This is a genomic window from Oleiphilus sp. HI0086, from assembly GCF_001635225.1.
The window spans coordinates 1-41,725 of sequence record NZ_LWFZ01001093.1 but is presented as its reverse complement, the minus strand read 5'-3'; the positions used below and the strand labels follow the sequence as shown (position 1 = coordinate 41,725).

The window sequence follows — 41,725 nt, the reverse complement described above, 5'->3', positions numbered from 1 at the left end:
TGTTCTAAACAAAAGTGATTTATCGGCGATTTCAACCGAGGTGAAGGAACGCTTGTCGCAACTTGCGGGTTTGATGAACTCACAAGATGCCAGCGGTGAATATTTATTTAGTGGCTTTCAGGGTGGTACGGAGCCCTTTCAGCAGAATGTTTCGGGTACTTACGTTTATCAAGGAGATGAGGGGAGACGTTTTGTTCAGGTCGAGCCAAATGTTACAATTGCTTCATCTGAAAATGGCAAACAAATATTTCAAGATATTGCTGTTGATAAAAATACCTTCTATACCGCTGCAAACCCTCATAACCAAGCTGTACCAGAAGCCAGAATCACGACGGGGCAAGTGATAGATCAAGAGCTTTATGACCAGTTTTATCCTGGTGATATGATAGTGACTTTCACCTCGCCTTCAGAGTTTAACGTGACTGACAAAGCGACGGGTAGATCTTATCTGGCCAATCAGGCTTATTCACAGAATGATCCGATTGTCGTCAATGGCGTTCAATTTGAGATAACCGGCACGCCTACTGCGGGTGATAGCTTCTTTATCGAATCAACTGAAAAGCAGGGCGTTCTGTCAACGATTGAGAAGTTTATCTATACCTTGGATAACTTTACTGCCACAGAAGAAGGTCGAGCGACTTTTGATGCGAACCTGGAAAGTGCCTTGATAAACCTGGATAGCGCTGAAACCTCTATTCTAGAAGCTCGAAGCCAGATTGGTGCACGTCTGAACACTGTTGAAACAACAGAGGAACAGCTTAAGGATGTGGAGCTTCTAACAGAGCAAACTCTGAGCGACCTAGAATCGGTTGACTATGCGGAAGCCGTCAGTTTGTTGTCCTTACAGCAGTTCACTTTGGAAGCTGCCTACTCCTCTTATTCTCAGGTGTCTTCACTTTCCTTATTTGATCGCTTATAAAGCGGTGGCTTTTAAGCTTTCTTCTTTGGCGCTCTGCTCCAGATGAGCGATGCAAGCCTGTAGGGTTCGGCTTACCTGAGTTTGGTCCCTAATCATGGCCAGTTTTGGCCAGGTGCAGCGTTCACCCATTTTCAAGATATAGTCTCTTTCTGAAGGGCTAGGGTTCTTCATGAACTTGGTATACCAGGAAGGCGGAAATTCAGGGTGGATATTGATGTCGCCCAAATAGTCCTGATCAAGCATCAAGGAAGCGTGATTTAGCCAAGAACTCCAAGCCTGAGAGTGAAACCGACGCTTCCCCAACTTAAGTAGAGCCTTTCCTTGAGAAAAGCTACTGCTGACCAATAGGTCGGCAAGGAAGGCTGCAAGACCATCATCCTGACGTTGAGAGACAAAAGGCACAATATGTGGGTTGGCCTGGCTGACTATAAAGTAGTTTGCATTGTGAAGCCGGCTCATTCTTTGCCTCGGAATATCGGTAGCAAAAGAGCCGTCATACCAGCGTTCACCTTTTAGATAGGCCTGCTTTTCCCCAAGGGCGTTCTTCTCATAGAGCTGGCAGGGAGGAAACAAACCAGGGACAGAGCATGATGCTTGTGCTGCGGATGCGACAAAAACACTTGGTGCAGTTTGGTAGTTCAGAATTCTTGGCTTTTGGCCTGTTCGGGCAGGTGAAATTGTAATGCTTACGTTTCGGCCGGTTTTTTTAAAGGCTTCTTCAAAAGTCATTAATCCGACGTTGTGTTCAACGCAGCTGCGCAGTTGCTCTGGGTCGAGTAATGATTGCTGTTGCCAAATACCTTTAAGCGGTAAACGCTTCAAAGGGCTGTAGTTACTTTCCTCGGGCTTACCTAGAAGAGTAAGTACTTCCTTATTTGTGTGAGTAGCCAGCATGCCCGCCGTGATTGCTCCCATACTGCTACCAGATATGATGGAGGGGAGGAGCTTGTGATTGATGAGTGTTGCGACCACGCCTATATGATAAATACCGAAGGTTCCACCGCCACTTAGCATTAAGGCAGGGCGACCAAAATTATGCTCGGCCTGTTTGAACTGGGCGAGCTTGTCTTTTGTCGAGATGCTATCGATCTCAGATTCGCAGAGTATCTTTAACGCTTTATCGATCAACTTTAAGTAATTGCTAACGAGGGTCTTGGTTCCTGTGTAGGCGGGTTGATAGAGCTTGGGTTTACTGAGTTCCGCGGTGGTTCGATACAGGCTTTCCTGAATATAGGGAATCAGCTTCAAATAATCTTTATTTTCTAGCAGTTCAGAAATTGTTTGATAATGTCCCTGCAGCACTTTGTATGGGTAGTGTTTAGACTCAGGTTTTTTTTGCCAGTCATAACTGCCGTTAAGCTTATCGGCTTTCGAGGCAGCGGTGAGCCATTGCTCATAAGTTTGTGCCTCGCTCATAGTTTGCTGCAATTTGCTTATATCTGACATTTTTGTGTTTACGCTTGTAAGCTAAAAAAATATATTTGCCTATCGCATAATCAATGTCAAACGCTTATTCCTGAGCATTGATGTAAATCAATAGGCTTTTAACGCTGATAATTTAGGGGTAGGATGCTTGTGAATAATTATCATTAATAGGGAGAGACTCGTGTCTGATATCTATCAGTTCAGTGCTAATAATATTAAAGGAGAGGAAGTTCCTCTTAAAGCGTATCAGGGGAAGTTGCTGATAATCGTCAATACGGCAAGTAAATGCGGATTTACGCCTCAGCTCAAGGGGCTTGAGGAGCTGTATTTGGAGTATAGCGAGAAAGGGCTAGAGATCTTAGGCTTTCCATGCAATCAGTTTCTAAAGCAAGACCCAGGAACAGATAGTGAGATTAGCGAGTTTTGTTCTTTGAACTATGGGGTTACGTTTCCAATGTTCTCCAAAATAGAAGTAAACGGCGATAATACTCATCCCTTGTATAAATACTTAAAATCAGAAGCGAAGGGCTTGATGGGCTCTGAAAAGATAAAATGGAATTTTACCAAGTTTTTGGTCGATCAACAGGGCAAGGTTGTTAAACGCTATGCGCCCAATACCGAGCCGAAAGACATGGTGAAAGATATCGATGCAGCGTTGGCGCCTTAGCCTAGTAGTTTCTTTATCGCAGGAAGCAGGCGGTCTTTGGTAATGGGTTTGATGATCCAGCCATTCGCGCCTGCTGCTCTGCCTGCAGCTTTTTTCTCTGCTTTATTCTCGGTGCTAACAATGAGTACAGGAACACCCTTGTAAGCGGGGAGTGCTCTAATAGCTGCAGTGAGTTGTATGCCATCGAGTTTTGGCATATATAAGTCGCTCAGTACCAGGTCAAATCGTTCTGCTTTGGCTGCATTTAATGCGGCTTCGCCATCGACCGCTAGCGTCAGTTCGTGTGGCTCGTCTTGAAGGATGACTTTAAACATGTTGCGCATTACTAATTGATCATCGGCGATCAGGATTTTGGCCATATGTTTCTTGTACCTATTCTTTAATGAATGAGAGTCTCTTACTTCACTTTAGTATAGCCAAATGTGCTGGAATATCTTGTCTCTTAGGTCTTACTCGTTAGATTTCTGATGCGTATCACTTAAGGGGCAATTTGTCGGGTGATGGTTTCTATATGTGCGAGCAAGGCGCTATAAAAATCTCGCTTAAAAACATCTAAAGGCGGAGACTCAATAACCTCGGCAATTGCACCGACAGGGTGAGTCATATGCCAAACGCCGATCAATGCTTGCTGAACTTGCATGAGTAGGGTGAGCGCTTGCGCTTGAGGCAAGTCTTGCTCTGCTTGTTGTGTTAGTAACTGGGAATACTGGTGCATTAAGTGGAGTAAGGTTTTTTTGAATTGTAATGCTTCTTCAACGGTAAGGTTCCGTTCTAAAATTGTGTGTAAAATTGCATTCAACTTACAATAGATAGGGTTAGCAATTAAGGTGTCAGCCATTAGCCTTGCTAGGGGGAGCTTGTTTGGCATTTTTTGGGCCGAGTGAATTAATTCTTCAAGGGTTTCTACAAACAACGCGAGGAACAAAGTCTCTTTATTTCTAAAGTAGCGATATAAAGCGGCCTTAGTAATACCTACATCTGCAGCAATCACATTCAGGTTAAGGTCTTCGTAGGCAAGATCAGAAAATCGTTTTCGTGTAGCATCGAGAATTTGCTGTTTTCTGAGAGCTTTTTGTTCCGGATTATTCGCGCGTTGTTTGATTAAACACATTTTAGGCTTGTAACCATCCTGCAAGTTTTCGTGTGACTGAACGTGGGGATAGTTTACCAGACCAAACACCAAAAATATTCTTCCAGCCAGTGATAACAATGGCGCGGTCTTTTTTCTTGAGCGATTTCCTGACAACAGCTTCTGCTGTCATGGCACCTGCTTTGAATAGTTTTGTGTTAGTCATATTAGCTTCTGATGCAAACTCAGATGCGGTTGCACCTGGGCAAAGTGTGCTGACGGCAATACCTTGGCCCTTAAGCTCTTCATATAGTGCTTCAGAGAAGGACAGCACAAAAGCCTTGGTCGCGTAGTATATAGCCATGTTAGGTCCCGCTTGAAAGGCAGCGGTTGAGGCAACGTTAATGATAAAGCTATTACTCTGTTGTGATAGCTTGGGGATGAGTCGGTGCGTTAGATCTACCAGGCTGGTGACGTTGAGCTGAATCATTTGTAACTGACGATCCAGTGACAGTTCAGTGAATGCACCGCGGTCTCCAAAGCCTGCATTGTTGATTAGGCCGTTTAGCGCCCAACCTTCGTTGATTATTTTGCTAGCTAGCGTTTCGGCACCGTTTGAGTCAGACAAATCAGCAGCGATGATTTGTGTCGAGATTTTATATTGGCTTTCCAGCTTACTGGCTAGCGCTTGAAGGCGCTCTTCTCTGCGGGCGGTCAGAATCAGGTTGTGACCTTGAGCGGCTAATTGTTCTGCGAATACTTCGCCAATTCCGGCGCTTGCACCGGTTATCAAGATGTAGTTCATTGTGTGTTCCTTTATTATTTGAAGTTAAGTTACTCTGGGTTACTTAATATAGAAGAATGAGTTCTTGATATAAATAACCTAGGGTAACTTAATTGGCATGCGAAATTAATAGGGCGCTAGGGCTTGTAAATCTAGGGGTAAAGTACTTCTACACCGTATTGAAGGACTGCTTGGGTATTAAGTGCTGAGTTACTTGTATTATGTTGATAAATGGTTCCACCAATATTTACGCTGTGAGAACTGGTGCTTAGCTGAAAGTTTTCAGTTTGATCATAACCATTATATAGCGTCGGTTCGAAGCTTAGAGAAGCCGCGCTTTCGCTATTTGTGACTGATTCACTTAGTTTTACCGAGATGGCTTGTGCGGCACGCCCGCTAATATCTAGCTGAGGTGTATCGACGGATGGCTCAAGGCAAGCGTTACCTTGTAGAGACCCGCTTTTAGGGTCGATGGTGCATTGGCTGTTATCGAGCTTTTTAACTGGCATCGACAAGGTTTGTTGAGTGCTGCCGATAGCGCTGACCGATGCTGGGTCGACTAGGGTCAACTTCACTTTTGCCTTAAAAGATTCAGCTTGTGCGCTTACTGAAAACGTAAAGCATGAAAGCAGTACTAATGCTAAGGGAGCTTTTCTCAAGCCGGTCTGCCTCCACTTTTTATCGCTGATTAAGTCCTGAATACCACTCAAGTATAGTAGCTAGTGCTAAGGCAGCAATGCTTAAAATGTGAAAAAGTGAAAAATATTTATTTCTTGCGCAAATGAAAAAGCTGGGCTATGTGATCGTGGCTTGTGTGGTTAACATGTTGAAAAGTAATAGTTTATTTTTTTTGTTTGAGATGTGTGGGAGGAAGGTAAATGATACCTTCATCGCCTGAAGCCTTGAGTTCTATAGTTGGTGTTACGCTGAGGTTTTTACTTTGAAGGTAGTCAGGATCTATTTTAAGTAAGTAGCTACCTGGTAGGACGTTTTCGAATATGTAAACACCATCGTACTCGGTTCGGGTTTGCTGTATCAGTGAGTCATCGAGTGTAAAAAGAGAGACAGGAATACCTGCTTTCGGTATAAGTTTACCATTGTTTTCAAGCAGCACTTCTCCTTCGAGTTCCATCGCAGTTTGGAAGCCGATACTGATCTCGTTGAGTTTTCCCGAGTGAGAGTAGAGTGAGAAGTGCTCTTTCTGTGGTTTCAGGAACGGGTCTTCAATTTTTCGGGAATTGATACTGATCGTTTGCATTTGAAGATCAGGAACCCCCCATAAAGAGACATAACCTTCTTCGTTTGTGGCGCTGTTTCTCCAGCTGTTCTTTCCTTTAAAATGTATATTTGGAAGAGAGCTGTCCTGTTCATCAAACCTACCGTTATTGTTGTGATCCAAATATGTGTGTGCGAGCACGCTGGCACTAGAGGCCACACTTTCAGAACTAAGGTAGAGGCTATTATGAGGTTTGTCGTAGGCAAGGGCAGAGCTAATGCTTAAGCCAATACTTTGATGGTCTTGTGTATCAAATCCGGCAGAAAGAGAAAACGAGTATTTGTCCAGACGCCAGCTGATCATATTGTCGAAGCTGTATGTGTCTTCTTCCGATAGAATGTAGCCTAACGAGGCTTGATAACTTACCCGTTTACTTGCTTGATAGTTGGCACTCGATTGGATGGAGTCCAGAACACCTTTCGGTAATATTTTATAGTTAGCTTCGGTCTTGAGTCTCCAGCTATGCCAGCGCCTGGTTGCGCTTAACGTGGTGATAAGAGAGTCTTCCACGTCATCTATATTATTGTGTGAGTAATTGATTAGATTGGCAATTTGGGTCTGACCAATGCGTGTGCTTAAGCGTTTAGAAAGTTGCCATTGTTCCTGTGCATTAGCATATTGAGCATGTTGAAGCTCCAGGTCGTAGGATATATCTTGTGACCAGATATCTGCCCAAAGACCATTGATTCGTAGTTTGCTATCCAGCTCCAGTTTCCCATCCGGGTTCTTATCACTAATGAAGTCTGTATATTTTTCTAAATCAAAGTTGATATTGGTATTAAGCAAGCGGGTCTTGTATGCAAGTGACCATGCGTGGCCGCTTTGCTGGTCAGAGACATATTTCAATTGTCCAAAACCTCCACCAAGCGAAGCGAAAAAGCCCAAGCTTGTATAGAGATGTTCTATCTCGTTGTCTATGGGGGTAAAGCGGCTGAGGGCACCTTGAATGGTGAGATAGTCGTTAAGCCCTGCGTTAAATTCAGACATAAAAAAAGATGAGGACTCGTCAAGCTCCTCTTCCTCAAGGCTAAGCAGGCGCTGGTTTCTATTTAGAGCATAGAGTTGAAAGTCCCACAAACCTTTGGCCAGCATTTGACCTCCGACCGTGATTTTTTTCTGTTCGCTTCGATATTGTCCCTGGGGCCCATAGATACGAATATCAAAGATGTTCTCTCCTAAATATGTAGAAATTTTGTCAAAGCGATATTGGCCATTGCTAGATGTGCTTGTGAAGTCAATTAAAGCGCCATTTCGATAAAGCTCAACTTCCCAGCCCGGCGGTGCATCGCCTTCTAGAAGTAGGTCACTGCTTTGTTCTTGGAGTGCATTGCTGCCGCGCTTTAAGTGGACACCGCTGCCACTAACGGAGCCGGAAAGCAAAGCACTGGAATGACTGTTTACGTCACCAAACTTATATTGATCGATACCCAGAAATAATCGTTGCTCTGGCCCGCTTGCCGCTTTGCTAAAGGTAAGTCTAAGGTCTTGAGCCCCATCTTGGTTAACATAACTGGTTTGTAGAGAGTGTTTCAGAATATCCATGACACCCTGAACAGTAGCCGAACTGTATTGGCTGATATCTGCCTCATACCTGCCCGTCAGATCGTTATATTTCTCAAAGCGCTCTGCACTGTGTGAAAACTCAATATCAAACGAAGGGGAACCAAGCCAGTCGTATTCATTGGGAAGGTAGTCGTGAGCCGTTTGAGCTTTAGCTTGTGGCTTTAGCTTGGCTCTTTTCTGGGCTCGCAGCTTTTGTGTCACGATTGGTAGTGGACTTGAGGACGATAGTTTAAGTTCAAGTTGCGAGACATCCAGCAGTAAGCTGAGGTCGAACCATCGCTCGATGCTTTTTAAATTAATATATAAATCAAAACCATCAAGTGCATACTGAAAATCTTTTGGCCAGGTTTGGCGTTCGCCTTTGAGAAAAACACTTTTCTGATTGATGTCGAGAGAAAAGTTTCGGTCTTCTGAAATAAACCAGCCATCAAGCGACAGCGAATCCAAATTTAGCGTTAGAGGAAAATCCAGAGAATCTATCAACCCTTGTACGGGAATAAATGTATTCTCGGGTGTTTGATAGACGAAAAGAGATTCTTCGAGTAATAGCTGATCGTAACTTAATTGAACGATCAGTATATTATCCTCTGCCAACTCAACAGGTTCTGGAGGGAGCTCTGCAAAAGCATGCTCCCATACAGCTAAGTAAACGAGAAAAATCGAGAGGCCGGCATAGCGTGGCATATTAGGTAAAATCCATCTTACGTTATAAGAGTCTGCCAGGTGTCTAGAATGTTATTGTTTGCTCGATGACATTGCTGCCACCAAACTTTTCGTCCTCAGTAAAGCGTAGAAGATATTCTTTTCCAGTTAATGATGCCGCTTGGCTCAAGCGGACTTTGACTAGTCGTTTTAAAGTTGGAGTATATAAAGCGATACCTCGAATAAAGCCTATGCGGGAGCCAAGTTGCTCACCGTTCTTCTCATATAGTTCCACGTTCCCATAGAGAGAAAAATTTCCTTGGCGATGTAGCGAGAAGTGGAGCTCTTCTACTTGCTCGTTTTGCACGATTGGCTGAATGTCAGAGATGCTTGCAGTGGTCGTAGAAGCGCCTTTTCTGACGATTACGGGGATTGCTAGTTTTAATACTGGCTGAACGGCAAGGTTTAGTTGGATATCTTCATCGTTCTTTGGGGTAGCCGGAGAGTTCGCGTCAGCTTTTTGCGGGATCTGTTTAAGAACCAGGTGAGATAGATATTCCCCTTCTGCCAAACCTTTAGGGCGTCGAGCAGCGATACGAATTGTTTGAGATCCACCGGCAGGAATATCAACTCGGCGAGGGGAGTAACGAATCATATCGCCTGCATAGGGCCCACCTTGTTCCGGGTTTTCTATGTCAACGATACTACCGTCTTCTTTCATATACTTATGCTCAAAGTATATTTGGTATCGTCCTGCTTTATCATCAGTGTTTAGCAAGTCCAGGCTTGCACTTCTTTCTCGGTCTTGTAACACGATGCGCTGAGGGTTCAGCACTAGCCCGGCAGAGACTTGAAATGAGATGAGTAAGGTGAATAGAGTTAATAAGGTGTTCTTGAAAAGCCAAAGGCTAGGTTTGTTTCTCTGTTTCATGTTGGTTCGTATAACGTTTTCGGTCAGTGTTTATTAGATGGTTTATTTTGCTGGCGCAATAATGAAGCAATCGGGCAAACAGTTAAATACCGAAAAGCAAAAAAGGCGCTAAATGCGCCTTTTTTAAACATATAACACTTAATTGTGCTTACTGGTAAGTAACTTCTACTTGATACTCTACAGAGTTAACACCGTTTGACAAAGCCAGAGCACCGTTAGCAACGGTTAGTGTTCCACCTAGAGATAATGCATGGTTAGTTTGTAGAGTTACGCCCGTAAGAGTTGTTGCACCTTCACCGTTATCGAGCATTGCTGGTGCAAAGGACAGTTCAGATGCGCCTGAAGTACCTGCAGTTAAAGCAATATCGACTTGTTGACCGTCGGTTCCAGCCACATTAATCGCGGCCAATGTACCGTTACCAGAGCCGAAGCATGCAGCGCCTGAACGTGCACCGCCTGTAGTGATAGTACAAGTATCTGAGTCGCTAGCTAGAACGTCACCTAGATCCATTTGAGTCGCTTCAGTTAATGAAATTGGCTGAACCAGGTTTAGTGAAGCGTTGAATGTATCTGCAGTAGCGGTACCTGCGATAAGACCAGAGATCATTGTTGCTGCAATTGCTGATTTTTTAAATAATGTTTTCATGGATAGTATTCCCAGTTTTAAAATTGATTCATTTATAAGGCTGCTTCGTTTCGTTGTCTGTTAGCATTGAACAAAGTCAGCATTTGGCGATATTCGCCGTTTGTTAAATATTAAAGTAGCTGGATTTGTGCTTTTGGCGCCAGCCTTACATCCCTTCTATAACGAGAGAGTTAACTCGCTATATGATGTACTGCGTTTTACATTGTTTTGCATTTCAAACGCTTATGATTTCACTGTAGCTAAGTTTTTTAGTTTGCCAGCTTGAATTTCAGCCCTTTTTGTATCGCTTTGTGACAATAGGTTTTGGGAATGTATCTATACGTCTCAATTGTTGTTCTGGTGTTTCTTATAGCAAACTCTTATAAGTGCTTGTGTAACGAAATTCGAAATTTAGGGGGAATTCATACTTAAGAGACTTCTTATAAAAGGTTTTTTAAGTTATTAAAAAATAGGAATAATCGTAATTTTAATTGTGTAGAAATATTTCTGTTTGTAATGAAATATTTCTGTATACTTTGCGCACCGTAAGTATTATGTGATGTGATTGCGGGTTATGGGTGTTCGATTCGTTCTCTGGGTACATTGAAAACTCAGGTTGGTAGAATTGAGAGCGGACTATAAAGGATTAACGTTCTGCTGGTGATATGCCGGTACACATACAGAAAGATATGAAGATAAATAAAACAATACCTGTAGTGGGTGCCCTTATACTTTTGTGCAGTGCCTTATCGTTTAGGGTTCAAGCACAGGTCATAATTGAAGAACTGCAGCAGGCAGAATTACCTTTAGCTTTAATACCTGATGCACGTAAGAAAATAGTCTTAAAGCCAAACGGAAACTTAGCTGCTGCGACCAATGCTGATATTGTCGGCGGTCATGCGGTATCGGGTCACTATAGAATCTCTAGCGATACTGAGCAGTCAATTACGATTGATGTGATGAGTACTGAGGACGATCCTAAGATTGTGCTAAAGAACTTTAAGCTGAAGTATCAGGGCGTCACGTATAAAAAACCTCCCGTTACAGGTTTGCCTTCTCCTGGCAGTGGCGAAGACTTATTTATTGGCTTTACCGTGATATTGAAATCCGGGGCCGGTGAAGGAGAGCGCTTCCTTTCTTACACCATCGATGTAATAGAAGAATAGCTGACTCAGTTTAGGTGATTTGCCCTCTCTATATTATAAGCTCACTGCAATGAGTTTTAAGCCTTTGCTAGGGTCGTTTTCTTTGATCTCTGCACAGCTATCTATGATGGTCATTTCTTTGGTTTCTGGGAAACAGTCGCCCAGTTCATCTTTAAACTGCTGATGTGTAACATGCGGATTGTTGAGACTGACAAGTAAAGTGCCATTCTCGTTCAGGCAATCCTTGCACCAGCCAAGTAGTCGCTTGTAGTCCTGCCAGCCTCGAAAGGCCTTTTTTTGGTAGGGCGGGGGATCGGTAATAATCAAGTCAAAGGGGCCGTAAGAAGAAAATTGTTTGCGTGACTTCAATATATCCCGTTTTACAAAATTCGCTTTACCCTGACTGATTCCGTTGAGATTATGATTACGCTGAGCTGTTCGGAGTGCGCCAGCAGACATATCCATATTAATAACTTTCTTGGCGCCACCTTCTAGGGCAAACAAGGAAAATATGCTGGTATAAGAGAACAGGTTCAACACAGACTTGTCCTGTGCATTTTCTTCAACCCATTGCCAACCTGCACGCATATCCAGGAACACGCCGGTGTTTCGGTTTTTTCCTAGGCTCACATGGCTTTTAAGCTTGTCGCTCAGTTTAGCGGTATGCTCAATCGGGAGTTCACACTCGCTTCGTTGGTAGAGAATAGATGTTTCTAACTCAGGCCAACTGCGTGTTTGTATGATGATCGCTGAAATATACAGATTGTTGTCAAATACTTTTTTGAGACTTGCGGCGATATCATCACTAAGACTTTCTGAAAAGTTTTGCACAAATAAATAGGGCGGGTACCACTCAATATTCAGACTGCTTAGCGCTTCAAAGTATTTACCTCTGCCATGGAAAACGCGAGCCGCTCTATCTTGGTAGCGAGATAGATTGCTAAGTAGTTCTTGTTGAAGAATATCGTTCGTTTGTGCTGACATATAGTGGTTCGTTTTTATCTAGGTTTGAGACTTTGGTGCAAAAAAAGGGGAGTCAAATGACTCCCCTTTCGGTTTAGGCTGCGAATTATGCCACAGACAGACTAGGTTCTGAAGAAACGAACCAATTGTTGCATCTTACTCGCCTGGTCACTCATAGACCTTGACGCAGCGGCAGTTTCTTCAACCAATGCTGCGTTTTGTTGTGTCATCTCATCCATTTGCGAAATGGCCTGGTTGATCTGTCCAATTCCGTTAGATTGTTCTTTGGCAGCAACATTGACGCTTTCTATACGGCGTGCAACTTGCTCTACGGAGTGGACGATGCCATTTAAGGTTTCACCTGTCTGATTGACTAACATTGAGCCTGACTCGACTTTATTGACACTGTCGCGAATAAGGTCTTTGATCTCTTTCGCGGCACTGGCGGAGCGTTGGGACAAGGTTCGAACTTCACCTGCCACCACTGCAAAACCACGTCCGTGTTCACCTGCCCTTGCGGCTTCCACAGCTGCGTTAAGTGCCAATAAGTTAGTTTGGAAAGCTATCTCATCAATGACGCCGATAATGTCATTAATCTTGTTGCTGGATTCAGAAATTTCTTTCATCGCCTCAACCGCCTGATTAACAACTTGTCCGCCTGACTCGGCTTTCACACGAGCATCGTTAGCTTCGTAGTTTGCATCGTCTGAGTTCTTCTCGCTTTCTTTCACCGTACTGGTAATTTCTTCCATGCTGGCAGCGGTTTCTTCCAGAGAGCTGGCCTGGCTTTCTGTTCGGTTGCTTAGGTCGACGCTGCCTTGTGAGATCTCATTAGCGGACTCATTTACAGAGCTTGATATGCCCATGATTTCACTTAGAACAGAACTCAATTTGCTAAGCGTGGCATTAGCATTGTTAGCGATATTCTCAAAATCACCCTGGTAATTAGTAGAGAGTGCCTGACTCAAATTACCTTGAGCCATTTCTTCAAAGAGCTTGCTCATATCAGAAATGAAGGTGTCGGTATTATCGAGTACGTCATTTAGTCCTGTACTCAATTGCTTGAAGAAGCCTTCCTTACCGGCTATAGCGATTCGCTGAGACAAGTCACCAGCTCTTGCAGCGTTTACGATGTTATCAACTTCTTGCTGAATCATGACCTCATTGGTACGGTCGAACCATTCAACGACTGTTCCGATGCGCTCTTTAGCTTCATTCGCAACGGCATTAACGCGCAACTCCATGTGGCGGCCACCGACTTCGATATGAGCCTGGTGTTCGCCGCTCAAGTTATCAAGCACATTGATTTGATGGTTCGGGTTCTTATGGAATTGGTCAATACTCTGGCCCAATAAGTTATCGGTATCGAAGTTGGGTAGGGCTGATTTAATTGCCGCTTCTGCATTTTTGAGTGTTTTGATGACCGCAGGGTTCATATAGACAATGGTACGATCATAATCGGCGACCATCACATTGGCGCTGACATTCTCCAATGCTTCTTTTAAGCGAGCATTCTCGTTTGCTACGCGTAACTCATTCTCACGTTTTATCAATGCTTCAGTGTTATCCTTCCATTCAACAACTGTACCGACACGGTCACCGGACTCGGTCTTAACCGGGTTGACTGATAGCTCCATATGGCGTCGACCAACTTGAATATTGGCTTTGTGTTGAGCGCTTAGATTCTCTAGTAGCTCTTTCTGATGGCTTGGGTTTTTATGGAAGATATCAATTGATTGCCCAAGTAAATTGTTGGCATCAAACTGTGGAAGTACTTGTTGAATATCTTCTTCCGCGATTTTAAGTGTTTCAAGTACGGCATCATTCATATAGACGATGTTTCGCTCGGCGTCTGCAACCATTACGTTAGCACTTACGTTATCAAGAGCTTGTTTCAGGCGTACATTTTCAGCAGCCTCTTGTCTTTCCTGCGCTTGCTTGGCGAGCATCTCTGTTTCGTCTACCCATTCAACAACAGTACCTAAACGGTTGCCGTTCTCGCTTTCAACAGGGTTGGCAACAATTCTGAAGCTGCGGCCACCGACTTTGGCAGTACTTTCATAGCTTTGCGTTAAGCTGGCTAGTAACTGTCTTTGATGAGCCGGATTCTTGTGGAAAACATCAATATTTACACCCATCAAGTTATCGGCAGAGAACTTAGGTAAGTCTTTGCGAAGGTCTGACTCAGCATCCTTAAACATTTTTTCGACCGCATTATTGAGGTAGATGATGTTAAGGTCATTATCTGCCATCATCAGGTTGGTATTGGCAACTTTCAGGGCGCTAGTCACACGGCTGGTTTCTTCTGCTCGGCGCTCGAATTCGCCAATCAATTCTGTTTGCATGCGATCTAGAGCGCTCATTAGGTCGCTGATTTCATCTTGCTGAGAGCTTTGTTCGATATGAACTCTTTCGCCTTTGGCAACGGCATTGGAAACTTCGACAGCGGTATTGAGGCGAGTAGAAAGAGATTTGGAAAATGCCCAAGCGATATAAGCAACGATAGACAGAATAATGGCAGCAATAATGAATACCGATATGGCAAAGGAGCGAATCATATCCCCTGCAAAAGCATGCGCTTCAGCGTAGTCGACTTCTGATAGCAGTGCGAATCGGCTACCTTCAAACTCTAGAGGACCATAAGCAGAGAGAACTTCTTCGCCTCGGTAGTCTGGAAAGATATCAAAGCCACTTTCGCCCCGTAAGGCTTTCTCTACACCGGGAGTACGGATTTCTTGGAAGCCAATGTTGGTGTTTTTAAGATCAATTTGCTTAAGCGTCTTCTCGTTTACGCCACTCTCTTTAAGCGCGCTTAAGAAGTTCTCTTTGTCTTCAACCAAGAAGCGGCTCTTGCTCTGAGCTTTGAATTCTTGAGAAACCAGGTAAGTTTCGCCTGAATAGCCCATACCAGACTTTTCCCATTGTTCGTTATGGGTCATGATTCGGTTCAGCTCATCGATAGGCATTTGAAAAGCCAAAACGGCGATTTTCTCACCTTGTTTATTTACCACAGGGCTTGCCATAAAGGAGGCAGGAGCTTCATAAGATGGCGTATAAGACTGAAAAGAAGTAAAGGCAATGTGGTCAGGGTCACTTGCGTTGGCAGCTTCTTTATAGACTTTAGCTAAGTCACTATTTTTATAAGGCCCGGTAAGTAAAGAGGTGGCGTAATCGAGCTCTTTGAAAACGGAGTAAATAATCTCGCCTGAGTCAATATCGATCAAAAAGATGTCGTAATATTGGAATTCGTTAAGGTGCTTTCTAAACTCCGGGTGATACTCTTTGTGTACCTCATTGTAATCGGAGCTAAAGTCGAGTGAGTCTAAGGCATCTTTTTGACCTAAGGGGTTAGCGTTGTCTGCAATGAAGTGATATTGCATTAAACGGGCTTTATCGCTAATGCTGTTAAGTAAATTGCCGGGAGATAATGAAGAGCCTGGATTGCTCTCGGCATAGGTGGCACCAAATTGCCCGGTGTAATAATCTTCTAACTTGTCAGATATTTCGTTGCTACTGACGGTTTTAGGAAAATCATCATAGCTAGCGATGAAGCCTTCAGCTGAGTCGACGACACTATGGCTTGCAGAGAAAGCTTTAAGCTCATGTTTGATAGTCTGTAGGTAGCTGTGAATAAAGTCCTTCTGGGATTCTCGCTGTGTGATGAGCGCTTTCCGTGCTTCGTTTTCAATAACGCTTTCGGCAATATTAAATCCAACACCTGCTGTAATCAGAGCGGTTAATAGTACCGAAACAACGGACACTGAAAGTGATCCGAGGAGAACTTTTCGAGAGATGGACATGGTTGTTTCCTATTATTGCTATTTTAGTTCGTCGTTACTGACATTTTTAGTGTGGTGAAGACGCAACTACTTGTCAGCCGCAATCTATTTCAGCATAGGCCATTTAAGAAAAAGTGCTTAATATTTAGGAGGGGAAGTTCGGCACTGTATTGGTGCGAAAACTGCGCTGGATTAGTTGCTGGGCGAGAAACGAACCAGACTCGTGGTGAGTGGTTCGTTTCTTGTCGGGAGGGGCGTTTACTGGAAGCTGAATACAGAACCGCTTATAAAATCTGTATTTGTTGTGTCGTCACTTAATGCATAAAGGATATAAAAAATGCTGCCGCTGACGTCTTCAGATAGGGCGTAGCCAAATGCGTTTGTTTCTCCTCCCGATAAAACTTGATCTCCTGTTAGAAGGGATGTGTCAAAAGGTGATTCAGGTAAATGTATTTGAGGGTCTGGATTGCCAGTCATAACAGCAATTAATGGTAGATCGAAGTCGCGATTTGATAGGTTTCGGACAAGTGTTAGTAAAGTGCTGCCAGATTTTAAGACCTCGTTTTCTGCATCATATAATACTTCTGCTTCTGCGTAGCTTACGATGACATTTCTGAAATCATTTGTACTGTATATTGCTGACGAACTATGAATTTGATTGCTCGAAGCCTCAATTGATATCAGACCAATATTCTCAGAGCTTAGGGTAATTTGAGCGACGCCATTACTGGTATAAGCCGTTTCGATATGTGTGGTGCCATTATCAGTGATACTAAAACTCACTTCAGTGTTATCTGGAATTGCTCCGCTAGCCGAGTTAGGGCTTAAAGTCGCGGACACAATAGAGCTATCAATACCGTTGTTTAGAATAACGTTTGGAGTCAGTGACAGTGATATCGCTTTAGTAGCGTTAGGGTCTTCCGAGATTGTGAGGCTCAGAGTGTTAGAGCTTATAAGTTCTCCTGAGCTGTTTAGTAACTGGGCAGATATATCGCTGGTGCCGGCTGACAGAGCTTTTAGCAAACCGCTTTGATTAGAAAAGTAGTCATTCGATGCCGTCTCGATAGATACAACATCATTGTCACTGATTATCCAGCTTACTTCTTGGGTGAGATCTTTGCTGCTGTTATCGGAGTAGTCTGCAATGGCACTCAGTTGCAGTTCATCGTTAACGTTTATCGCGCTAGCAGGGCTGGTAATAGCAATAGAACTTAGTATTGCGTCCGTCACTGTGAAGGTTGCGCTGGACGATAGGCCTTCAAAGCTGGCGCTGACACGTGTACTACCGGGGGCAACGGTACGAATTAGTCCTGGGCTATCTACATTATTGTCGACAGTAATAAGTTGATTGTCTTCGCTTTGCCAGGTGACGAGGTGGGTGATGTCTTTAGTCGATGCATCGGTATATAAGCCACTTGCTTTGACTTGTTCTGTAAACCCAGCCGGAATACTTGTGTTATCGCTCGTCAGTGATATTGATTGAAGTGTCGCACTTGTTACTGTCACTAAACTAATACCACTGATTCCTTCTAGTTCGGCAGAGATCAGGGCTTCGCCTTCTGCATTAGCGCTGATAACCGGAGCGCTAGGGCTTTCTACGCTTGCAACAGTACTAGAGCTTGTGTTCCAGTTGGCCTCTTTACTGATATCAATTTGTTCTCCATCAGAATAGGAGCCTAAAGCAATGGCTTGTATTTGAAGCCCGTTAGCTAGGCTGATATTTCCTGGCTGAACTTCAATTGCGGTTAATACGGCGTCTTGAATGCTTAGACTAGTCGATATACTAATATCATCCAGGGTGGCGGAAATGTTTACGAATCCCAGTTCTAGTCCATTGACTAAACCTTCAGATAGCGCAGCGTTTGAAATAGAGCCTATTGCCGAGTCGCTCGATGTCCAGGTTACCTGTTCGGTGATGTCCTGAACTGAGCCGTCACTGTATGTTCCTTGAGCACTGAAACTTTGGCTTAGCCCCTTTGGTAGGGAGCTGTTAATAGGAAGAATACTTATATTGCTTAGTACTGCATTGCTTACCGTAACCGTACTGGCAGCATTATGGCCATCTAGCTCAGCACTCAGGCTTGAGCTGCCGATATCCAGTCCGCTAACAAGTGATGAGCCCGCTTCAATTGAGATTATTTCAGGAGAGTCAGCGCTCCAATTGACTTGGCTAGTAACATCTTGGTGGCTTTGATCAGTAAAAATGGCGGTGACGTTTACCTCGCTTTGAGTTCCTTTCGCTAGTGTGATCAATGGCGGGGTCAAAACCAGACTGTCGATTTGAGCCGGGCTGATAACAATGTTTTTTAACCCAGTTGTAGAGCCTTTAATAGCGCTGACTTGCACCTCCCCACTTTGAATGGCGGTAATAAGCTCATTATCGATACTGGCAAGGCTGATATCGCTAGTTTGCCATGTTACTTCAGCGGTAATGTTTTGGGTGCTGCCATCGGAATAGGTGCCAGTCGCTGATAAAGCAGTAGTGAGTCCGGCAATTAGAGTGTCGGGTAAATCAATTGAAATAGAATGCAATGTAGCAGGAGAAACCGTTAGCTCCAGACTTGTGTTGATGTCGCCAATACTTGCTGTGACATTGGTATTGCCAGCGCTGACAGCGACTACCAAGCCATTTTCATCGACTGTGGCGATGTTGTTATTGCTCGATTGCCAAGAAGTCTCAGGACTAAGGTCGCTTGTGGTGTTGTTCGTATAAATTCCGGTTGCCGTGAGAGTGTGAGATGAAGCAATTGCCAGTGTCAACGCGGCGGGTGTTATGCTAAGTGAACTCAATGTGTATGCAGTAGACGTACTTGAAGCGTGCTCACCCTCATAACTGGCTGTAATGGTTGCGTCACCAGGTGCTAGTGCGGTAAGTAAGCCTTCGTTGGAGATATGCAAAATGCTCGGATCAGAGGAACTCCAGTTAGCGGCTGAGGTGATAATACTTGTTGTACTATTTGAGTAGTGCGCGTTTGCTACCAGCTGCTGGATGCTGCCGACTTCGATGTCGGAAGGCAAGGTGGTAATGCTAACACTATAAAGAACGACAACCTCCACGTCTTGTTGATCTAGCAAATCATTGTGTTCGATAGAGATCGTTGCACTGCCAGCGGTGTTTACCGATAACAGGCCTGTGGCACTTATGCTGATAGCAGTGTTATTACTAGAGGCCCAGATAACATCGTTACTGATGTCTTCGCTTGATGAATCGGTGTAGGTTCCGTTAGCACTTAATTGCACACTGTCGCCGACCTCAAGATCGTCGGGAATGATGCTCATCGCAATGCTGCTTAAAGCAATTACGTTTATGCTGAAACTGGCTGATTCTCCAGAAAAAGCCGCTGTAATCGTAGTACTACCAGCATTGATTGCCGTAATCAGGCCACTGTCTGACACTGTCAGGATATTCGTGTCACTAGAGCTCCAGCCAGCGTCGCTACTTAAGTCAAAACTTGAGTCGTCGGTGTATAAACCGGTCACACTGGCTTGAAAGGTTTCGCCAGATATCATTGTTGTTGGTGGTGTTGATAATGAGAGACTCTGAAGTGAAGGCGTATTATTGGTCTGTTTTCCTGAGCTGCTACCGCCGCTGCAAGCGCTAAGTAATAGTGATATTAAAAAATATGTCAGTACTTTAGATGCGCTATTTATTGAAAAAACGTTGAACATTGAATAGTGATCCTCTTAATATGCGCGCAGTTTAGAGATTTTTCTACAGGAAGTATGTTCCATTTTGTCAACAGAAAGTGAAATTCTATAAAACAGCTTCATATAACTGTTTTCCTAACCGGCAAAATTTCAACAGAAACCCTATTGAGGTTAAGTATGCAAAGTAACATTAGGTACAAGTCTAGCAGTCGTAGAGCTTTGCTCTCGATATTTTTGCTATGCCTTTCAATGAATGTAATGGCTGAACGGGAAGAGAGCGGTGCGGGAGCCAGTTTACAGTTAGTAGCGACCTTCAGTGTTTTGGCTGATATGGCTAAGGCGGTGGGAGGAGATCATGTATCCGTATCTACCTTGGTAGACTGGGGGGAAGATGCACATGTTTACCGCCCTTCACCTCAAAATGTTAAGCATTTATCTAAAGCTGACTTGTTGTTAATGAATGGCTTGGGCTTTGAAGGGTGGTTAGCGCGCTTGGTTGCCGCAGCAGATTTTAATGGCCTGACTGTGATAGCGACAGAAAATGTTCGTTTGATCAGAGAGCGAAAGGATTTGCGTCGACATAGTCATGGTCATCATGGCGAAGAAGAGCATAAGCATAGTAGCGCTTCTCTTGATGAAAATGATGATATTTCCAAGATGGTTGGAAGGGTTGACCCGCATGCCTGGCATAGCTTGCAGGCTGCAAAAGTATATATTCGCAATATCACCAATGCCTTAGCGAAGGTTGACCCTCCGCATGCCGGAGAATATGAAACGAATGCACAGGCATATATTGAAGAATTAGACTTGCTTAACCAAGCTTACGAGAAGAAGTTTTTGGCTCTGCCTGCGTCTCAACGACAAATGGTTGTTCCTCACAATGCCTTTGCTTATTTGGCTCGAGATTATGGTTTGAAAATGCGGAGCTTGCAAGGCATCAGTACGGGAGGAGAGGCTTCTGCAGCACAAATTGCACAAGTAGTTCGTCAGGTTCGGAGCTCTGGCGTCAAGGCGATTTTCGAGGAAAATGTCGCTGACAATCGCCTTATCAAAGTTGTGCAAATGGAAACGGGAGTCAATTTTGGAGGTGAACTGATCTCGGGCGCCTTATCTCATGAGCTAGCGCCAAGCTATCTCGATATGATGCAGTACAATCTAGCGAAAATTTATCAAGCCTTGAAGTAAGCTGGGCTGAGTTATAAGTCCAGTTCTGGAACACTTTGGTCGACGGTACAATGGACAATCCCATCTTTTAGTGTGGCACTGATTTTGTCTCCCGCCTTGAAGTCGCTGCACTGGGTTTGAACTTTCTGTTTATCGGACTTTAATATGGCATAGCCGCGCCCTAAGGTTGCAAGAGGGCTTGCCGTGTGCAGTGTCTGGGCTAGAATCGCCAGTCTGTGTTGCTGTTGTTCCAGGTTTGCATGCTGCGCTTGTACTAGTTTGTCGTAAGCGTTGTTTAGTGTTGCTGCGCTTTGTTCAAGCTTCGCTTGAGGGTTATATCTGAGTAAGCGGTGCTGAAGTATATTCAGACTTCCAGATTTATTTTCAATAGTGTTTGATAGTGCCCGTTTAATGCGCTCTTGAAGTTCTTCAAGGCGTAAACCCTTTTCTTGAAGGGCATCGCCAGGATGTCTTAGTCGTTTTTGTAAGGCATCGATGCTTTGGCTGAGTTGTTTGAATCGATTGTTGATCACAAACTCCAGGCGCCGTTGTTGTTGATCCAGGTTTTGCATTAATTCGTATTGGTCGGGCGTAATGTGTTCTGCGGCTGCTGATGGCGTTGGTGCCCGGTAGTCTGCTACCAGGTCGGCAATCGTAAAGTCTACTTCATGACCAACGGCGCTAATGATAGGTAGTTCGCTGTCAAAAATAGCACGTGCGACGACTTCTTCATTAAAACTCCATAAATCCTCTAGAGACCCGCCTCCTCGCCCAACAATTAATACATCTGCAAGGTTGTGGCTGTTGCAGTAAGCGATAGCGTCGGCAATTTGTTGTGCTGAGCCTTCCCCTTGAACCTGAACGGGTAGCAAAATGATCTCTAGTGCAGGGAAGCGACGCTGCGTCACTGAAATGATGTCATGAATGACGGCACCGCTTTGAGAGGTTATCACGGCTGCTTTTTTGGGGATTTGTGGTATAGATTTTTTATGCTGCTGGTCAAACAGTCCTTCGCCAGCCAGTTTAAGCTTTAGTGCTTCAAAAGCGGCTTGTAGTTGCCCAATACCCGCCGGTTCCATGCCTTCAACGATAAGTTGGTAATCGCCGCGACCTTCGTACAAGCTCACTTTGGCTCGAACAATTATCTGGTCACCTTCCTTGGGGATAAACTTTAAGCGTTGGTTATAGCCTTTAAACATGGCGCAGCGGATTTGGGCCTTGTCGTCTTTTAGCGTGAAATACCAATGGCCGGAGCGCGGTCTTGAGAGCCCGGTAATCTCTCCGCTTACCCAGGTTTGAGCGTAGCTGACTTCAAGCATTCGTTTAACTTGACGGTTAAGTTCGCTGACACTCAGTGCCTTGGGTTTAGCAGGTGTATGCTCAGGAATACTGGGGTCGGAAGGGAAGTCTGCGTAAGTCATTGCGATGTCATATTTGGGTGATAAGTTGAGGCGAGTTTAAAATGCTTTGGCGGTATTTACAATTATGCTTGTAAGGAGAGCCCCTCAAGCATTATAATTCCGCGTTTTATCTGGACATAAAGGTTGGCCCATATGTTGCGGATCGCACATGACGCACTGACGTTTGATGACGTTCTCTTGATTCCTGGTTATTCCGAAGTTCTTCCTAACGAAGTTTCTCTTAAAACTCGCCTGACGAAAGGCATCACCTTGAATGTTCCTCTGGTATCTGCCGCGATGGATACGGTGACTGAAGCTCCTTTGGCAATTGCCATGGCGCAGGAAGGTGGCATTGGTATCATTCACAAAAACATGACCGCTGAGCAGCAGGCGGCAACCGTTCGTGCTGTTAAGAAATTTGAAAGTGGTGTAGTGAAAGACCCTATTACCGTTGCTTCAAATATGACGGTACGAGAAGTGTTAGAGCTGACGGCAGCTAACAAAATTTCAGGTTTACCGGTTGTTGACGGTAAAGACTTGGTCGGTATTGTCACTGGCCGTGACATCCGCTTTGAAGGCAGTTTGGATACTAAAGTCTCAAGTATCATGACACCTAAAGATAAGCTGGTGACCGTAAAAGAAGGCGCTACTTCAGACGAAATTCGCGAGTTGCTGCATAAGCACAGAATCGAAAAAGTATTAGTGGTTAACGATAGTTTCGAACTAACCGGCCTTGTAACGGTTAAAGATATCCAAAAGTCGCAAGACTATCCAAATGCTTGTAAAGATGAAGCAGGACAGCTCAGAGTTGGTGCTGCTGTGGGTACGGGTGCTGGCACTGAAGAGCGCGTTGATGCATTGGTGCAGGCAGGTGTTGACGTGATTGTTGTCGATACGGCACACGGACACTCTAAAGGCGTTATTGACCGTGTTCGCTGGGTAAAAGAAAACTACCCGCAGGTGCAAGTGGTTGGTGGTAACATCGCAACAGCTGAAGCGGCGATAGCATTGGCTGAAGCAGGTGCAGATGCGGTTAAAGTCGGAATTGGCCCGGGCTCAATTTGTACGACACGAATTGTGGCTGGTATTGGTGTTCCTCAGGTTTCTGCGGTGGCTAATGTTAGTGCAGCTTTGAAAGAGCTTGATGTGCCTGTTATCGCTGATGGTGGTATCCGTTTCTCTGGTGATATTGCAAAAGCGATTGTAGCTGGCGCAAACAGTATTATGATCGGTAGTTTGCTAGCCGGTACTGATGAAGCCCCTGGTGAAATCGAATTATTCCAAGGTCGAAGCTATAAGGCTTATCGGGGAATGGGTTCTTTAGGAGCAATGGGCCAGTCTCAAGGCTCTAGTGATCGCTACTTCCAGGACATTAAATCTGGCGTCGACAAGTTAGTACCTGAAGGTATTGAAGGTCGTGTAGCGTGTAAGGGGCCGATGACTGCAATCATTCACCAGTTAATGGGTGGGCTTCGTTCTAGCATGGGCTACACAGGTAGTGGCGATATTGAAACGATGCGCACGGTACCGCAGTTTACCAAGATTACCGCAGCGGGCATGAAAGAAAGCCACGTTCACGATGTGACCATCACCAAGGAAGCACCTAACTATCGTGTTGGCTAGGCTTTAAGTACTTTTTAAGTTTTATTTATATTATGCGGGGCATCTTCTAGTAGAGCCCCGTTTTGTCTTTCTAAGAGGTTGATTTAATCCCATGACAGACCGTCAAGATATTCACGCACAGCGTATTCTAATTTTAGATTTTGGTTCACAGTACACTCAGTTAATCGCACGTCGAGTGCGTGAACTGGGCGTTTTCTCAGAGATTCGTGCCTGGGATATGGACGAAGCCGAGATCCGTGAATACAAGCCGACGGGTATTGTCTTAGCGGGGGGGCCTGAGTCTGTGCCTGAGCCTGGTTCTCCACGTGCACCAGAAGTTGTTTATAGCTTGGGTGTGCCGGTTTTAGGGATCTGTTATGGCATGCAGACTATGGCCGAACAATTAGGCGGCAAGGTTGAAAGCTCTGATGTACGAGAGTTTGGTTATGCCCAGATTAAATCTGAAGGTGATAGTGCTTTGTTCAAAGATATTGCAGATCACATTGAAGGTGCAAACCGCTTATTAGATGTATGGATGAGCCACGGTGATAAAGTTACTGCGATGCCTGAAGGTTTTGAGTTGATGGCCTCAACTGAATCTTGCCCTATTGCTGGTATGTACTGTGCAGAGAAGAATTTCTTTGGTATCCAGTTCCACCCTGAAGTAACGCATACCCTGCAGGGTGAGCGTATTTTAAGTCACTTTGTAAAAGATATTTGTGGTTGTGAATCACTTTGGACGCCAGCAAAGATTATTGAAGATCAGATTGAACGAGTTCGTGCCCAAGTGGGTGATAAGAAGGTCTTGCTAGGTCTATCTGGAGGTGTTGATTCTTCAGTGGTTGCGGCGCTATTGCATAAAGCCATTGGTGATCAGTTAACCTGTGTTTTTGTCGATAACGGCTTGTTACGTAAGAACGAAGGCGACATGGTGATGGAGATGTTCGCCGAAAACATGGGCGTCAAAGTCATTCGTGCTGATGCTGAAGACTTATTCTTGGGTAAGTTAGAAGGTGTTTCTGATCCCGAGAAAAAGCGAAAAATCATTGGTAATACCTTTATTGAAGTCTTCGATGAAGAAGCAACCAAGATTCAAGACGTTGACTTCTTGGCCCAGGGTACTATTTACCCGGATGTCATCGAATCTGCTGCAGCGAAAACGGGTAAGGCGCATGTTATTAAGTCTCACCACAACGTAGGTGGCTTACCAGACGATATGAAGATGGACTTAGTTGAACCTTTACGCGAGCTATTCAAAGACGAAGTTCGTAAGATGGGCTTAGAGCTAGGTCTGCCTTACGACATGGTGTATCGCCACCCCTTCCCAGGGCCTGGCCTAGGTGTTCGTATTTTGGGGGAAGTGAAGAAAGAATATGCAGAAGTTTTGCGCGAAGCCGACGCTATCTTCCTGGAAGAACTTCATAAGGCAGACTGGTATCACAAAACATCACAGGCATTTGTTGTCTTCTTGCCGGTTAAGTCGGTGGGTGTTGTAGGGGATGGTCGTCGTTATGAATGGGTTGTTTCGTTACGTGCCGTTGAAACAATTGACTTCATGACCGCTCGTTGGGCGCACTTGCCTTATGAATTACTAGAGACGGTATCGAATCGAATTATTAACGAGATCGAGCATATTTCGCGTGTCGCATACGATGTCAGCTCTAAGCCGCCAGCGACGATTGAGTGGGAATAATTAGTAAGAAATGACGAAAGATAAGGTCGCATCAAAAAACTCTGGTAAGGAGCAACGCATAATTGATGAGCGTTGGATGCGACGCGCCTTGAACCTTGCAGAAAAAGCGGGCGCTGAAGGTGAAGTGCCAGTTGGAGCTGTCTTGGTTAGAGGTGAAGAGGTTTTAGGTGAGGCCTGGAACCGCCCCATCGCTAGCTGTGACCCGAGTGCCCACGCTGAAGTGAGAGCTATTCGGGCAGCAGCAGAACACGAAAGAAATTATCGCCTGCCTGGTACGACACTTTATGTCACCATAGAGCCTTGCACGATGTGTATTGGAATGCTGGTTCATGCTCGAATTGATCGTTTGGTGTTTGGCGCTCGTGAGCCTAAAGCGGGTGCGGTAGTGAGTCAGAATAACTTATTGAGTCACCCTTCCATGAATACCGAAATAGTCTATGCTGAAGGAATATTGGCGGAACAATGTAGTCAGATAATACGGGACTTCTTCGCGTTTCGCCGCCAACAGAAAAAACAGATCCGGCAGAATGCTTCACAATAATATTTTTTTCATATCAATCTTTTATAATAATCAAGCTAGGCTGTTGGATAGATAAATTCAGAAACAAAGGAAAGTAGAAAGAATGAAAGTACTTGTAACGGGTGGTGCGGGCTATATTGGTAGCCATGTTGTAAAACAGTTGGGTGAATCAGGCCATGACATAGTGGTTTACGATAACTTATCGACCGGCTATGAGTGGGCGGTGACCTATGGTGAGCTTGTTGTTGGTGATATTGCTGATGTTGAAAAACTTGATCAGGTTTTTGCCAAGCACAAGTTTGAAGCAGTCTTACATTTTGCCGCGAACATTGTGGTGCCCGAGTCAGTCGTAAATCCACTTAAGTACTACAGTAACAATACTCGTAATACCCTGAATTTACTGACTATTATTGAAAAGTATAAAACGCCTTACATGGTATTTTCGTCAACGGCGGCTGTTTATGGTATGCCGGAAGAGAAAGTAATTAGCGAAGATATGCCACTAGCGCCAATCAACCCTTACGGCGCATCGAAAATGATGAGCGAGCAAATGATTCGTGACCTGTCGGCAGCCAGCGATTTGAATCATGTGATTTTGCGTTACTTTAACGTTGCCGGTGCTGACATTACCAGCCGTTTGGGGCAGGCAACCCCCGAAGCGACTCATCTGATCAAGGTCGCTTGTGAATGTGTAACAGGTGAGCGCGATGGTATGGTGATCTTTGGTACGGATTATGAAACACGTGATGGTACCTGTATCCGCGATTACATCCATGTTGATGATTTGGCTAAAGCGCATGTTATGGCGCTCGATTACATGGCGAAAGGCGGTGAATCGCAAATCCTAAACTGTGGTTATGGCCGTGGCTTTACGGTCAGTGAAGTAATCGATACGGTTAAGGAAAAGTCAGGGCAAGACTTTCCGGTTGAAAATGTCGACCGCAGAGCAGGTGATCCTGATGCGCTGATGGCAAATAATGCCAAAATCAAAGCAGTACTAGGCTGGGAGCCAGATCATGATGACTTAGGTGTGATCGTTAAGTCTGCTTTGGATTGGGAAGCTAAGTGGCAGAAACAAAAAGCTGAGAGTGCAGGCGCTTAATGGCAGACTTCAAACTCGACTCACGCCTGGAAAACGATACGATTCACATAGCGTCTTGGCCATTGTGCGAAGTCTTATTGATGAATGATGTTCAGTATCCATGGCTTATTCTTGTTCCTCGCGTGGGTGATGCAACGGAGTTGTATCACTTAAGTGATGAGCAACGTCAGCAGTTAGATCTTGAGTCGATGTATCTTGGGCAAAACCTAATGCAGCTATTCTCGGGTGATAAGCTTAATATTGCCGCCTTGGGGAACGTTGTAAAACAGCTACATATTCATCATGTTGTGCGTTTTGAAGGTGACCCGACATGGCCAGCGCCAATTTGGGGTAAATTGCCTGCTCAGTCTTATAGCACAGATGAACGCCAGGCTACCTTGCTCAAGCTTAAGCGTATTATTGATAAAGACTGGTCTAACTAGTTATTGTCAATGAAGTACGACAGTTCAGCCGTTTCCAAATACCTGGATACCTATGCAGAGCCTGATATCCAAGCTCTGCAACGCTCCCTGGAAAGACCTTTCGACGCTGTGCTGGTTATTCCTGTTTATGATGAGCCCATCACTCAACTCTTAAAGATTATCGATAAAGTTAGCGCTCATTCGGCTGTTTTGATTTTCGTTTTCAATGCACCGGATGTTGATGAGCCTGAAGTTGCTGCTGCGCAGCAGCGAACACGAGAGGCGCTTGAAAGTCTGGTAAAGCAAACGCAGGCTAGGCAAGAGTCTGAGCTATTTCGAGCTAATATTTCCTCCACGCTGACCCTATATTGTATGAGCTATTGTCACGCGGAGCGCCTGTTGTCACCAAAGCAGGGAGTTGGGCTTGCCAGAAAACTCGGTATGGATCTCGGCCTAAAGCTCGTGCAGCAACAATATTTGAGTACCGGGAAACTAGCCGATTGGCTGCATTCAAGTGATGCGGATGTGAGTTTACCTGAGAGCTATTTTAATATCTCAGTGGATGACTCAAGCGCTGCCGCTGCGATTTACCCCTTCAAACATATTGCTGAGCTCGGGTATGAAACAGCGATGAGCTTGTATGATCACTCCTTGCGTTATTATGTTGATCAACTCCAGCAGGCTGGTTCACCTTATGCCTTCCACACAATCGGGTCATTGATAGCTGTTAGCCCTATCGCTTATGCGCTGGTGAGGGGGTTCCCGAAACGTTCAGCAGGTGAAGACTTCTATTTATTGAATAAGCTCGCGAAAGTTGGGCGTATTCATTCCTTGGAAGCTCCCACGATAGAAATTTCCGGGCGTCCTAGTCACCGTGTTCCCTTTGGCACCGGACCTGCGCTGCTAAAAATTAGCCGCATGGAAAAACCTGACAAGGTTTATACTTTCTATCATCCACAGTGCTTCAAACTGTTAAAAAAACTTCTAAGTATCATTTCAAATTCAGGACAGTCCTTCTCGTCTGCTGAGCTTCTGTTTGAAGCGATTAAAGATACAATGAGTGATGTCGATAGTGCAGCAGTGATTCAAGCGCTCTGTAATTTGAAGATAGAGAAGCAATTTAAACATCTTTCCCAAAAACGTGATTCGATAAGCTTTCAACGCGCTTTTCATATCTGGTTTGATGCTTTCGTCACGCTGCGCTTTATTCACGAAGTGCGTGACAGTCACTACCCGAATGTTAGTTTTAATGAGCTGCCTGAATTATCAAGCGAGATAGACCGGTAAGAGAGTTTTGATGACAGATACCTTAAGCAGAAGTGGAAAGCAGAGTGTGATTTCAGGTTTGATTCCCTGGGAATACCAAACCGGTTCAGGCATGACTTTAAGAGGCCATTACACCGAGCCTAGCGGTAAGCCTATGATCCACTTTATTCATGGTAATGGCTTCTGTGGCCTGACTTTTGAAAATCTTTTATCGCACTTTCAAGCTGATTATGACTTGTTTATCAGTGATGGTCAGGGGCATGGCGACAGTGATGCTGGTGGAAAATACCCAGGTTGGAATCGAAGTGCCAAGTATTTTGCAGAGGTATGGTCGAATTTTGAAGGTATGTGGGGCAAGGTGCCACGCATCGCGATGGGGCATAGCTATGGTGCCATCATGTCGACACTGATTATGTCTAGGCAGCCGAAATTATTCGATATGGGAATCCTAATGGACCCTGTCTATATGCCTCCAGTGATGGCGCGAACCGCGACAAGCCTAAAGACGCTTGGTTTGTCAAAGCGGATGCCCCTCGTTCGACAAGCCAAGGCTCGAACAGAGTCTTGGGAAAACTTCCAGGCCGTTTGGGATTACTTATACCAACGAGGTACTTTTAAGGGCTGGAAAGATGAGTGTCTTAAGTCTTATATTGACCATGCATTGATTGAAAGTGACGATGGCTCAATGCGCTTGAAATGCCCGCCTCGTATTGAAGCATCTATCTTCTCTGCTTATGCTAAGGGACTATGGCCAGCGATTCGCCGCATTGAAGCACCGATGACCATGCTCTATGGTGATCGGACTTACCCCTTTGTGAAACGCTCTAAAGCAAAAGTTCACGAAGCAAATTTGAATTACGATTTTATTGAAATGCCGGGTGGGCACTGTTTTATGCAAGAACAGCCTGAGCGCACGGCGCAAGAGATCAAACAAAAACTACGATTTAGTTTGTAGGTTTATGATGCGTTTAAGAGATCTAAAAGGCTTGGGTCCAAAAAGCGAAGCGGACTTGCTTGCTGTTGGCGTCTGTTCTGTAGAAGAGTTAAATCGGATTGGTCCCATTGAAGCATTTCTCAAGCTTAAAGCCTCGAATGATAAAGTCAGCCTAAATTTTCTGTACGCTTTAGTTGGTGCTGTTAAAGGTGAACATTGGCTAGACGTGGCCCGGCGAGAGAAGTCTTATTTGCTTAGCGAGTTAGATGGTTGCCAAGAGCTGGAGAGGATGTTTTCTCAAGATACTACGACTTAAGCAAGTTAGAGCCTTATGGTTATTCATTAAAAAGCATTTGTTAAAGAAGAAAGAAGTGAACTTCTTGAGCTACGTTAAAGTCTGCATTTAAGACTCTGACAACTCTAATAGGGTGCGCCATGCGCACCTCTGAACTCCGTGGCTCAAACAAACATAAATAGGGGTGGCCAAACCAATTCCCCCAGGCCTGTAGGCAGAGCCTTCCACGGCTCGCATGAGGGCTAGCACGAGGTTGATCAAGCGAGAGGTGGATCCTATGCCTACGGAGGAGACGATCAAACTCCGCTGGTGCGCACGGCGCACTCTATTGATATAGAAACGTCAGCTTTTGGCACTACTTTGTCACACATAACCATCAAAGCAATAAATCGCAGCCAATAAAAAACCCGACTAAAGAGTCGGGTCAAAGAAAATCATGAAATCTGTTTCCGAAACCGTGGGCCTGAATCGCTGTTCCGTACTTCGATGATGTAATCATATGACAGGTGATGCCTTGGGTCTGTAGCAAAAGTTTTGCGATGTGTAACATTTGATTAACAAGATCTTTTTTGAGTTGTGAACTGTTACCTAGCAAATTCTCGGTAATTGGTCAGCGTAACGCCACTCAATCAGGCGTTTACCGCCAAAGTTTGTAGTGAGTTGAATCAGCTCGTTTTCATCTTTGATTAGTTCGCCAATGATTTCAGCATCTCGACCTTTAGGGTGTTGTTTCATCACTTGCAGCAGTTGTTTCGTCTGCTCAGCTGGGCAGATTGCAACAAGTTTACCTTCGTTGGCAATATGCAGTGGATCTAAGCCTAGTAGTTCAGCCGTTGCGGCGACTTCAGGTTTAATAGGAATGTTTGCCTCTTCCAGGCTAATACCTAAAGCTCTGCCTTGGCATAGTTCGTGTAAAACCGCAGCGAGTCCACCTCGGGTTGGGTCGCGCATACAGCGAATAGCGGGGGCAGCTTCCAGCATGCTTTCAACCAGATCATTCAGCGCTTGTGAATCAGACTTTAGAGCGGATGAAAAGTTCATACCTTGCCTTTGAGACATAATGCAGGTGCCGTGATCTCCCAGGGTTCCGCTGATAATGACTTTGTCACCAGCCTTTATATTCACAGGTGATAAGTTGATGTCTTCAGGCAATGCGCCTATTCCTGTGGTGTTGATGTAAACACCGTCACCATGGCCTTGCTCTACCACTTTCGTATCACCGGTAACGATTTTAACCCCAGCCTCTTGGGCTGCCTCAGCCATAGAGTCGACAATGCGTTTTAGTTCAGAAAGCGGGAAGCCTTCTTCTAGAATAAAGCCAACACTTAGGTAGAGGGGCTGGGCACCTGACATGCAGACGTCATTGACTGTGCCGTGCACCGCTAAACTACCGATATTCCCGCCAGGGAAAAATAAAGGGGAGATGACATGGCTGTCGGTGGCCATGGTAATGCGAGACTGTGGTAGTGAAAGTGTTGCTTGATCAGACTTTTCTTGTAGGTAGCTATTATCGAAAGCTGGCAAAAAGAGTTCATCAATTAATGTGGCTGACGCTCGGCCACCACTTCCATGAGCCATCTCGATGAACCCATCCTTGAAATCCAGTGTGCTTGAGGTTTTGTTAGTCATTGGCGGGGCTCTGTCTACTGGGTGTTGGGTTGATAGCGATAGTAAGCTGCGCACGCGCCTTCAGATGATACCATGCATGAGCCAAGCGGGTTTTCAGGGGTGCAGGGCTTGTTAAATAGTTTGCATTCGTAGGGTTTTTTTTGCCCCGTCAAAACGGCAGGGCATTCACAGGCTTTGTTGTCAGATGCGATGTCATTGCCGTTTTTTGCGAACGTATCCTTATAGATATACTCGGCATCAAATTGTTGATATTCCTCTCGCAGCTTTAAAGCGCTGTCAGGCATTTCTCCGAGGCCTCGCCATTCGAAACTCTGTCGAAGGTCTAGGTACTTCTTGGTCAGTGCCTGTGCTTTCTGGTTTCCCTCAAAGCTTACTGCGCGCGTATATTGGTTTTCAACCTGGCAGGTGTTTCGGTTAATTTGGCGAACAAGCATTAAAATAGACTGAAGGATGTCCAAGGGTTCAAAGCCGGAAATGGTAATGGCTGTCTGGTAATGTTTGGCAAGTTCAAGATAAGGGCGTTCACCAGTGATAACGCTTACGTGGCCTGGGCCAATTAAACCATCAAGTACTCTAGTTCCAGCTTGTTTAGCTGGCTCTAGAATACCGGTGATTGCCGGAGGTGTCAGTACGTGGTTGCAGTAGATAAATAGGTTTTTAATATTGGCTTTGACAGCGGCGTCGAGCATAGCAACTGTAGGAGGCGTTGTCGTTTCGAAGCCAACAGCAAAGAATACGATATCCTTGCCAGGGTTATCTTGAGCCAGTGTTAGTGCTTCGAGCGGCGAGTAGAGCATGCGCACATCAGCTCCTTGGGCGCGTGCTTTTAACAAGCTCATTGTTTTGCTGCCGGGTACGCGCAACATATCACCATAAGAGCAGAGAATCGTATTTGGCTGCAGTGCGAGCGAGATAGCATTATCGATCGCGCTAATGGGCAGGACACAAACAGGGCAGCCGGGCCCATGGAGCAAGTCGATATTTTCAGGAAGTAAGTCAGGGATACCATAGCGAAAAATGGTATGCGTGTGACCACCACAAAATTCCATCAAGCGATAGCGTTTATCACTCTGTACTTCATTGGCAATGTTTTGGCAGAGCTTCTTGGCGAGTGAGCCTTGTCGAAACTCGCTGATATACTTTAGCTCTGGTGAGGCTTTTGTTTTAGCGCTCATCAGCCTCTCCTTGTGCAAAGAGCGCTAGTGTTCGTTTGGCCTCTTCTTCATCCAGCTTATTGAGAGCATAACCAACATGTAAAATAACATAATCGCCGACATGGACATCTTCGACTAGTGCCGTCGAAATCTTGGTCTTCACACCGCTTAGCTCAACGATCGCTTGTTCATCATCGAGAAGTGTTTCAATTTTTACCGGAAGTGCAAGGCACATGGTGCTGAGAGTCCTTAGTTATTTTACCAATGGCTCAAGTAAGCTTGACCCAGAGCGATGCCACCGTCGTTGGCGGGCAGCTTGATAGGGAAATATACCTTAAATCCCTGTGAAGTTAAGTGTTCGTTAAGCGATTCTCTGAGAAGCCGATTTTGGAAGCAACCTCCTGAGCAATAGACCGCTTTAGTCTGGCGCTGTTTGCTTGATTTCTCTAACCAACGAACGAGACCATCGACTAACTCGCGATGGAACAAGTATGCAGCCTGAGGTTTATTCTCCATAGCGCTTAAATAAGGAAGAAGCGGGCTAAGTAAGAGTTGGTTTTTCTCATCGATTTTGACAAGAGATTGAACGTGGTCCCTGGAGGCTGATCGAGCCAAAGACTCCAACTCTGCAGCGGCTTGCCCTTCATAAGTACACTCTTGGCGAACGCCGATTATTGAGGCGGCTGCATCGAACCACCTGCCTGCACTGCTCGTAAAATGGTGCGTTCCATTCAGAATGAAATGACTAGTGAGCTCATTCTTGAGGCTATCTGCGTAAGCTTCGAATGCCTGTTCCCTACTTGTTTTTGCCAATAGATTTGCACCAGTTCGCCAGATTTCCCGTGTGGCGATATCGCCACCAGGAATCGCTATTTTCTCAAGGTGTCCGATACGTTCTATCTGCTTCGAGTCTACATAGAATAGCTCACCACCCCAGGCTTGATTATCGTCTCCCAGGCCATTTCCATCGAGTATTAAAGCAAGCGCGGGTAGTTTTGCTTGGCCTGTTTGTTCTGCGAGTAAGGATGTCAGGTGAGCGTGATGGTGTTGAACTTTTATTAGGGGCGAGTTGCTTTTCTGCGAGTTCTTTTCAGCGAAGTGAGTACTTACATAATCTGGGTGAAGGTCTGCGCAGTATTGATCAATCCTATTGCCAAAAAGGTGTTGATAATGCGCGATGTTAGTCTGGAAACGCAGGTAGTTTTCTGGCTTGTCTAACTCGCCATGATAGGGCGATATATAGGCTTTATAGCCTTGAGTTAAGCAAAAGGTATTCTTTAAATGGGCCCCGCACGCAAGAGTGTGTGCTTGCCGATCTGCCAAAGCTATCGAGGCGGGAACTAGCCCACGAGAGCGTCTGATTAGTGCTTTGGGCTCACCTGCTTGGATTACTGAATCATCTGAAGGCGCGACAATATCCCGGTTGTTTAGCAAAGCGTAGTCAGCTAAGGAGGCAAGTCGCTCGATACACTTGTCGTTGTCATAAACTATGGGTTCATCAGGAAGGTTGGCGCTGGTCACGAGTAGTTGATAGTTTTGTGCTTCTTCAAGCCAATTTATTCCTTTTGGCCTGCCAAGCAGGGCATGAAAAATTAGATAATGAAGCGGGGTATAAGGCAACATGCAGCCCAAGTCACTTAGGTTCGGTGCGAGCCAATCTTCCTCTTCTTGCTTAGAGTCAGGCTTTAAACTTCTTTTCTTAGGCAGAAGTACAATCGGTGCGTGAGAAGAATTCAGCTCGTGAAGGCTTGCTCTGTCTAGCTCGACTATGGGCTCAAGTGAAGGCGTATTCAAGGCCATGAGGGCAAAGGGTTTATCAGGGCGTTGCTTAACTTTTCTTAGCCGCTTAATACTCTCAGAATTTTTGGCATCGCAAATTAAGTGGAAACCACCGATGCTTTTTATAGCAATAATAGCGCCTTGCTTTAATTGTTCGGCGCAAAAATCGATTAGTGCCTGATTCTGTTCTAGAGGCAAACGAATACCTTTCTTATCGACTAGCGCTAATTGTGGTCCACAGTCATTGCAGGCATTGGTTTGCGAGTGGAAGCGTTTGGCATTTGAGGGAGTGGAATATTCGTGCTGACAGGTACTACACATGTCGAACTTTGCCATACTGGTGTTGTCTCGGTCGTAGGGCAGATCGGCAATAATGCTGTAGCGTGGTCCACATTGAGTGCAGCTTATAAAAGGGTGAAGGTAACGACGGTTATTTGTGTCAAATAGTTCATCTAGACAAGAGGAACACAGTGCCAGGTCAGGGGATACTTCTGGTGCATTTGTCGATAATGATAGGCTATTGGAATCAGTTTCTGACTCTATGATTGAAAAGCTAGTGGCTGAGATTTGAGGGCTAATACGCTCAAGCTCAATACTCTCCACCTGAGCCGCAGAGGGCTTTGTTGCTAGAAGCTGATTACGGAATTCATCAAGGTGGGCTTGTTCCCCGGTTAATACAATTTCAAGGCCCGAGGAGGAATTTCGGACTGAGCCCGTCAGTGAAAGCGAGTGAGCGAGCCGATAAACAAAAGGCCGAAAGCCAAGGCCTTGTACTCGCCCGCTTACTTTCAGGCGAATACTTGCCGAGTCACTATCTTGTTGGTGCATGTTGATTGAGCCAGCTTAACCACTCTTCCATCCCGTCGCCTGTTTTGGCGGATAGAACGATAAACTTAATATCCGGGTTGATACGACGCGCATATTCGATGCTTTTATCGACATCAAAATCGACATAAGGAAGGAGGTCAGACTTATTGATTAGCATAAGTGAAGAAGCTTTAAACATGTCAGGGTATTTAAGCGGTTTATCTTCGCCTTCCGTGACCGATAAGACCACGACCTTGCTATGTTCTCCTAAGTCGAAAGCAGCGGGGCAAACGAGGTTGCCGACGTTTTCGATAAAAAGAATATCGTGCTCTGCCAGCTCAAGCTTTTTCATGGCATGTCCAACCGCATGAGCATCGAGGTGGCAGCCTTTTCCAGTATTGATTTGAATTGCCTTGGCACCGCTGTCGATGATTCTCTGCGCGTCATTATCTGTTTGCTGGTCGCCTTCAATAACACAGACTCTTTTGTTTCCCTTAAGGGGCTCGATCGTAGCGGTGAGTAGGGATGTTTTCCCGGAGCCTGGACTTGAAACCAAGTTTAAAGCGAGCACTTTATTTGAGGCAAGCAGGGCTCTATTCTTTTCCGCATAGCTATCATTCTTGGCAAGCAGGTCTTGTTCGACCTCAATCAGCCTAGAGTCAGTGTCGTGCTCATGCTCATGTTGATGAGAGTGAGAGGGAGTAGAGCAGCCGCAGGTTGTGCACATGGATATCGATTCTTGTTAGTAAGCTGATAAACATCATAGTAAATGAAACTCGCTCTGGTTAGAATTGCCTCAGGTCAAATATAAGAAACTTAATTTATGAAATGGAACCCTTTTAATCAGAGTATCGGGCTTGCGTTGGGCGGCGGCGCAGCAAAGGGTATTGCTCACATTGGCGTGCTGCAGGTACTGGAAGAGCGAAATGTAGAGATCGATTATATTTCCGGCACCAGTATTGGGGCTTTAGTCGCGAGCTACTATGCCTTCGGTAAGTCGATAGACGAGATCAAGAAAGTGGGCGAGGATATGAGTTTCAGCTCGATGGTCGGTTTGTCGATTCAACGCAAAGGTATCTTCACCACCAAAACCATTCACGAGATGATTTTGCAAGATATCGGTAATGTGGATATACAGGATGCTCGTATTCCTTTGGCGATTTGTACTACCGATATTCATACCGGTGAGAAGGTCATATTAAGATCAGGGAACTTGGCCGATGCGGTGTGTGCGTCAGCGGCAGTGCCAGGGATTTTTGTGCCGGTAGAAATTGAAGGTAGGTCGTTGGTTGATGGGGGTATCACTGAAAACGTACCCGTTTCAGCACTTGAACAGATGGGTGCGGGTATTACTATCGCTGTTGATTTGAATGGCGTGAGTCGCTATCAAGAACCTAAAGATATGGTCGCTATAATGGGGAATGCTATCGATATCGCAATTGATCAGCGTACCAAGGAGCAGTTGAAGAGGGCTGATTTGGTCTTGTCATTTGACTTGGCTAAATATAGTCGGTTTGGTAACCACGAACAGTTTGCGCCGGTATTCCAATATGGATACGACTTCACCGTAAAGAAGATATCACGCTTGTTCTGGTATCGGAAAATACGGCTTTTATATTTTCTTAGCGAGGTCCTGAAAGTGATTATTCCTCTCAAGGTGCCTATCATTCTGAACTTCAAAAGCTATTTGACCAGGCGGAGAAAGAAGATTCTTTCTAAAGTAGACTAATGCTTATATGAGAGCGAAAATACCGTGGAATTGAGAGCTGTGGTATGAGTTTATTGCGAGTGTCATTTGATGGGTGAACATTATCACTAGTCTGGGTTGTTTGTTCAATTGATGAAACAAACACTGAAGTCGGTTGTGCTATTTCTTTAGTTTATTGTCCAGAGAGCTTTAGACCATAGTCTAGTGCTCGACCAAGGTCTAATTGGCGGCGGCCAGAATATGTTGACAATAAGAGTTATATCTACTTACTCGGTAACATAGACTTCAAGGAGCCTGTCATGAGCTTAGCTGCCCAGAATAACTACACTACCTCTAATTCAACCAGTGATTTTGTGCCAAACATCGATAAAGTTGGCTATCAGAGCCTGTATCAAATGTCGATAGAGAAGAATGAAGACTACTGGCGAAAAGAAGCTGAGCGCTTGTATTGGGATAAACCCTTCACCAAAGTCAAAGATGTCTCATTTGCAAAAGATGACTTACATATTTCATGGTATGAAGATGGAGAGCTGAATGTTTGTTACAACTGTGTAGACAGGCATTTAGAAACGCGAGCAGACCAGGCAGCCATAATTTGGGAAGCCGATGAACCGGGCCACAGCAAGACAATTACCTATCGAGACTTACATCGAGAGGTGTGTCAGTTGGCTAATGGCCTGGAATCTATGGGAGTAGGTAAAGGTGACCGTGTCGTACTGTATATGCCTATGATTCCCGAGGCATCGTATGCGATGCTGGCGTGTGCTCGTATTGGTGCCATTCATTCAGTGGTATTTGGTGGTTTTTCGGCAACAGCTTTAGCAGATCGCCTGGATGATTGTGAGGCAAAAGTCGTGATTACGGCGACAGAGGGTGTGCGTGGTGGGAAATCTATCCCGCTTAAGTCAAGTGTGGACGACGCGCTGGAGATATCCAAACGTAATACTGTCAAAAATGTACTGGTTGTTGAAACAACCCATAACACAGGTTCAACTCGTCATAACTGGGACGTTGACTATCGTCGCTTGGTGGCTGAGCAAGCTGACAAGCATACAGCCGTTCCGGTAAATGCTGAAGATCCATTGTTCATTCTTTATACCTCTGGTTCTACCGGTAAACCAAAAGGTTTACAGCATTCCAGTGGTGGATATTTGACTTATGTGACGTCGACCTACTACTACACATTCGACCATAAAGAAGGTGATGTGTTCTGGTGCTCGGCAGATGTTGGCTGGATTACCGGCCATAGTTACATCGTTTATGGACCCTTGGCGAATGGTGCCACAACGCTCATGTATGAAGGCGTTCCCAATTATCCGAGTATGGGGCGCTTTGGTGAAGTAATTGATCAGCACAAGGTGACAGTTTTCTATACAGCGCCGACGGCTATTCGTACCTTAATGGCTAAAGCGGACGAAGCGACTGGGTCTAGTAAACGTGATTCACTGAGAATTCTTGGTACCGTAGGGGAGCCGATTAACCCGGAGGTATGGCGTTGGTATTATACTGAGTATGGCCATAGCAAATGTCCGGTTGTTGATACATGGTGGCAAACTGAAACGGGTGGTCAGATGATGACGCCTTTACCCTATGCAACAGAATCTAAACCGGGGTCTGCCTGTCATCCACTATTTGGTATACAAGCAGAGTTGGTAGATACCAATAGTGATATTCTCCAAGGTGAAACGAGTGGTCATTTGGTTATTATGGACTCCTGGCCGGGGCAGGCTCGTACCATCTGGAATGATCACGCACGGTTTATCGAAACCTATTTTTCAACTCATGACAATATGTACTTTACAGGCGACGGTGCCAAGCGAGATGCTGATGGCTATTTCTGGATTACCGGGCGTGTTGATGATGTCTTGAATGTTTCAGGTCATCGCTTAGGAACCGCTGAATTAGAGAGTGCTTTGGTGTCTCATCCTGATGTGGCGGAAGCAGCTGTTGTTGGTTATCCACATGATATCAAAGGTGAAGCTATCTATGTTTACGTGACGCCGATGGATGGAGTTGAACTTGCAGCCAATGCAACGGAGTTACTGAAGCAACATGTGAGAGTCGAAATGGGGCCCGTTGCGACTCCTGAGCTGATTCAGTGGGTCGATGCCTTACCCAAGACGCGATCTGGCAAGATCATGCGCAGGATCCTTCGCAAAATTGCTGCAGATGACTTTGGCAACTTGGGGGATACCTCAACGCTGAACGACCCTTCAGTAGTTGATGTGCTGATCGAGGGTCGTTTGAACCGCACTGACTCATAACTATAGGGTTGCTCGAGGGGAGATGAAAGGCATTATCTACCCCTCGAAAATTATGACCAGTCAGGCTATGCTGTTCTCCAAGGAACGTATTCTAATAATAAACATTGAACAGACATTCAATCCTGTTCGGAGAACTTATGTACCATTTTCATATCGCAGATGATCATCCACTTTTTCGCAGTGCCTTGTTAGAAATTATTAACGCCCACTTTGAAAACGTTACGATCACTGAATCGTCTGACCTGGAGACGACTCTGGCAGCCATTGCTGAAGACCCGGAGCTAGACCTTTTACTACTTGATCTGCATATGCCCGGCAGCCAAGACCTATTTGGCTTGGTGACAGTACGTGAGAAATTTCCTTCAATTCCGGTTGCTGTCGTGTCTGCTCGTGAAGATGCCGAGACGATAAGTCGCTCAATTGGTCATGGTGCAAGCGCTTATATTCCTAAATCAGCGTCGCCAAAAACTATCTATGAAGCATTGCAGTGCGTGACTGAGGGTGAGAAGTGGGTGCCTGAAGAAGTGCGCAGCCGCCTAAGGCGAATCGATGAAGAAGAGATGGACCTGGCTACCAAGATTGCTTCATTGACCCCTCAACAGTACAAAGTACTTTGCTTCCTGAGGGAAGGCTGGCTGAACAAGCAAATTGGATATGAAATAGGTGTGACTGAAGCAACTGTGAAGGCGCACATTACGGCGATATTTAAAAAATTAGGCGTGAGTAACCGTACACAAGCAGTCATTGTCTTGAGCAAGTTGTCTTTGGATGAGGCGTCTGAGTAAGGTTTGAGGTTATCCCAGTCTTACCCGATACACTTCTGACAATGAGGTTTGCTGTTGTCGGGCAATATGCAGTGCATGATCAGTAAGAGGCGTCATGCCATTTTCGATTGCGGCTTTTTCGATATCTGTCGCACTTACTTTTGGCTTGATCATGTCTCGAATATCGGGTGATAGTGTCAACAGTTCATATACTGCAACACGGCCTTTATGGCCTGTCATATGGCAGTTATCACAACCAGCGCCCTGATAGAATACTTCATCCTCACTCAGACCCAAAGCTTTCCGTACAATAGGGGATACCTGCTCTTCTTCCAGGCAGTGAGGACAATTCCGTTTAACAAGTCTTTGAGCCAGTACCGCTAGTAGCGTTGCATTTAGGAGATAGGCTTGTACGCCGATTTCAAGTAGACGGGTAATGGTCGAAGCGGCACTGTTGGTATGTAAGGTTGATAACACCAAATGCCCTGTAAGTGAGCTTTCTACTGCCATTTTAGCTGTTTCTTCATCTCGTATTTCACCGATCATAATGGCGTCTGGGTCGTGGCGAAGAATATTTTTGAGTGCACGTGCAAAGCTATAATCTATGGCATTGTTGACCTGGATTTGCAGAATATCATCGATATGGAATTCAACCGGATCTTCAACGGTGATGATATTGATTTCACGTTGTTTGATGGATTCGAGTGCCGCATAAAGTGTGGTGCTTTTTCCGGAGCCAGTAGGGCCGGTCACTAAAATCAGGCCACTGCTTTTGTTAACGAGTTGGGTAAACAGTTCCGAGTCTTTTTCATTGAATCCTATGGCATCGATATTATTGATACTGGTCGAAGTATCGAGGAGACGGATTACTACGCTTTCTCCATGAATAGTCGGCATGATCGATACGCGCAAATCAATCGATTTATCTTTGCTAGTGATTTTGGTCCGACCATCTTGAGGCAAACGATGCTCAGCGATATTCATTCCTGAGATAATCTTGATACGGGCAACAGCGGCAGGCAACATTTTAATATCAAAGTTGCGTATTTTTAGCAGACTGCCATCAATACGGTAGAGAATATCAACGCTTTTTTCTTTGGGCCTGATATGTATGTCTGATGCTCTGCGGGTTACCGCATCGGCGATCAAATTATGTATTAGCTTAACGGTTGGTTTATCTGATGCGAGCTTTATAGCTTGTTGAGCTTCCCAGCTATTGCTCAAGCTGGTGCTGGGCATATCCTTTAGAACATCATCAATATCGGTTGAGCCATAATATTGAGAAATTGCGTACTCTATATCACTTGCGGTACTCAATACCGGCTCGATGACTTGTTCAGATAAAAAATGCAGTAGGTTGATGGTTTCGTTATCAGACGGGTCTTCCATCGCCACGACTAAGCGATCTTTGTGAGCCATGAGGGGAATAACAGCATGTGCTCTGGCAAACTCGGCAGGAACTAGTTGCAACGCATGTTCATCAACGTCAAACCCGGCGAGCTGAATAAAAGGTATCTCCAGACAGCAGGAAAGTGCATTGCGAACCTGGTGGTCGCTAGCGTAGCCCAAGCGCTGCAATATATGCCCTAGCATTTCTTTCTTGCCCTCAGCAATTTGTTTATGCAGGGCGGTGCTTAACTGTTTTGACGTGATAATGCCGGTTTGCAGTAATATCTGCCCAAGATGCTGGTGTTGATAGCTTTTACTTTTTTCAAGTGACTCTACAAGCTGTTCACGATTTGCAATCAAGAAATAGGCTCCAAAACTAATTATATCCTTATTAGTTTAGTAGAAGATCGCCGCAAAT

The 41,725-nt window shown here is 45.1% G+C and carries 33 protein-coding genes; 15 read left to right on the top strand and 18 right to left on the bottom strand.

Annotated elements, in window-relative coordinates:
* On the top strand, positions 1–919 hold a 919-nt coding region (gene flgL, locus A3756_RS19450), incomplete at its 5' end, for a flagellar hook-associated protein FlgL (protein WP_068554376.1).
* Here flgL and A3756_RS19445 read toward each other — a convergent pair.
* Positions 914–2,365 (bottom strand): DUF3336 domain-containing protein, encoded by a 1,452-nt coding sequence (locus tag A3756_RS19445; protein ID WP_068554374.1) that lies wholly within the window; start codon positions 2,363–2,365, stop codon positions 914–916. The two genes, flgL and A3756_RS19445, sit on opposite strands and share 6 nt — an antisense overlap.
* 160 nt (positions 2,366–2,525) lie before the next feature.
* Here A3756_RS19445 and A3756_RS19440 point away from each other — a divergent pair, with 160 nt between their 5' ends.
* Entirely contained in the window at positions 2,526–3,011 is a 486-nt protein-coding gene (locus A3756_RS19440) for a glutathione peroxidase (RefSeq protein ID WP_068511777.1), read from the top strand.
* On the opposite strand, the gene A3756_RS19435 is transcribed toward A3756_RS19440, so the two are convergent.
* The 7 genes from A3756_RS19435 to A3756_RS19405 all read right to left on the bottom strand — a co-directional run bounded on the left by A3756_RS19435 (position 3,008) and on the right by A3756_RS19405 (position 9,922).
* Positions 3,008–3,370, bottom strand: coding sequence for a response regulator (locus A3756_RS19435; RefSeq protein WP_068511780.1), 363 nt, complete (start codon positions 3,368–3,370; stop codon positions 3,008–3,010). The genes A3756_RS19440 and A3756_RS19435 overlap by 4 nt on opposite strands.
* A gap of 119 nt (positions 3,371–3,489) precedes the next feature.
* The gene (locus tag A3756_RS19430; protein WP_068554371.1) at positions 3,490–4,122 is read right to left on the bottom strand and encodes a TetR/AcrR family transcriptional regulator; all 633 of its coding nucleotides are present in this window, start codon (positions 4,120–4,122) and stop codon (positions 3,490–3,492) included.
* A 1-nt stretch (position 4,123) separates the two neighbouring features.
* A complete protein-coding gene (locus A3756_RS19425; RefSeq protein ID WP_068511786.1) occupies positions 4,124–4,885 on the bottom strand; it encodes an SDR family oxidoreductase in 762 nt (253 codons plus the stop codon).
* Positions 4,886–5,016: 131 nt separating this feature from the next.
* Entirely contained in the window at positions 5,017–5,574 is a 558-nt protein-coding gene (locus A3756_RS19420) for a hypothetical protein (RefSeq protein ID WP_068511790.1), read from the bottom strand.
* A 131-nt stretch (positions 5,575–5,705) separates the two neighbouring features.
* Entirely contained in the window at positions 5,706–8,387 is a 2,682-nt protein-coding gene (locus A3756_RS19415; protein WP_068554369.1) for a hypothetical protein, read from the bottom strand.
* A gap of 43 nt (positions 8,388–8,430) precedes the next feature.
* Entirely contained in the window at positions 8,431–9,276 is an 846-nt protein-coding gene (locus A3756_RS19410; RefSeq protein WP_068554368.1) for a molecular chaperone, read from the bottom strand.
* Between the two features lie 148 nt (positions 9,277–9,424).
* A complete protein-coding gene (locus A3756_RS19405) occupies positions 9,425–9,922 on the bottom strand; it encodes a DUF4402 domain-containing protein (RefSeq protein ID WP_068554366.1) in 498 nt (165 codons plus the stop codon).
* Positions 9,923–10,590: 668 nt separating this feature from the next.
* Here A3756_RS19405 and A3756_RS19400 point away from each other — a divergent pair.
* Positions 10,591–11,067 carry a hypothetical protein gene (locus A3756_RS19400; protein WP_068554364.1) on the top strand — a complete coding sequence of 159 codons (477 nt, stop codon included), beginning with the start codon at positions 10,591–10,593 and terminating at the stop codon, positions 11,065–11,067.
* A gap of 33 nt (positions 11,068–11,100) precedes the next feature.
* On the opposite strand, the gene A3756_RS19395 is transcribed toward A3756_RS19400, so the two are convergent.
* From A3756_RS19395 to A3756_RS19385, 3 genes are all read right to left on the bottom strand, one after another.
* The gene (locus A3756_RS19395; RefSeq protein ID WP_068511800.1) at positions 11,101–12,030 is read right to left on the bottom strand and encodes a class I SAM-dependent methyltransferase; all 930 of its coding nucleotides are present in this window, start codon (positions 12,028–12,030) and stop codon (positions 11,101–11,103) included.
* A gap of 101 nt (positions 12,031–12,131) precedes the next feature.
* Positions 12,132–15,809, bottom strand: coding sequence for a methyl-accepting chemotaxis protein (locus A3756_RS19390; protein WP_068554362.1), 3,678 nt, complete (start codon positions 15,807–15,809; stop codon positions 12,132–12,134).
* A gap of 237 nt (positions 15,810–16,046) precedes the next feature.
* A complete protein-coding gene (locus A3756_RS19385; protein ID WP_068511807.1) occupies positions 16,047–19,457 on the bottom strand; it encodes an Ig-like domain-containing protein in 3,411 nt (1,136 codons plus the stop codon).
* A 156-nt stretch (positions 19,458–19,613) separates the two neighbouring features.
* Between A3756_RS19385 and A3756_RS19380 the strand changes: the two genes are divergently transcribed.
* Positions 19,614–20,621, top strand: a complete 1,008-nt coding sequence (locus A3756_RS19380; protein WP_068508834.1) for a metal ABC transporter solute-binding protein, Zn/Mn family — start codon at positions 19,614–19,616, stop codon at positions 20,619–20,621.
* A gap of 11 nt (positions 20,622–20,632) precedes the next feature.
* Here A3756_RS19380 and xseA read toward each other — a convergent pair whose 3' ends face one another.
* Positions 20,633–22,021 (bottom strand): exodeoxyribonuclease VII large subunit, encoded by a 1,389-nt coding sequence (gene xseA, locus A3756_RS19375; protein ID WP_068554359.1) that lies wholly within the window; start codon positions 22,019–22,021, stop codon positions 20,633–20,635.
* 132 nt (positions 22,022–22,153) lie between these two features.
* Between xseA and guaB the strand changes: the two genes are divergently transcribed.
* From guaB to A3756_RS19335, 8 genes are all read left to right on the top strand, one after another.
* A complete protein-coding gene (guaB, locus tag A3756_RS19370) occupies positions 22,154–23,623 on the top strand; it encodes an IMP dehydrogenase (RefSeq protein ID WP_068511812.1) in 1,470 nt (489 codons plus the stop codon).
* Positions 23,624–23,714: 91 nt separating this feature from the next.
* The gene (guaA, locus tag A3756_RS19365) at positions 23,715–25,295 is read left to right on the top strand and encodes a glutamine-hydrolyzing GMP synthase (RefSeq protein ID WP_068511815.1); all 1,581 of its coding nucleotides are present in this window, start codon (positions 23,715–23,717) and stop codon (positions 25,293–25,295) included.
* Between the two features lie 10 nt (positions 25,296–25,305).
* Positions 25,306–25,836 carry a tRNA adenosine(34) deaminase TadA gene (tadA, locus tag A3756_RS19360; protein ID WP_068511818.1) on the top strand — a complete coding sequence of 177 codons (531 nt, stop codon included), beginning with the start codon at positions 25,306–25,308 and terminating at the stop codon, positions 25,834–25,836.
* Between the two features lie 82 nt (positions 25,837–25,918).
* Positions 25,919–26,917, top strand: a complete 999-nt coding sequence (gene galE, locus A3756_RS19355) for a UDP-glucose 4-epimerase GalE (RefSeq protein ID WP_068554357.1) — start codon at positions 25,919–25,921, stop codon at positions 26,915–26,917.
* The gene (locus A3756_RS19350; RefSeq protein WP_068511823.1) at positions 26,917–27,339 is read left to right on the top strand and encodes an HIT domain-containing protein; all 423 of its coding nucleotides are present in this window, start codon (positions 26,917–26,919) and stop codon (positions 27,337–27,339) included. Before galE ends, A3756_RS19350 begins: the two co-directional genes overlap by 1 nt.
* A gap of 9 nt (positions 27,340–27,348) precedes the next feature.
* Complete coding sequence (locus A3756_RS19345) at positions 27,349–28,605, top strand: hypothetical protein (protein ID WP_068511824.1); 1,257 nt, start codon at positions 27,349–27,351, stop codon at positions 28,603–28,605.
* A 10-nt stretch (positions 28,606–28,615) separates the two neighbouring features.
* A complete protein-coding gene (locus tag A3756_RS19340; RefSeq protein WP_068511827.1) occupies positions 28,616–29,539 on the top strand; it encodes an alpha/beta fold hydrolase in 924 nt (307 codons plus the stop codon).
* Between the two features lie 4 nt (positions 29,540–29,543).
* Positions 29,544–29,834: a TfoX/Sxy family protein gene (locus tag A3756_RS19335; RefSeq protein WP_082865380.1), complete on the top strand. Its 291-nt coding sequence runs from the start codon at positions 29,544–29,546 to the stop codon at positions 29,832–29,834.
* A gap of 567 nt (positions 29,835–30,401) precedes the next feature.
* Here the strand turns inward: A3756_RS19335 and hypE are convergent.
* The 5 genes from hypE to hypB are packed head-to-tail and all read right to left on the bottom strand — an operon-like array spanning position 30,402 to position 35,909.
* Positions 30,402–31,442 carry a hydrogenase expression/formation protein HypE gene (gene hypE, locus A3756_RS19330; protein ID WP_068554356.1) on the bottom strand — a complete coding sequence of 347 codons (1,041 nt, stop codon included), beginning with the start codon at positions 31,440–31,442 and terminating at the stop codon, positions 30,402–30,404.
* Positions 31,443–31,456: 14 nt separating this feature from the next.
* Positions 31,457–32,617 (bottom strand): hydrogenase formation protein HypD, encoded by a 1,161-nt coding sequence (hypD, locus tag A3756_RS19325; RefSeq protein WP_068511833.1) that lies wholly within the window; start codon positions 32,615–32,617, stop codon positions 31,457–31,459.
* Positions 32,607–32,831 (bottom strand): HypC/HybG/HupF family hydrogenase formation chaperone, encoded by a 225-nt coding sequence (locus A3756_RS19320; RefSeq protein WP_068554170.1) that lies wholly within the window; start codon positions 32,829–32,831, stop codon positions 32,607–32,609. The genes hypD and A3756_RS19320 overlap by 11 nt, the downstream gene beginning before the upstream one ends.
* 23 nt (positions 32,832–32,854) lie before the next feature.
* Positions 32,855–35,203, bottom strand: coding sequence for a carbamoyltransferase HypF (hypF, locus tag A3756_RS19315; RefSeq protein ID WP_068554355.1), 2,349 nt, complete (start codon positions 35,201–35,203; stop codon positions 32,855–32,857).
* Positions 35,187–35,909 (bottom strand): hydrogenase nickel incorporation protein HypB, encoded by a 723-nt coding sequence (gene hypB / locus A3756_RS19310; protein ID WP_068554351.1) that lies wholly within the window; start codon positions 35,907–35,909, stop codon positions 35,187–35,189. Before hypB ends, hypF begins: the two co-directional genes overlap by 17 nt.
* Before the next feature lie 96 nt (positions 35,910–36,005).
* On the opposite strand from hypB, the gene A3756_RS19305 reads away from it, so the two are divergent.
* The 3 genes from A3756_RS19305 (at position 36,006) to A3756_RS19295 (ending at position 39,939) form a co-directional block, all read left to right on the top strand.
* Entirely contained in the window at positions 36,006–36,911 is a 906-nt protein-coding gene (locus tag A3756_RS19305; protein WP_068554350.1) for a patatin-like phospholipase family protein, read from the top strand.
* A 278-nt stretch (positions 36,912–37,189) separates the two neighbouring features.
* Complete coding sequence (gene acs / locus A3756_RS19300) at positions 37,190–39,154, top strand: acetate--CoA ligase (RefSeq protein ID WP_068554348.1); 1,965 nt, start codon at positions 37,190–37,192, stop codon at positions 39,152–39,154.
* Positions 39,155–39,291: 137 nt separating this feature from the next.
* Positions 39,292–39,939, top strand: coding sequence for a response regulator transcription factor (locus A3756_RS19295; RefSeq protein ID WP_068511850.1), 648 nt, complete (start codon positions 39,292–39,294; stop codon positions 39,937–39,939).
* Positions 39,940–39,948: 9 nt separating this feature from the next.
* Here the strand turns inward: A3756_RS19295 and A3756_RS19290 are convergent, their stop codons facing one another.
* Complete coding sequence (locus A3756_RS19290; protein ID WP_082865379.1) at positions 39,949–41,667, bottom strand: GspE/PulE family protein; 1,719 nt, start codon at positions 41,665–41,667, stop codon at positions 39,949–39,951.
* Positions 41,668–41,725: the final 58 nt, after the last annotated feature.

Bases quoted from the DNA above. Each gene is read 5' to 3' on its own strand.
- guaB (WP_068511812.1), top strand. From the start codon at position 22,154: ATGTTGCGGATCGCACATGACGCACTGACGTTTGATGACGTTCTCTTG.
- hypB (WP_068554351.1), bottom strand. From the start codon at position 35,909: ATGTGCACAACCTGCGGCTGCTCTACTCCCTCTCACTCTCATCAACAT.
- A3756_RS19415 (WP_068554369.1), bottom strand. From the start codon at position 8,387: ATGCCACGCTATGCCGGCCTCTCGATTTTTCTCGTTTACTTAGCTGTA.
- A3756_RS19335 (WP_082865380.1), top strand. From the start codon at position 29,544: ATGATGCGTTTAAGAGATCTAAAAGGCTTGGGTCCAAAAAGCGAAGCG.
- A3756_RS19410 (WP_068554368.1), bottom strand. From the start codon at position 9,276: ATGAAACAGAGAAACAAACCTAGCCTTTGGCTTTTCAAGAACACCTTA.
- A3756_RS19320 (WP_068554170.1), bottom strand. From the start codon at position 32,831: ATGTGCCTTGCACTTCCGGTAAAAATTGAAACACTTCTCGATGATGAA.
- A3756_RS19340 (WP_068511827.1), top strand. From the start codon at position 28,616: ATGACAGATACCTTAAGCAGAAGTGGAAAGCAGAGTGTGATTTCAGGT.
- A3756_RS19430 (WP_068554371.1), bottom strand. From the start codon at position 4,122: ATGTGTTTAATCAAACAACGCGCGAATAATCCGGAACAAAAAGCTCTC.
- A3756_RS19400 (WP_068554364.1), top strand. From the start codon at position 10,591: ATGAAGATAAATAAAACAATACCTGTAGTGGGTGCCCTTATACTTTTG.
- A3756_RS19380 (WP_068508834.1), top strand. From the start codon at position 19,614: ATGCAAAGTAACATTAGGTACAAGTCTAGCAGTCGTAGAGCTTTGCTC.
- A3756_RS19425 (WP_068511786.1), bottom strand. From the start codon at position 4,885: ATGAACTACATCTTGATAACCGGTGCAAGCGCCGGAATTGGCGAAGTA.
- A3756_RS19395 (WP_068511800.1), bottom strand. From the start codon at position 12,030: ATGTCAGCACAAACGAACGATATTCTTCAACAAGAACTACTTAGCAAT.
- A3756_RS19350 (WP_068511823.1), top strand. From the start codon at position 26,917: ATGGCAGACTTCAAACTCGACTCACGCCTGGAAAACGATACGATTCAC.
- A3756_RS19345 (WP_068511824.1), top strand. From the start codon at position 27,349: ATGAAGTACGACAGTTCAGCCGTTTCCAAATACCTGGATACCTATGCA.
- A3756_RS19295 (WP_068511850.1), top strand. From the start codon at position 39,292: ATGTACCATTTTCATATCGCAGATGATCATCCACTTTTTCGCAGTGCC.
- A3756_RS19305 (WP_068554350.1), top strand. From the start codon at position 36,006: ATGAAATGGAACCCTTTTAATCAGAGTATCGGGCTTGCGTTGGGCGGC.
- galE (WP_068554357.1), top strand. From the start codon at position 25,919: ATGAAAGTACTTGTAACGGGTGGTGCGGGCTATATTGGTAGCCATGTT.
- A3756_RS19445 (WP_068554374.1), bottom strand. From the start codon at position 2,365: ATGTCAGATATAAGCAAATTGCAGCAAACTATGAGCGAGGCACAAACT.
- guaA (WP_068511815.1), top strand. From the start codon at position 23,715: ATGACAGACCGTCAAGATATTCACGCACAGCGTATTCTAATTTTAGAT.
- hypF (WP_068554355.1), bottom strand. From the start codon at position 35,203: ATGCACCAACAAGATAGTGACTCGGCAAGTATTCGCCTGAAAGTAAGC.
- A3756_RS19405 (WP_068554366.1), bottom strand. From the start codon at position 9,922: ATGAAAACATTATTTAAAAAATCAGCAATTGCAGCAACAATGATCTCT.
- hypD (WP_068511833.1), bottom strand. From the start codon at position 32,617: ATGAGCGCTAAAACAAAAGCCTCACCAGAGCTAAAGTATATCAGCGAG.
- A3756_RS19385 (WP_068511807.1), bottom strand. From the start codon at position 19,457: ATGTTCAACGTTTTTTCAATAAATAGCGCATCTAAAGTACTGACATAT.
- tadA (WP_068511818.1), top strand. From the start codon at position 25,306: ATGACGAAAGATAAGGTCGCATCAAAAAACTCTGGTAAGGAGCAACGC.
- xseA (WP_068554359.1), bottom strand. From the start codon at position 22,021: ATGACTTACGCAGACTTCCCTTCCGACCCCAGTATTCCTGAGCATACA.
- A3756_RS19390 (WP_068554362.1), bottom strand. From the start codon at position 15,809: ATGTCCATCTCTCGAAAAGTTCTCCTCGGATCACTTTCAGTGTCCGTT.
- hypE (WP_068554356.1), bottom strand. From the start codon at position 31,442: ATGACTAACAAAACCTCAAGCACACTGGATTTCAAGGATGGGTTCATC.
- A3756_RS19435 (WP_068511780.1), bottom strand. From the start codon at position 3,370: ATGGCCAAAATCCTGATCGCCGATGATCAATTAGTAATGCGCAACATG.
- acs (WP_068554348.1), top strand. From the start codon at position 37,190: ATGAGCTTAGCTGCCCAGAATAACTACACTACCTCTAATTCAACCAGT.